Raw genomic sequence first — 57,671 nt, 5'->3', positions numbered from 1 at the left:
CCCTGGCCGCGCCCGGCACCGGCCGCCACGACTTCCTCGGCAGTTATGTCGCCGACCTGCCGAACGTGCTGGACCTGGAGGCGGTCCGGTCCGCCGGAGTACGCATCGGCGCCGATCCGCTGGGCGGCGCCTCCGTCGCCTACTGGGGCCGTATCGCCGAACAGCACCGGCTCGACCTGACGGTGGTGAACCCGCTCGCCGACCCCACCTGGCGCTTCATGACGCTGGACTGGGACGGCAAGATCCGCATGGACTGCTCCTCGCCGTACGCCATGGCCTCCCTCATCGAGCAGCGCGACCGGTTCGACATCGCCACCGGCAACGACGCCGACGCCGACCGGCACGGCATCGTCACGCCGGACGGGGGTCTGATGAACCCCAACCACTACCTCGCCGTGGCGATCTCGTACCTGTTCTCGCACCGGGATCAGTGGCCGACGGGCGCCGGGATCGGCAAGACGCTGGTGTCGTCCAGCATGATCGACCGGGTCGCGGCGGACGTCGGCCGGCAACTGGTGGAAGTGCCGGTCGGATTCAAGTGGTTCGTGGACGGCCTGTCCGACGGAACGCTCGGCTTCGGCGGCGAGGAGTCGGCGGGCGCGTCCTTCCTGCGCCGTGACGGCTCGGTGTGGACCACCGACAAGGACGGCATCGTCCTGGCCCTGCTCGCCTCCGAGATCACGGCGGTGACGGGCAGCACCCCGTCGCAGCACTACGCGCGGCTCACCGACCGTTTCGGCGCTCCCGCCTACGCGCGCGTCGACGCCCCGGCGTCCCGCGAGGAGAAGGCGCTGCTCGCCAAGTTGTCCCCGAGCCAGGTCACCGCCGACACCCTCGCCGGCGAGCCGGTCACCACGGTGCTCACCGAGGCCCCCGGCAACGGCGCCGCGCTCGGCGGTATCAAGGTCGCCACCGCCAACGCCTGGTTCGCCGCCCGGCCTTCGGGCACCGAGGACGTCTACAAGATCTACGCGGAGTCCTTCCTCGGCCCGGACCATCTGCACCGGATCCAGGAGGAGGCCAAGTCCGTGGTGCTCGCGGCGCTGGGCAGCTGACGCGGACGAGCCCCGGACACGCCGCCGATCGCCGCTGAGGCCGCGATCGGCGGCGGCGCGCCGACCAGCAGCCAGAGCAGCCTGGGCGGTGCGTTCCGTCTCGGACCGAACCCGGGCTCGACTCGGAGGGGGTGCTGCCGGGCGAGCATGCCGCGGTCCTCGCCCGTCAGCTGTGACGACGTCACCGGGCTCGAGTCACCGGTCGATCTCCGGGCCCGAGCCGTCGGCGAGCACCTCCGCGAGGGAGCGGACCGTCCCGGATCGGCCCTCAGTACTGGTAGCGCTGCGACGCCTGTGCGGGTTGCTGTACGGAAGGGTCGGCGCTGGTGTCGTAGGGCGTGTACGCCGGCCGGTCCCATTCGTCGTCGCCGAGCATCATGTCGGGGTCGAACATGACGATCGCGCCGGCGATCAGGAGCACGATGAGCGGGCCGGCGAGCATGGCCAGGAGGAACGACATCAGGCTGGTGGCCGACTGGGAGACGGCGGACTGGCCGGTGAGGTGGACGGAGACCGCGGCCATGCCGGTGTAGTGCATACCGGTCACGGCCACGCCCATGACCAGGCTCGCGCCCATGCTCGCCCACAGCGTGTGGATGGAGACGGCCGCCCACAGCGCCGCGGTGGCGGCCCCGACGGCGATCACGACGGACAATGCCACGGTCCCCACGGCGTAGTGAAGGCCGCCGTTGGTGTGGATGGCGGCCATGCCGAGGTAGTGCATGGCCGCGACCCCGAGTCCGGTGACCGTGCCCGCGACACCCAGGTTCACCGGTGAGCCGCCCCGGTAACCGACGAGGAAGACGCCGATGGCGACGACGGCGATGGCGACCGCCAGGCTGAGCAGTGTTTTCGTCGGGTCGTAGCTGACCAGGGCGCCCTGGACGCTGAAACCGATCATGGCGATGAAGTGCATGGTCCAGATGCCGCAGCCGATCGACACTGCACCCAGCGCCAGCCAGCCGGCTCTTCGGTGCGGGCGCCGCAGCGACCGCGTCGTGCACCGCAGCCCCAGTGCCGCACCGAGGCAGGCCATCAGGTAGGCGGCCACGGGCGTCACGGCACCGTAGTGAAAGTTGGAGACGGTGGCGGTCATGCGAGTTCCCTTCACGTGCGCGAGGGCAGACGGCACCGTCGACTCACAGTGACGCACGCCCCCGCCCGGCCTCGGGCGGACATGACCACGGCGCACGGCAGTCCCGCCGGAGAAGGAGGGCAGGGCAGCCGGGCGATCAGATCAAGCCGTTTGGCCAAGTTGTGCATGATTCAATCACACCAACTGCACACCTCCTCCACATTGCTCACAATCCTTCGCCGAATCGATACTTCGCCATCCTTCGCCATCCTTCGCCGCAAAGCAGCCTGCTCGGCTTCACGGGGCACCGCGGCTCCCGTCGACGCGCCCGGCCCGAGAACCGGCAGGCGCGGCACCCGGACCACCGGCCGCGTCAATCCGGCGTCAGGAAAGGCTTCCTGCAGATCAAGGGCCCGTCAGTGGCCAGGAGTTGTCCGGCATTGCGGTCGTAGCGTCGTAGCAGCCCCCGACCGGGGCGCCCGCCCCCCCCCACGCACACGGGCTCACCCGCCCGTCCCGAGGAGACGACGAGGGCGCCCGGCGGCGGACGGCGGTCGCGGCTGTCGCCACCCGGCCGCGCGAGGGGCTGACCGCGCGCGGTCTGGAGGTCACGGGCGACGTGGTCTGCCCGGTCGTGCCGGTCCTCATCGGCGACACGCCCACCGGCCGTACGGCCTCCGGTCTCATCGCCCGCGCCGGTCTCGTCGCTCACCTCGTCGAGCAGCCGCGGTCGCCTCCGACGCGGCCCGCTTTCGTCCGCAGGCCATGACGGACCACAGCGACGACGGCGTCGACACGGCTGTCGACATCCTCGACACCTGCATCCGCGAGGCCCGACAGGCCGCTCGCTGAGGCTTACGGATTCCTGCCCCGTCGCTGCGCACCTGGCCCGGGCGGCCCGGTACCTCGCACCGGCCCCCACTCATGGCGTCCGGCGCGGTCGTCGTCCTCGAAAGAGGGCGCTGTCGGCGGGCTCAGGTCACTCGGCGGTCAGTTCCGCGAGCTGCTCGGCCGCGGTGGCGTCGCCGCGGTCGGCCAGGCGCCGCAGCTCGTCGAGGTCGTCCAGTTCGGTGGCGAGTTCGATCAGCTGGTCCGTGGCCGTGCGGTTGCCGCCGTCGGAGAGGCGTCGAAGTTCCGCGAGATCGCCCTGCTCGGCGGCGAGTTGGATGAGCTCGTCGGTCGCGTCCGCGTGGCCCGCGTCCGCGAGGCGGCGCAGCTCGGTCTTGTCGCCGAGTCCGGCGGCGAGCTCGATCAGCTCGTCGACCGCACCGGGGACGCCATGCGCTGCCCGATCCCGGAGAGAGGACAGAGGGGACTGTGCGGACTGCGCATTCGGGTCGTGCTCGGTCATCGTGGGCGACCTCTCCGTGCGGGGCTGTTCGTGGGGCTGGCCAGGTGTCCCGACGCGCGCAGTCCACTGCGGTGTGGCTCCCATGGGTCTGCCTGCCATCCGGGCAGGTGTTCGGTGAGGAGGGCCAGGGCCTCCCGGAAACGGTGCGGCATGTTCTTGGTGGCGGGCGGGATCGAGGTACGGGGTTGCCGGATACCCGGGCTCGGTCCCACCCGGTCCGTGTGGCTGGCGGCGGTGCGGGTGCGCGGGGCGGCCCCGTGACTCCCGGGTGGTTCGACCGCGCCGGTGAGGGCGCCGCGGCTCGCCGCGCGAAGCCGCATCGCCGGGCGTGGAAGCGAGTGACGTGGCCGGCGAAGAGCAGTTGGGCGTCCGGCCATCAGGAGAGCCCGGACGCCGTCAGGACCGCTCGCGCGGTCTCCCCGTCGATCCGGTGGCCGAGCTGCTCCAGGACGTCCGCGCCTTGACGGAGCGTGCCGCGTTCGACGGAGCGGCGGACGCCGGTGTCGAGTTCGTGCCAGATCAGGGGGTTGGCGGCGAGGACCCGGGGGTCGAGTTCCAGGCGCCCGCCGTGGGTGTCGTACAGGACGAGGTACGAGGAGACGCCGCCGTACTGCCGTACGGCCACCAGTGAGTCCGTACGCACGACGAGCCGACGCGTGAGGGTGCGTACCGTCAGCCGGCCGGGGCCCGCGGTCACCCGGGGCGGGAGCAGGATGACGAGGACGGTGGCGGACAAGGCCAGCCACAACAGGGCTCGCGGAAGCGTCAGGCTGCCCGCGTCCCAGTCCACCAGCAGGGAGAGGGCGCAGAACACCAGGGCGCAGATCGCCGCGAGCCGGGCGCTGCCGCGCCAGTTGCGGTCGCCGACCGGGGCCAACGGGTCCAGAGGTGTCATGTGGCTGACGCTAGGCGGCTGTGTGCGGCCGGGCGACTGTCGCTGACGGGGTTCTGATGCCGTACGGGCGGATCCTGACGGGATCCTGATGCGGGCGCCCGATTCAGCCGGTGTGGACGCGGGGACGGCGGGCGCGGTCCGGTTCCGCTTCGCGCAGGACCTCTCGGGTGACGGGGGCGACCTCGCCCTGGCCGAAGAGGAAGAAGCGCAGGAAGTTGGCGAAGGGGCCGCCCTCGGTCCATTCGAAGTAGATGTGCGGGATACAGCCGGTCGTGTCGCGGACGTGGAGGAGGAGCGCGGCGAGGGCGTTGGGGATGGAGGAGGACTCCAGGGTCAGGACGCGGTAGCGGTTGTGCAGTACCGCGCCGCGTACCGTGAGGCCGGCCTCGAACTCGGAGGGGTCGGTGACGGTCACCTCGACGAAGACGAAGTCCTCCTGTTCGGGCATGTCGTTGTCGGCGCGGATCTGCTCGATCTTGTCGCGGTACTCGGCCTTGTCGCGCTGGTCGGGCTCGTTGGCGATGAAGCGGATCTTGCGGCTGGCCATGTCCCGGATGAATCGTTCCGCCATGTCGTCCAGGGTGACGCTGGTGACGCGCAGCTCGAAGGCGCGGGCCAGCCGGGACAGCAGCGAGACCAGGATGATGCCCGCGATGAAGCAGGCGCCGATCTTGACGCCGTCGGGACGCTCGATGACGTTCGCGACGGTGACGTAGAGGAACACGGCCGAGATGACGGCGAAGCCGATCGTCCAGCCGCGCTGGCCGGCCTTGCGGGCGGCGATGGTCACGGCGATCGCCGCCGAGCTGATGAGGACCAGCACGCCGGTGGCGTAGGCGCCGCCCTGCTTGTCCACGTCCGCGTCGAAGATCCAGGTGACGAGGAAGCCGATGAGGGTGAAGACGATGACCATCGGGCGTACGGCGCGTGCCCAGTGCGGGGCCATCCCGTAGCGGGGCAGGTAGCGGGGCATGAGGTTGAGCAGGCCGGCCATCGCCGAGGCGCCGGCGAACCAGAGGATCGCGATCGTCGACGCGTCGTAGACGGTGCCGAAGGCGTTGCCCAGGTACTCGTGGGAGAGGTAGGCGAGGGCGCGGCCGTTGGCCTTGCCGCCGGACTCGAACTCCTTCTCCGGGATCAGCAGGGTGGTGATGAAGCTGGTGGTGATGAGGAAGACGCTCATGATGACCGCGGCGGCGGTCAGCAGTTTCTTGGTCTCCCGGATACGGCCCTTCGGGCTTTCCTCCGTGTCGCTGTCGTCGCCCCTGACGTGGGGCATGACCGCGACGCCGGTCTCGAAGCCGGACAGGCCGAGCGCGAGCTTGGGGAAGACGATCAGTGCCACGCCGATCATGACGAAGACGTTGCCGTGTTCGGCGGTGAGGGCGGTGGACCAGTCGGTGATGACATGGCCCTCGGTGACGACGTGCCACAGGCCGACGGCGACCACCACGACGTTCAGAGCGAGGTAGACGGCGACCAGGGTCACCGCGACGCCGATGGCCTCCAGGAAGCCCTTGAGGAAGACCGCGCCGAGCAGGGCTACCAGGATCAGGGTGATCAGCACCTGCTTGTCGTGCAGCGCGCTGGTCAGGTGCGGGTTCTCGACCAGGTGGGTGGAGGCGTCGGCGGCCGAGAGGGTGATGGTGATCAGGAAGTCGGTGGCGGCGAAGCCCAGCAGGGTCAGGACGAACAGCTTGCCCTGCCAGAACGACAGCAGCCGTTCCAGCATCGCGATGGAGCCTTCGCCGTGCGGGCTCTCCTCGGCGACGCGGCGGTAGACGGGCAGGGCGCCGGCGAGGGTGACGATGACGAGGACGATGGTCGCGACGGGGGAGAGCAGGCCGGCCGCGAGGGCGGCGATGCCGGGCTGGTAGCCGAGGGTGGAGAAGTAGTCGACGCCGGTCAGGCACATCACCCGCCACCACCGCTGGCCCTTGTGCGGGGGCTCGGGCTTGGCGTGCGGGCCCGTGAGGCCACCGCTCCTGCCCATGTCGGTCAGGCCCTGCAGCATCCAGGCACGTAGACGCTGCTGTGGGCGTGCGGTGGTGGCCATCGGTGTGCTCCTGGTGCGTGGTCCGGCTCGGGGTTCGGGCCATCACGCGGACGGCGGCACCAGCGTATGCAGAGAGTGACGTGAGTGCCGAGGGACGGATCACAGACCGGCGTCAAGCTTGCGTTAAGACCGGCAGTGGGGACGCCGGTGGCACATCGGGGAGTGGTTGTTTCGGCGGACCGGGTGAGGACTGGGCCGTTTGAGGGAGGGCGGGCCTGCGGCCGGGCGACCCAGGTTCGGCGAGGCCGTCCGCCGGTGCACCGGACGGTCCTCCGCGCACGTCGTTCCAGCGCCCCATGGCAGCGACGCCGGTGAGCGGAGGAGTCTGCCGACGACAAGAAGCCGTCCGAGTCGCACGCCCGTCAAGGTTCCGTCAAGGTCGGCCGGTTGGGCGCGAAGAACGCGCAAGGAACCGTCGGAGGCGGCGGGAACGGCAGGAAGCTGGACGCATTCGCGCACAGCTCAGCGCTCGTGCGTGGCCGAGGGAAGAAGGAGCCCGCATCCATGTCCGTCCTGGCCACCGAGCCGACCCGGCCGCCGAGGAGCCGCCCGACACCCCGGACTCCGGTGAACGTCATCGGCTGACAGCCGTCACCGGTCTCGCCGCCCTGTCGCTGGACGCGATGGCGTCGGTGGCGTACGGCCCCGAGGCCATCGTCCTCGTGCTGGCCGCCGCCGGTGCGCACGGGCTCGGCTTCACCATGCCGGTCACGCTCGCCATCGCGGGCCTGCTGGCGGTGCTGGTCGCCTCCTACCGCCAGGCCATCGCGGCCTTTCCGGACGGTGGCGGCTCCTACGCGCGCACGCCGTGCGCCGGGAGACGGACGCGGTGATCTGCCGGCTGCGCTTCCGGTTGCCGTGAGCCGGGTCGCCCGATGCCCTGGGCGTCCCCACGCGAAGCCGTGAGCCGGGAAACAGGGTCTGAACCGGGTGACACTTTGGATTCTCTTGGGGTGGCCGAGGCGCGTGGAGTCCGGCCACCGGGCAAGGCGCGAGGAGTGACACGCGTGGGAATCATCGTCCTGATCTGGGTCGCCGCCGTCGCGGCGGCCGTGGCCTCGTCCTGGGTTTCGCCCTACTGGTTGTTCGGCGCCCTCCCGCTCGCGCTGCTGGGCCTGCTGGGTGCCTGGGACCTGCTGCAGCGCCGGCACTCGGTGCTGCGCAACTATCCCGTCCTGGGGCACGCCCGCTTCCTTCTGGAGCGGATACGTCCAGAACTTCAGCAGTACTTCATCGAGCGGAACTACGACGGGCGTCCCTTCGACCGGGACGTGCGCAGCATCGTCTACGAGCGCGCGAAGGGCACCGACGCGGAGGAGCCGTTCGGCACCGAACGGGACGTGTACCAGCCCGGCCACGAGTTCCTCGTCCCCTCCATGGCGCCCCGCGCGGTGCCGGAGACGCTACCGCGGGTGCGGGTCGGCGGTCCCGACTGCGCCCGCCCCTACGACATGGCGCTGCTGAACGTGTCGGCGATGAGCTTCGGCTCGCTGTCGGCCAACGCGATCCTGGCGCTGAACGGGGGTGCCGCGGCCGGAGGCTTCGCCCACGACACCGGTGAGGGCGGCCTGTCGGAGTACCACCTGCGTCCGGGGGGTGACCTGGTGTGGGAGATCGGCACGGGGTACTTCGGCTGCCGCACCGAGAAGGGCGACTTCGACGGGGCCGAGTTCGCGGACAAGGCAGCGCACGATCACGTCAAGTGCGTGTCCCTGAAACTCTCGCAGGGAGCCAAGCCCGGTATCGGAGGTGTCCTGCCGGGCCCCAAGGTCAACGCCGAGATCGCCCGGGTCCGGGACGTGCCGCAGGGGCGGACGGTCGTCTCCCCGCCGTACCACCGGGTGTTCTCCACCCCGCGTGAACTGGTCCGCTTCATCGCCCGGATACGGGAGCTGTCCGGCGGGAAGCCCGCCGGCTTCAAGCTCTGTGTGGGGTCGCGTCGGCAGTTCCTCGCCGTGTGCAAGGCCATGCTGGAGGAGGGAACGGCCCCTGACTTCATCGTGGTGGACGGAGCCGAGGGCGGGACCGGCGCGGCGCCGCTGGAGTTCGCGGACCATATGGGCACCCCGCTCACCGAGGGGTTGCTCACGGTGCACAACGCACTCGTCGGTGCGGGCCTGCGCGATCGGGTCAGAATCGGTGCGAGCGGCAAGATCGCCACCGGTACCGACCTGGTCAAACGCATGGTGCAGGGCGCCGACTACGGCAACGCCGCACGGGCGATGATGTTCGCCGTCGGCTGCATCCAGGCCCAGCGCTGCCAGACCAACACCTGTCCCACGGGCGTCACGACCCAGGACCCCCGCCGGGCCCGCGCCCTCGACGTCCGGGACAAGACGCCGCGCGTCCAGCGCTTCCAGGAGGCGACCGTGGCCGGCGCGCTGCAGATCATGGCGTCCATGGGCGTCACCGACCCCGCGGAACTGCGACCGCACATGCTCCACCGGCGCATCGACCCCTGCACCGAACGTTCCTACGAGGAGTTGTACGAGTGGCTCGCACCGGGGCAGCTGCTCGCCGAGCCCCCCGCCTCGTGGGCGGCCGACTGGCAGGCCGCCGACCCCGACCGCTTCACTGTGTGACCTGGAGGATTCAAGTGGCCCGAACCGTTGCCCGCCTCATCGTGGACGCGTTGAGCGAACTCGGCGTCCGCCAAGTCTTCGGCGTCGTGGGAGACGCGCTCAATCCCGTCACGGACGCCATCCGCACCACCGAGGGCCTCGAATGGGTGGGCTGCCGGCACGAGGAGGCGGCGGCGTTCGCCGCGAGCGCCCAGTCCCAGCTCACCGGAACCCTCGGCGTGTGCATGGGTACCGTCGGACCCGGTTCCATCCACCTCCTCAACGGGCTGTACGACGCGGCGAAGAGCCACGCCCCGGTGCTGGCGATCGCCGGTCAGGTGCCGCTCGCCGAACTGGGCAGCGACTACTTCCAGGAGGTCGACAACGACGCGCTCTTCAGTGACGTGGCCGTCTTCCGGGCGACCGTCACCTCTCCCGAGCAGCTCCCGCGGATGCTGGAGACGGCCGTGCGGACCGCACTGGGCCGCAAGGGCGTCGCCGTCCTCACCGTGCCGGGGGACCTGGGTGAACAGAAACTGACCGCCGACCGGCCGACCCGGTTCTCCCTGAACGCTCCGGTGAGCCGCCCGGACGACTCCGCCGTCCGGCGCGCCGCGGAACTCCTCGGCCACTCCGAACGCGTCACCCTGCTCGTCGGGGAAGGCGCCCGGGCCGCTCGCGAGGACGTCCTCACCCTCGCCGACCGGCTGGCCGCGCCGATGGTGCTCACCCTGAAGGCCAAGGCGGGCTTCGAGGGCCCCGGCAATCCCTTCCAGGTCGGCCAGACGGGACTGATCGGCAACCCCGCCGCCGCGGCGGCACTCCAGGACGCGGACACGCTCCTGCTGCTCGGTACCGACTTCCCCTACCGGGACTGGTATCCCGAGGGCCGGAAGGTCATCCAGGTGGACACCGAGCCCACCCACATCGGCCGCCGGGTACCGGTCGACATCGGGCTCGTGGGCGACACCGGCGCCACGGTACGAGACCTTCTGGGCCACCTCGGCGCCGGAACCGAGGGGGCACGCGACCGCTCACACCTCGAGAAGGCGCGTGAACGCTACGACCGGTGGCGCGGCGGTCAGGCGCGGCTCGCCGATCCCGCGCACGACAGGGGGATCGTGGGCCGCGTCCGCTCCGCGCTGGACAACCGCTCGCACGACATCCGCCCCGAGGCGCTGGCCGCCGTCGTGGACCGGGTCGCGGCCGACGACGCCGTCTTCACCTCCGACACGGGCATGGCCACGGTGTGGCTCTCGCGCTTCGTCGAGATGCGCGGTGAGCGACGCCTCCTCGGTTCCTACAACCTCGGCTCGATGGCCAACGCGATGCCCATGGCACTGGGTGCCCAGTGCCTCGACCGGGACCGCCAGGTGGTGGCCTTCTGCGGCGACGGCGGGCTGAGCATGCTGCTCGGCGATCTGCTGACCCTCAAGACGCACCGCCTCCCCGTCAAGCTCGTCGTCTTCGACAACCGGCGACTGGGCATGGTGAAACTCGAACAGGAGCAGGCCGGGCTGCCGGAGTTCGGCACCGTGCTCGACAATCCCGACTTCGCCGCCGTCGCGGAGGCCATGGGCATCACCGGCATTCGCGTGACGGACCCCGCCGACCTCGAGGACAGCGTGCGCCGGGCGTTCCGTGCCGAGGGCCCGGTCCTCCTCGACGTCCTCACCAACCCTGACGAGATCGCCGTTCCCGCCAAGCCGACGGTCGAGCAGGGCTGGGGTTTCGCGGTGGCCAGGATGAAGGAGGTCGTCCGGAGCCAGGGAGAGCCGAGCGAGAACTGAGAAATTCGAAAATTCGAGGAATGCGACTCGGAGACCGGGGTATGCGCGCTCGTGTCGGTCGAAGGACCGGCCGAGACGAGACCGATCGACCGGGAAGGGCGCATCATGACGACGACCACCGTGCAGACCGCCGAGCAGAGGGTGGACGTTCCTGAGATCGCGGACCCTTCCAAGGTCGCGCCGAAGGACGCGCGGGAGTTGTCGAAGGTGTTCTTCGACCGGCTGACCGTGGTGGAGGAGGGCACGCCCGAGTTCCAGTACGCGCGCAACACGCTGATCGAGATGAACATGTCCCTCGTCCGCTACGCGGCCGGCCGGTTCCGCAGCCGCGGTCCGGAGGAGATGGAGGACATCGTCCAGGTCGGCATGATCGGCCTGATCAAGGCGATCGACCGCTTCGAACTGTCCCGTGAGGTGGAGTTCGCCTCCTTCGCCGTCCCGTACATCGTCGGCGAGATCAAGCGGTTCTTCCGCGACACCTCCTGGGCTGTTCACGTGCCCCGGCGTCTGCAGGAAGCCCGTGTCCAACTGGCGCGCGCCAACGAGGAACTGAACACCCGGCTGGGCCGCACACCGACGATCAGCGAGCTGTCCGAGCTGATGAGCCTTCCGGAGGAGGAGGTCGTCGAGGCCCAACTGGCCTCCAACGGGTACCGGTCGGCCTCCCTGGACGCCGCGATCAGCGGCAGCGAGGACGGCGAGGCCGCGCTGGCGGACTTCATCGGCGACGAGGACGCGGCGCTCGGACTGGTCGAGGACTTCCACGCCCTCGCCCCGATGATCGCCGAGCTGGACGATCGTGACCGGCAGATCATCCACTGGCGCTTCGTCGACGAACTCACCCAGGCCCAGATCGGCGAACGCCTCGGCGTCTCCCAGATGCACGTCTCGCGGCTGATCACGCGCCTCCTGGCCCGTCTGCGCGAAGGCATGCTCAGCACCCACTGACGGTTGGTGCCCCAGCGGGATCCTGCCCGGTCGGGCGGGATCCCGCGGTCATTCCTCCTCATGCACGGGTTCCGCCAGCTCCGCGTTGAACTGGGCGCCGACCAGAAGTGCCAGGTTGGACAGCCACAGCCAGACCAGGAAGACCACGATGCCGGCCAGCGAGCCGTACAGACGGTCGTAGGTGCTGACATGCGAGGTGTAGAGGGCGAAGCCGAGTGAGACGGCCAGCAGGAGTACCACCGCCAAGGTGCCGCCGGGTGCCATCCGGCCGACCGGACGCGCGCGAGCTGGGCCCGAGCGGTACAGGACGAGCACCAGGGCCACGGCGACCACGGCTATGACCGACCACCGCAGTGTGTCCCAGGCCGACTGCGGTCCGGCACCCAGGTTCAACGCACTCCCCAGACGCCGGGCCAGACTGCCGGTGAGCAGCAAAGCGAGGGTCGACGTGAGCAGCAGGGTCACCAGGACCAGGGCCGTGACGACGATCCGCGGCGCGGTACGCCAGACCGGCCGGTCCGCGTCGATGCGATGCATGGCGTACATCGCCCGGCGGAAGACGCTCAGATAGCTCCATCCCGACCACAGGGCTCCCGTCCCACCGACGAAGATCAACGTCCATGCCGTTGACGACTGTCCGGCCATCTCCCGCAGGGTGCTGCGCAGCAGTGCGCGGGACTCGGCGGGGACGGCCTGCGTCATACGGTCGATGACCTCGGGCCTCGCCGTGGGCATCGTCAGACCGAGGATCGAGAGGATCACCAGCAGCAACGGGAACACGGCCAGTACCGCGTAATAGGTCAGCGCTGCGGCCCAGTCCGTGACGTCGTCGTTCCAGACAGACACCGGCGTACGGCGCAGTGCCGCCCACCATCGAGCCGTATGACCTTGTGCGTCGTCCATGGCGCGGATGCTCCCACCCCCCGTCCTCGGGTCACCTCGTCCAGCCTTCCCGGAATCACGCCAGGGCCCTTGTGCGGCTCGGTGGAGAGGCGCGGTCAGCGCTCGGAGGCGCTCTCCACTTTTCCTCTCACAGGCAGGTCGCGGCAACTCGCGGGTGCCCCGGCGTTCCCTTCACAAACAGGGCCTCATCGGTGTATAGCCGCGTAATCGCAGGGAACACGACGATGTAGGAGGTCGATAAACATGGTTCCCCTGCTGATTGTTCTGCTTCTCGCCCTGCTCCTCTTCGGTGCCGGATTCGCCGTCCAGATCCTCTGGTGGGTCGCCGTCGCCGTCCTGGTGCTGTGGCTTCTCGGCTTCGTCATGCGCTCCAGCAGCGCCGGTGGCGGCCGAGGCCGCTGGTACCGATGGTGACCTGATCCGCGCGAGCGCCTTCGTCCCGGGGCCCGGCCGACATGTCGGCCGGGCCCCGGGCGTATGCCGGACGTGGCGGTGATCGCGCTCGGAGGAGGCCATGCCGTGCACAGGAGTCACCAACGACGGCAGGGGTAGTCGTGTCGCAGTCGGGGGCGGGACGGGCACGCACGATGGAACCCGTGCGACCTCCTGCCGTGTACCCGTCCCCGGCCTCACCGCCGTCCGCGCGCCCAGCCGGGCGCGGTAGCGAGGGTCAGGAGAGACAAGACCCCGCACCTGAGCTCAGAGGAAGCGCCGGATCGGGGTGACCGCGACCTCCTTGGCGCGTTGCAGCATCGTTCGCCGTCGCCATCGAGTGACGTCGATGTCCACACTGTTCTTGAGGTCAGCCTCGTAGTCCCGTTCGAGCGAGGCGGTGAACTCCTCGTCCAGTACGGCGAGCATCACCTCTTCGTCGTGGTCCATGGACCGACGGTTGAAATTGGTGGATCCGATGAGAGAGGCGACCGAGTCCACGGTGATGATCTTGGCATGCATCATGCTCGGCTGGTACTGACGGATGTGCACACCGGCCCGCAGCAGACGCGTGTAGTGGTGTTGACCGGCGAGCTGACAGGCGCGCTGGTCGGTGTGAGGTCCGGGCAACAGGATCTCGACACGGACGCCGCGACGAGCGGTCTCGCACAGCAGGTCGATGAAGTAGGGGTCCGGAGCGAAGTAGGCGGTGGCCAGCCGGAAGCTCTCCTCGGCGGAGCTGAGCATGACCCGGATGAGGGTCTGCATGTCCTGCCAGCCGATGCTCGCGGAGCCGCGAACGACCTGTACGACCGACGAGCCGGCCTGCGGGTGTTCCGTGAAGCGGTCACGTTCGTCGAAGAGTTCGTCGTGGCACTCGGCCCAGTTCTGCGCGAACGCTGCCGCGATGCCGTCGACGGCCGGACCGCGTACCTGGACATGGGTGTCCCGCCACTCGGCGGGGTTGCGCGCGTTGCCGCACCATTCCTCCGCGATGCCGACGCCACCGGTGAAGGCGGTGTGCTCGTCGACGATGAGGGCCTTGCGGTGGCAGCGGTGGTTCTGCTTGAACGGCGACAGCCACGCGGGTTTGCGGAACCAGGCGACCTCCACTCCCGCGGTGGCCATGAGGTCCAGCAAACGCCGCTCGATCTTCTTGGCGCCGAAGCCGTCGAGCAGCAGCCGCACACGCACCCCCTCGCGGGCGCGGTCGGCCAGAGCGACGGCGAAGTCGTGGGCGATCTGACCCCGCCAGTACACGAACGTCATCAGGTCGACGGTGTGCTCGGCCGAACGGATCGACCCGAGCATCGCGGGGAAGATCTCGTCACCGTTGCGCAGGGGCACCAGCTCATTGCCCTCGGTGGCGGCCGCGCCGATCAGTCGCTCCAGGCGACGGCGAAGGCGCCGCTTGCGCGCTGCCGCGTCGGGGGTGGTGTCGCGGGCAGGGGGTGCGGGTATGCCGCCGAGTGTCACGCCGAATCTCCTACCGGACCATGAATGCGGAACGTCATGGGCTGCTGCGCGAGCCCGAACAACCACATTCCCGGTCGGCGCCGCGGTACGCCAGCCGTCTGTCCGGACCGGACGGCGTCATCGTCGGCGGATGGGAGCGCTGGGGTTACAGCTTGCGGAAGTCCCAGGAGACGGTCTTCGACGGTGTCAGGCGGATCCACGCATGCCGACCGTCGTGCGGCATTGCCTCCAGCCCGAAGTTCTTGCGGGCGAACGCCGGTTCCAGCGCGTCGAGTTCGGTGCACGGTTCGCCGGTGCGGGGGATGTCGCCCACGAACTCCACGGTGCCCGACAGTTCGACCCCGCGCAGCTCGCCGTACCCCTCGCCGGAGTCGACGACGATCGCGACGCGCGGGTCCTGGCGAAGATCGGCCCATCGCTTGCTTCGCACGAGGGAGTAGAGCCACAACGAGGTGCCGTCCCAAACGAACCAGAGGGCACTGACATGCGGAGCGCCATCGCTCGAGACGGTGGCGACCCGGCACATGCGCTGGCTGCCGAGGAACTCGTCCAGCTCCTCCGGCGTCATCATGATGCGCCGGCTCCTGCGCTGAGTCGCAGCCATGCGGGGCCTCTCTTCTCTTGCGTCAGGGTGCCGGAAAGGAGGGTGTATCTGACGCGGCGTCAGAAGCATGGGTCATTTTCCGTGAGCCCGCAATGCCTGAGGGACCCCCTCCGGATCGTCGAGGACGCGCACGGGTGTCGTCCGGAGCGTGCACAGCAAGGAGCCCCGGCTGGACGGGGGGAGACCAGCCGGGGCGGTGTGGTGGTGGCGTGCGGAGGGCGGTCGCCTCGCGGCGAAAGGCTCCATGGGGCTTCAGCCGAACGATCTTCCCCATGGGCTATGGGTGAGGCCCGGGGACACTGTCCCCTCCGCAGCCACATACAGATGAACGGTCAACCACGCTTGGATGTTCCGCTGTTGGCACCGCGTGGCATGTGAGCCGGCACACCTACGACACCGGGCGCGCGGTCAGCCTACGTAGTCGGTGACGAGGGCGGCGAATTCGTCCGGGGTGGCCAGTCGGATGCCGAGGGTTTCTGCCTTCGCGCGTTTGGATCCGGCACCGTCACCGGCGACGACCAGGCTGGTCTTCTTCGAGACACTGGAGGAGGAGCGGCCCCCGGCCCGTTCGATGAGTTCGTTCATCTGGTTGCGGCTGAGCTTCTCCAGCACGCCGGTCATCGCTCCGGTCACCACGACCGACATCCCGGTCAGCGGCCCACCCGTCGGCTCAGCGCCCTCCGCGATGCCATCGGCACCGTCGACCGTGGGCGCGGGTGGGACGGCGCCGGGCTCGGTCATGTTCACCCCGGCCGCGGCGAGCTTGTCGATGAGCGGCGCGAGTTCTTCGAGTTCGGTGACGATGGAGGGGGCCTTCTCGGTGCCGATGCCCTCGACCTGCCGCATCGCGTCGGCGTCCGCGGTGCGGATGTTGTCCATGGTGGCGAAGTGCCGGGCGATACGGCGGGACATGGAGCGCCCGGTGCCCCGTACCCCGAGCGCGCACAGCACCCGCGACAGCGGCTGCTCCTTCGCCGCACGGATCGCGGTGAGGAGGTTGTCCGTACTCGTCTCACCCATCCGCTCCAGGCCCAGCAACTGCTCCCGGGTGAGCGCGAACAGGTCGGCGAGATCCTTCACCAGACCGGCGTCGACGAGCTGGACGACGCGCGTGTGGCCGAGGCCTTCGATGTCGAGCTGGTCGCGGCCGGCGGCGTAGGACAGGGCGGCCACGAGATGGCAGTTGCGGCCGTTCTCGCACCGCCAGCGCTGCTCGCTGGTGTCGATGCCGGCCCCGCAGCGCGGGCACACCTCGGGGAAGACGATCGGCTGTTCCTCTCCGGTGCGCAGGTGGGCGACAGGGGCTTCGACGCGGGGGATGACGTCGCCGGCGCGGTGGACCATCACCTGGTCGCCCAGACGCAGGTCACGGCGGGTGATGTCGCCGGGGTTGTGGAGCGTGGCATAGGTGATGGTGGCGCCGTCGATCTCGACCGGCTCCAGCACGCCGCGCGGCGCGATGATCCCGGTGCGGCCCACGTTCCACTCCACCGCCAGCAGACGGGTGATCTTCTCCACGGCGGGCAGTTTGTAGGCGATCGCCCACCGCGGGGCCCGCGACCCCGATCCGGCGGTCCGCTGGTCGGCGGCGAGGTCGGCCTTGATGACGATCCCGTCGATTCCGAACGGCAACTCCGGCCGCAGCGCGGCGATCTCCTTGACGCGGGTCAGCACCTGCTCGACGGTGTCGGCGGTGATGCCGGGCACAGCCGTGGTCGCGGTGGTGTTCACTCCGAGCTCGCCGGCCAGGGTCATGAGGTCGCTGTGCGCGAGCTCGCCCAGACGTTCGGCCAACGCCGTCCCGGTTGCGGGCAGCGGGAGCAGTCCGTACCCGAAGAACGTCATCGGCGCGGTGTACGCGCGGTCCTTGGCGCGCAGGGTGCCGGCCGAAGCACCGCGCGGGTTCGCGAACGGCGGCCCGCCGTGCGTCGTCCGTGCGGTGTTCGCGTACTCGAACTGGGCGGTGGTCATGAGGATCTCGCCGCGCACTTCCACCGTCACCGGTTCGGCGAGCTCGGCGGGCAGGCCCTCGACGGTGCCGATGGCGTGCGAGACGTCCTCCCCGGCCGTACCGTCGCCGCGCGTGATCAGCCGGGTGAGGCGGCCTTCGGTGTAACGGGCGGCGATCGCGAGACCGTCGAGCTTCGGCTCGACACTGAAGCGGGTGACGTCGTGTCCGACACGCCGGGCCAGCGACGTCGTCCAGGCGGTGAACTCCTCGGGGGAGAACACGTTGTCCAGGCTCAGCATCGCGACCGTGTGCGGGACATCCCCGTCGACCGCGCCGCCCGCGACCTTCCCGGTCGGCGATTCGGGCAGCACCTGCTCGGGATGACCGGCCTCCCACGCCGCGATGCCGCGCACCAGCCGGTCGTAGGCGTCGTCGTCGAGCACGGAGGTGCCGCCCGTGTAGTAGGCGGCCGACGCCTTTGTCGCGTCCTCGACCGCCTGCGCGTAGGCGACGGCATCCACGATCACTGCAGCTGGTGATGTCATACCCGTCATCCTGCCTGCCACCACTGACAACGCCCCGAGCCAACCGAGCACGAGGTCGCCCGCGTGGACGCTGTCTCCTTCCCCTGTGGCTGTCCGGCGGGCGGTCGGCTCAGCATTTCGGGCTCGCGGTACACGTCCGCGGCCGGAACGTCGGGCCGCTCGGCGCAGCCCCGGAGCGTGTGTTTCCGCCCGCTGCGGGTTCATGAAGTTGTCAATTGGCAATGTTGGACGGTATGAGTGCCACGGACCCACCACTGCCCGATGTCGACCCGGTCGAGGAGGCTCTCGGCCCGCGTCTGCAGGAGCTGCGCAGGCGCGGGGGACTGACCCTGGCCGACCTGTCCGGGCTGACCGGGATCTCCGTCAGCGTGCTCTCCCGCCTGGAGTCGGGCGAGCGCCTTCCCACGCTGAGGCACCTGCTGTCCCTCGCCCGCGCCCACCGGATCGGCCTCGACGACCTGGTCGGCTCGGGCGACGGAGAGCCGACGGTGCGGCTGCCCGTCAGCACACGCCGGGGGATGACCCTCGTGTGCCTGACCGATGACACCGGTGGTCTGCAGGCGTACCGGATCCTCGTCCCCGTTGCGGAACCCGGCGACGACATGGCCCTGGAGCACCGGCGTGGGCACGACAGGGCGGCGGAGGTGCCCCGCCTGCATGTCACCGAGGGCCGGAACTGGTTGTGTGTGCTCTCCGGACGCCTACGGCTCGTGTTCGACGGGCGCGAACTGCTTCTGACCGCAGGTGAGTTGGCCGAATACGACGTGCGGGCACCGCACTGGTACGGCGCGGCGGGCCCCGATCCCGCGGAGGTCCTCGCCGTCTTCGGCGTTCAGGGCGAAGGCTTGCGGTTACGATTCCGCGCCGCGCCGTCCGGGCGTGAATAGTCCAGGTCACGTGAGGTCGGCTTCGGTCGATCAACGCCCCGGCCACCCGGCCGCGCTGACCCGTCGTGCGAGGGATGCGCGTTTTCTCCGGTGAACAGGTGTGAGGGGCAGCCGGGATCATCAGACTGCCCCTCGCGGTGTTTCACAGCGTGGCGAGTCACCGGCTCCGAGAACGTCAGTGACTGTTCCTGTCGGTGCGGCCGGCAGACTCAGCGGGATCCGCTGCTGGTCACGCCTTGCCGAGCAGGCGCCAGATCTGGTTCTTCTTGGTGGTCAGGGCGCTCGCCGCGTCGCAGGTCCACTGGTGGACGAGTGCGCCGGCCGCAGTGGAGATCTCACTGACGTCGACACACTTGCCGCTGTTGACGGCGACGAGCTGGTAGTCGTGGCTGTGCCGAGCGCGGTCACCGCGCGGAGGGTGAACCGCTGGTTGGTGCCGCCGTGGCAGGTCCACTGCTGGACGGCGGCCCCGTTGGCGGTGGAGTAGGCGGAGATGCCGAGGCACTTGCCACTGGAGTGGTTGACGACGGTGAAGGTGTCCGTGGCGCCGCTGACGGGGTGGAAGTCGAAGACCTGTTCCTGGCCGCTTCCGCAGGTGTTCTGCCGGTACTGGGTGCCGTCGGTGGTGGAACGGGAGGGGTCTTCGAGGCAGAGCGCACTGTGCTGGGCGACGGCCGTGGACGAGAGGCCCGACGAGGCGCCGATGTGCGGGTTCCGGGGCGCGAAGGAGACCTCGTCGAGGTGGGGCGCGGAGCTGGAGCGCATGGGCTGTCCGATGTCGGCGCCGCCGCCCGAGTAGACCAGGCCGATGGTGGTGCCGTCGTGGTTGTAGAGCTGGGAGGCGGTGAACTTCACCGTGTTGGCGCCCGCGGTGAGGGTGACGGGGACGGTGTAGTCGGCGAACTGGTTCCAGTGCAGGGTGTTGGCGAAGTTGACGCGGGTGGCGTCGCCGCCGTTGACGCTGACGTCGGCGTGCTCGACCAGGATGTCGGGGTTGCCGCGGCTGACGGTCATCTTCTCGCCGTTGGCGTAGCGCATGGTCATGACGTAGGTGCCGGCCGAGGGCGCGTTGACATTGAGGGTGAGGGAGTTGGCGGTTCCGTCGCCGATGCCCGTGACGACGCCGCCGTCGGCCTGGCTGTAGGTGGTGTCGGCGGCCGCGGTGCCGGTGAGGGTGCCGTTCTCGGCCTGGTAGGTGACGACGTTGCCGGTGGTGACGGCGCTGGCGGCGCTGAACGGCGTGACGGCCAGGTCGTCCAGGGTCAGGTGCCGCTGGTACCGGTCACCTTGACCTTGTTGATGCCGGAGGCCAGGTAGACCCGGTTGGCGGAGGTGGACCAGGCGTTGGTCGTCGCGCCGGAGAGGGTCTGGTCCTTGACGGTCCTGCCGTTGACGGTGAGGTCGGCCTGGCCGGTGTTGCGGAAGCGGGATGTCAGGTCCGCGTATCCGTCCCGGGCGGAGCAGACCCAGAACGTCGCGGACTTGCCGGAGGTCAGGTTCACCGCGCCCGCGCCGGACTGGCCCTGGGAGGTGTAGGTGGCGGTGCCGCTGTCGGAGAGGGAGGCCTGCCCGGCCTCGTAGAGCGTGGTGCCCTGGACGGCGGAGTTCTTGTACTGGAGGTCGATCTTGCCGATGATGGCGTCGCCGACGGTCGCCGCGCTGTTGTCGCCGGTGGTGGCCAGCGTGATGGTGTGGCTGCCCGAGGTGAGGTGCACGGTGGTGTCGCTGTGGCCCCACACCACCCACTGGAAGCCCACCGGCATGTCGACCCTGGTGTCCCTTCAGGGATGCGGCTTGTTGTTGCTGCGCCGGCCCCCGTGCCGGACGTGTGGGTGGGTTGTCGCTCGCGGGTCAGGCGTCGGTGGTGACGGTCGCGTCCGTCGCGGTGTCCGCGCGGTGAAGGTGGTCGCGGGCGAGCAGCAGATAGCCGCTGGCCGTCCAGGTGTAGGCGCGGTCGCGCAGTCCCTCGCCGGTCAGGGCGTCGAAGTTCTCGGCGAAGCCTGAGTTTTCGCACAGGGTGCGGAAGCGGGCGCTGATCTCGTCCGCGAGACGTTCGTGCCCGGCCCGGCGCAGGCCGTCCTCGACGAGGACGGTGGCGGGGGCCCAGATCGGGCCGCGCCAGTAGCCGTCGGGCTCGTAGTGCGGGGAGCCGGGGTGTTCGGTCGCCAGGCCGAACGCGGTGAGGTGGGCCTCGACGCGTTCGGCCAGCCGGTCGCGGACCTTGGCGGGCAGGCGGTCGCCGAGCACGATCGGTATCAGATCAAGCAGGCTTGCGCTCTCGGTGAGGGCCCCGCCGTCGGCCGGGCGGCTCAGGAACCGTGTGCCGTCCCACAGTTCGTCCAGCAGGGCCACCTGGATGCTGTCGGCGGTCTCGGTACGGTGCCGGGCGTCGTCCGGGAAGCCCAGTTCGCCGGCCAGCCGGGCCAGTTCGTCGAGCTGGAGGATCAGCAAAGCGGCGAGGTCGGCGGTGACGGCGAGGCGTCCGGGGTCGAAGGTGGTGGCGTTGTCCCAGCCGCTGTCGTTGCCGTGCTGGTAGTGGGGCAGGGCGGCGCCGGGTGCGCGTCGCGCGGTGAGCCAGAAGTCCGTCCAGCGGGTCAGCCTGTCGTACGCCTCGGACAGTTGCGCCGGAGTGAGCGGCTCGGGGAGCCGTCGGCGCAGGTGGCCGAAGGCCCAGCCGTGGATGGGCGGTTTGACGAAGTTGTGGAGGACCTCGGAGTGGGTGACGGAGTCGGGCAGCGCGCCGCTCTCGTCCTGGTGGTCGAAGGGGAGGGAGAACTGGTCCCAGGCCAGGTCAGGGCAACCGGGGGCCAGGGCAAGAGCGTTGAAGCAGTGGTCCCAGCTCCACACCTTGTCCATCCAGTGCTTGGACATCAGTACGGCGGGCCGGGTGACCAGACCCGCCGGGCGCACGGTCGCCGACCACACCACGTAGGCGGCGAGTTCGGCGGCCGGGGTGGCGGCCGAGCGCCATGGGGCGACCGCGTCGACGAATCCGGCGAACGACCGCCGCGCGGCCTCCATGACCTCGCCGAAGGACGACGCCGAGCGGTAGGGAACCCGCGCGCTGTCGAGTTCCTCGATCGCGATCTCCCACGATCCGTCGGCCTCGGCGGTGACCGTGAGACCGCGGTCACCGGCGCCGAGAGCCTGGGCGCCGGTCACATCGGCGACCGTGCCGGACAGCACGGTGACGCGGTAGCGGCGCCCGGTCTCGTAGGAGGTGAACACCTGCGCGCCGTCCACCGGGTCGCGGTAGAAGTAGGTCCCGCTGAACGGGGTCAGGGCGTGAGCCGCCGCGCTGATGCCGAACCCGAGACCGGTGCCGTGCACGCGTACGGTGTCCGGCGACTCGTAGGCGAGGTCGATACGTCGTCCCTCCGCGCCGGTCCAGCTGAGCAGGCCAGGTGTCGCCTCGACGCGGGTGTCGGCGCGGTCGCCCGTCGCCGCGTCGAGGGGGACGAGGCGCAGGACGGCGTGCATGCCGTTCTGGTGCGAGACGAGGTGGAGGTCCTCGGCGCGTGTCTTCTCCGCCAGTACGGGAGAGATGCCGAACCAGGAGCCGTGCGCGCTGAAGGGTATGTCGTGGACGGAGAAGGGCGGGCCGGTCGGGGCGGCGGTCATGAAGCGGCACTCGTTTCTTGAGCGGAGGGGACGGCGTTCCACCGGGTGGGGCGGCGGATCTCGCACGGCGGCTCCTGGAGAGCCCGGCCGCGTGCGGACGGTCCGGTGTCAGTCCTTGACGGCACCGGCGGTCACACCGGCGGCGACATAACGCTGGGCCAGGACGAGGATCACCGCGGCCGGCAGTGAGGCCACGACGGCGGTGGCCATGATGGCGTTCCACTGCTGGTTGTTGTTGCCGATGTAGTGGTAGATGCCCAGGGTGATCGGCTCGTGGGCGCCGCCGTTGACCAGCGTGCCGGCGAAGACGAAGTCGGACCAGGACCACAGGAACGCGAACAGGGACACCGTGACGATCGAGTTGCGGCTCATCGGCAGGACGATCGACCAGAAGGTGCGCAGCGGCCCGGCGCCGTCCGTCCTGGCGGCCTGGAGGAGTTCGCCGGGGATGCCGGACATGAACGCGGTGAAGATGAGCACCGCGAAGGGGACGGCCAGGGTGGAGTCGGCGACGATCAGCCCGGGGACGGACTGGAGCAGGCCGAGGCTGAGGTAGATGGCGTAGAAACCCATCGCCATGATGATGCCGGGGATCATCTGGGCGGCCAGGAGCACGAAGTTGAGGACTCCGCCGCCGCGCGGACGCAGTTTGGCCAGCGCGTAGCCGGCGGGTGCGGCCAGTGCCACGGTCAGGGCCACGGTGCCCAGGCCGATGAGGAGGCTGGTGCCGAGGTAGGGCAACTGCTGGTCGACGACGGCCCGGTAGCCCTCCAGGGTGGCGTGGGCGGGGAACAGGGCCGGGGGAGTCCTGCGCATGTCCCGGTCGCGGGTGAAGGACACGTTGAGCATCCAGTAGACCGGGAAGAGCATGACCGCGGTCAGCAACAGGCCGATGGCCGTCTTCCCCCAGGTACGGCTGCGCCGGTTCAGGGCTGTCCGCGCACTCGTCATGACAGTGCCTGCTTTCGCTGGACCTTCAGGTAGATCAGGCCGAAGACCAGGGCGGCGACGACGAGCAGGTTGCCGACGGCCGCTCCGGGGCCGAAGGCGGGCAGCAGGTTGCCGAAGCCGAGTTGGTAGGACCAGGTGGCGAAGGTGGTGGAGGAGTCGGCCGGGCCGCCCTTGGTCATGATCCAGATGATGTCGAAGACCTTCAGGGTGTAGACGAGGCCCAGCAGCAGGGTGATGGCGGACACCGGGCGCAGCAGCGGGAAGGTGATGCGCCAGAAGCGCTGCCACGCGTTGGCGCCGTCGAGCGCCGCCGCCTCGTACAGGCTGCCGGGGATGGACTGCAGACCGCTGTAGAGGACGACCAGGTTGAAGGGGACGCCGATCCAGATGTTCGCGATGATCACCGAGGCCAGCGCCCAGGACGGCGAGGTCAGCCAGTTCACCGGGCCGATTCCGACGGCGTGCAGGGTGGCGTTGACGATGCCGGAGTCGCTGTTGAGCATCCACGACCAGGTGGAGGCCGACACGATGAGCGGCAGCAGCCAGGGCACCAGGAACAGGGCGCGCAGGGTGGCGGAGAGCCGGAAGTGCTGGTTGAAGAAGACGGCGAGGGCCAGGCCGATCGCGTACTGGAGGACCAGGCACACGGCGGTGAACACCACGGTGTGCAGCAGGGCGGGGGCGAAGGCCGGGTCGTCGAAGACGGTCCGGTAGTTGGCCAGGCCCGTGAACGGCGCGTCGCCCCGCACGAAGGAGCGGACCGTGTAGTCGCGCAGGCTCAGGTCGATGTTGCGGTAGAGGGGATAGGCGTAGAAGAGGACGAGGTAGAGGGTGACCGGGGCGAGGAAGGCCCAGGCGGCCCACTGCTGCGAGGCCGGACGGCGCCGGGCCGTGGTGCTGGCCGGAGGCGGGGCGGCGGTCGGCGCCCCGCTTCGGTCGAGCACCGGCCGGGGGTCCGGCGACTGTGTCATGTGCTTCATCGGCTGGCCGGAGTCCTGGCTACTTGACGGCGGACTGTGCCGAATCGAGCGCGTCCTTCGGCGACGCCGACCCGCTGAGGGCGGTCTGGACCGCCTTCCACAACTGCTCCGAGATCTTCGGGTACTTGGTGCCCAGGTCGTCGCTGGTGCGTCCCTTGGCGGCCTTGACCGCGTCGACCCAGGGCTTGAGCTTCGGGTTGGCGGTCACCTGCTTGTCCTGGACCTCGGTGGTGGGGGCCACGTAGGACAGCGTCGTGTCGGTGTCGAGCAGGTTCTGGCTGTTGGTCAGGCAGGAAACGAGCTTCTGCGAGGTGGCGTAGCGGCCGGTGTCGCCCTGCACCGGGATCGTGACGAACTCACCGCCTGTCGGGGCCGCGGCGTCGCCTCCTGTGGCGCCCGGGACAGGGATGACCCCGTATTCGAAGCCGGCCTTGTCCGCGTTGGCGAGCTGCCAGGTGCCGTTCTCGCTGAACGCGTAGTCGCCGCCGGCGAACTCCTGCCAGCTGGTCGTCTGGGTGTTGTTGATCACCGAGTTGGGGGCGTAGCCCTTGTCCAGCCAGTTCTTCCACAGCGACAGCGCGGAGACGGCCTCGGTGGAGTCGAGCGCGGTCAGCTGGGCGCCGGAGCCCCAGAACCAGGGCAGGAACTGGAAGCTGCCCTCCTCCGTGCCGATCGCGGAGAACGTGATGCCCTTCTTGCCCGCCGCCTTGACCTTCGCCAGCGCCGCGGTCAGCGACTTCCAGTCCTTGACCGAGGAGATGTCCACCCCGGCCGTCTTCAGCACCGCCTTGTTGTAGTACAGGGCAAGGGTGTTCGCGCCGATCGGTGTGCCGTACGTCTTCCCGCCCGACTGGCCGGCCGCGAGGAGGTTGGGACTGGCCTGCGAGGTGTCCAGCTTGTTGTCCTCGGTCGTGGTCAGCACGCCCGCCTCCGCCAGCGTCGACACGACCGGGTTGTCGACGATGAGGACGTCCGCGGAGTTGTCCTGCTGCGCCGCCAGCAGCACCTTGTTCGTCAGGTCACTGGTGTCGAACGAGGTCCGCTTGATCTTCACCCCGGCCTCGGGGCCGCAGCCGTCCAGCAGCTTCGCCCACGCCGAGCTCTTGTCGAACTGCGGGTACGGGTCCCAGATCGTGTACGTGCCGCCGTCCGCGGCCTTGGTGGAGGTGCCACCGGAGCCGGAGGAGCAGGCGGTGGCGCCGACGGTGACGGCGGCGACGGTCAGGGCTGCGGCGGTGAGACGCCGTCTGGCGGATCGGTTCATGGCGTGTTCCTCATGGCTCTTGGCACGGGTGTGCCCTGGGATCGGCACAGGTGTGCCGTGGGAGGGGTGATCTGGACTGCTGGGATCGCCGAGGCGGATCAGTGACCTGCTGGGCGGCCCGGTCAGGGGTGCGGAGGGCGGAGGGAGGTGTGCGGGGCCGATGTCAGGGGTGAGTGGGGGTGCCGAAGTCCGGAGCCCGGTCGGCGGGCCGGATGCCGGCGGGTGCGGTGCTCGCCCGCAACGAGATCGGCGGCGCCAGCAGGTGGTACCGGGCCGGTGTGCCGGGGTGGTCGAGCCGCTGGACGAGCAGGTCGACGGCGAGGCGGCCCATCTGTTCCGCGGGCACGTCCGCCGCGGTGAGCTGCGGGGTCACCGTCTCCGCCCACCTGCCGGCCACCACTCCGGTGACGGAGAAGTCGCGTGGCACATGGCGGCCGGCCTGGGCCAGCCCCCGGTAGAGGCCGCCGAGCGCGGCCTCGTTCAGTGTGACCAGCGCCGTGGTCGCGGGGTCGTCGTGCAGAATCCGCTCCAGACAGGCCAGGCCCGAGGCGGCGTCGTCCCCGCAGCAGTACGTCCGGACGATGAGGCCCCGTTCCGCCGCGGCCTTGGTGAACCCGTCCAGCCCGCGCTGGGCCGACTCGTACCCGGCCCGCAGCAGTTGCTCGGGCCGGTTGACGAAGGCGACCCGGTGGTGCCCCAGATCGGCGAGGTGGTGCACGCAGGCCGCCGCCAGCGCCGTGTGGTCCAGGCCCACCCACCAGGTGCCCTCGGGGTGTGCGGTGCGGCCGATGGCGACGGAGGGGAAATCCAGCGCGGCGAGATGGTCGAGCCGGTCGTCCCGCAGCCGGATCTCCATCAGGATCGCGCCGTCGACCCGCCGCTCGCCCAGCAGCCGCTGGAACGAGCGGTCGCTGTCCACACCGCTCGGGGAGAGCAGCACGTCGTAGTCGTGGGCCGCGGCGGCCTCCGTGACGCTGCCGATGAAGTCCAGCTGCATGCCGGTGTAGTGGTTCCCCGCCGGCGGGAAGACCAGACCGATGGTGCTGGTCCGGCCGTTGGCCAGGGCCCGCGCACTCGCGTTGGGCTGGTAGCCCAGCTCGTCGATGACCCGCTGGATCTTCCGGCGGGTGTCCTCGGACACGGGGCGTTTCCCACTCAGGGCATAGGACACGGTGCTCCGCGAGACACCGGCCCGCTGGGCGATCTCACCGATGTTCACGGGACTCCTTGCCGAGACGGTTCGAACCGGTTCGATGATTCCGGGAAACGGAATCGGCCAGGTGCCGATCGTCGAACCGGTTCGCGTGAAGTGAAGGTAGGAGTAACCCGGACGGGTGTCAACGCCTCGCACCGCATTTCCCGTAACGGCCCGGAAACGTGGTCGTGTGGGGTTGTGGTGTCTGGCTTGCCTGGGTGCGTACCTGTTCATCGGCAGGCCGGGTGTGGATTCGGTGCACGGGTACACCCGGAGCCCGTCAGGTGTGCCGGCCGTGGGCGGCTCAGGAGATCCAGGTCGAGGGGATTGCTGGCCGGTTTTCTCGGTGCTAGCTTGATCGAACCGGTTCGACGAGGAATCGAGGGGAGGCGGGGTGGTTCGGGCCGTGGTTGCCGTGCGGCGGGCTGGATCTGCCGGGCCGGTGATTCGGGGGTGGGCGCTCTGTCCCCGGTCGTGGAGCGGCCCCGTAAGAGCGGTTGGCCGGCTGTCGGCCCAGGTCGAGTGGACGAGACTGGGCGGGTGCTCGTGATCGGCCCCGTTCAGGCCCTCGGTAACGGCGCGGGAGAACAACGACCCTTGGGGATTCGCTCACCTGGAATCGGGTTCCGCCGGGTAGGCCGCGCGAGCGGTCGGCTCGGGAGGCGGTCCGGCTCGCCATGCGGCCGGGGCGGCCGTCCGTCGAGCTGGCGGAGGACCTCGCGATCATCGACGCCAGCTGCGGTCGCGATCCCGACGCCGCCGAACGGGCCACCTGGCGCCACCTCGGGAGCGTAGTCCGTGCACGGCGTGGCACGAGCAACTTGCCTTCCGTTCCTGTGAGTTGGTGACTCTTTCCCTGGTGGGGGGCGTGCGGTCGGAGGTCGGGCATCACTTTTTGCGCTGCCCATTGACGGCTTCTCGTTGATTGTCAACAATCTGGGTCACCAAATTGGCGACAGGAGCTGTCCATGGCCGACCGACCAGCCACGCATCCGACACCTTCGGACCGGTCCCGCGCGCTCGTCGCGGGGGCCTACGACATCCATGTCCACATCGCACCCGACCTGATGAAGCGTCGCGTCGACGATCTGACCCTCGCGGCCCGCTTCGCCGAGGTCGGTCTCGACGGGTTCGTGCTGAAGTCGCACTACGTCCCGACGGCGGAACGGGCCGAGGTGGTTCGCCGTGCCGCGCCCGGGTTCGGCGCGGTCGGAGCGATCACGCTGAACGGCTCGGTGGGCGGGATGAACCCGATCGCCGTGGAGATCGCCGGTCGCGGCGGCGCACAGTTCGTCTGGCTCCCGACCGTGGACAGCGCCAACGAACGGGCCTGTACGGCGGACAGCCCCGAGGGCGCCACGCCGCCCATGTGGGTTCAGCTCCAGAACGAGTTGCGCGACGCCGGCATGGTGGTCGAGCCGGTCGACGTACTCGGCCCGGACGGCACGGTGCTGGAGATCACCCGTCAGGTGCTCAGGGTGATCGCGGCGCATGACATGACCCTCGCCACCGGGCATCTCCATTCCGACGAGATCGCCGCCGTTGTGGACGCCGCGGCCGAGGAGGGCGTACGCCGGATCGTCGTCACCCATCCGGAGTTCACCTCCCAACGGGTGGGCGTGGAACGCCAGCGTGACCTGGCCGCCCGGGGCGCCCTGCTGGAGCGGTGCTTCACCACCCCGTACACCGGCAAGGTCTCCTGGGAGCTGTGGCTGGAGAACATCCGGGCGGTCGGGCCGGAGAACTCGGTGCTCTCCAGCGATCTCGGGCAGCCCTTCAACCCGCCGGTGGAGGACGGCCTGCCGCTGCTGGCCGACCGGTTGCTCGCCGCGGGCTTCACCGAGCAGGAGATTCACACCATGGCCGTGGACAACACCCGCTGGCTCGCCGGCGTCACGAAGGACCGGCCGCGACCATGAGCAGCGTCGTGGAAGTCCGGCGGCTGACCAATCAGTTCGTCAAGGGCGACCTGGGAATCGTGGCGCTGCGCGACCTGAGCCTCGGGATCGAGGAGGGCCGCTTCGTGACGGTCCTCGGCCGCAGCGGCTGCGGCAAGTCGACCATGCTGAACATGATGTCCGGGCTCATGCACCCCACGTCGGGCGTCGTGACCTACCGGGACAGGCCGGTGTCCGGTCCGCGCACCGAGATCGGCTACATGACCCAGTCCGACACCCTCATGCCCTGGCGCGATGTCGTCCACAACGTCGAGATGCCCATGGAGATCAAGGGAGTTGACGCGAAGGAGCGCCGCAGGCGCGCGATGGACCTCATCGAGCGGGTTGGCCTCACCGGCTTCGAACGGCACTATCCGCGCGAACTGTCCGGCGGTATGCGGCGCCGGGCGAGCCTGGCCCGGATGCTCGCCGGCGACCCCGAGGTGCTGCTGCTCGACGAACCCTTCGGCGCACTCGACGCGCAACTGCGCTTCGTGCTCCAGGCCGAGTTGCTGCGTCTGTGGCAGGGCAGCGGACAGACCGTCGTGTTCGTGACCCACGACATCGAGGAGGCACTGCTGCTGGGCGACCGGGTCGTGGTGCTCGGCCGGATCGGCCGGGTGGTCCTGGACAAGGAGATCGACCTGCCGAGGCCGCGCGACGCCGACGAACTGCGGGTCGACCCGCACTTCGTCAGCCTGCACAAGGAGATGACAGCGGCGCTGAGGGAGGCGCAGTGAGCACGGTCGAGGAGAAGAAGACGGCGAACACCACCATGAGCACCGAGAAGAGGATCGGTCAGTCGGTCACCGTGCCGCTGAACCGCAGTTGGTGGGACAGGCACGGCGGCACTGTGGTCATCTGGGTCGGCCGGCTGGTCTTCGTCGTGGCACTGCTGGTCACCTGGCAACTGTCCGCGGGCGACCTGTTCGACGTCACCTACACCAGTCGGCCGCTCGACGTCATGCACCGGCTGGCCGACTGGCAGCGCGAGGGCCTGCTCTGGTCCAACACCTGGGTCACCCTCCAGGAAGTCGTGCTCGGGTTCGCCCTCGGTGCCGGCTCCGGCGCGCTCACGGGATTCGTTCTCGCCTCCCTGCCGACCTTCTACCGCGTGGTCGACCCGTTCATCGTGGCGTTGTACTCGCTGCCGAAGGTCGCGCTCGCGCCCCTTTTCATCGTCTGGTTCGGCATCGGCCTCCAGATGAAGGTGCTCCTCGCCGCCGTCACCGTGTTCTTCCTGGTCTTCCTCAACACCGCGGTCGGCGTGCGCGAGGTGGACCGCGGACTGATCGACGCGGTGCGGCTGATGGGCGGACGCAGGCGTGACGTGGTGGGGAAGGTCGTCCTTCCCGGCTCGATGACGGGTCTGCTCACGGGCCTCAAGGTCGCCGTCCCGTACTCGCTGATCGGCGCGGTGATCGGTGAACTCGTCGCGTCCAACCGGGGGTTGGGCTACCTCATCAGCGACGCGGCGGCGAACTACGACACGGCCGGCGTCTTCGCCACGCTCGTCGTGCTCGGCACGATCGCCACGATCCTCAATCTGCTCGTCGGAGTGCTCGATCGCAGGGCCAACCGCTGGAAGCCTCTGGAGGGCCGCACATGAACCGTCGCCAACTCGTCAAGGGCATGCTCGCCACCGGAGTTGTCACGCTGGCCGCCGCGGGCTGCGCCGGTTCCGGCGCGACGAAGACCGGCAAACTGTCGATAGGGCAGGTCAGCAAGTCGATCGCGTTCTTCGCGATGTTCGTCGCGACCGAGAAGGGCTACTTCGAGGACGAGGGCGTCACCTTCGAGGAGCCCGCCGTGCTCGGCACCGGCTCCAAGGTCGCTGCCGCCCTCAAGTCCGGCAGCATCGAACTCGGCGGCGGGGTGATGACCGACGTCCTCAAACTGTCGGAGACCGGCGACGCCCTCAGCCTCGTCGCGGACATGGTCGACACCTACTACATCGACATCATCACCGGTACGAAGTTCAAGGGCGCGGCGGCCGACGCCGCCCTGGACGAGCGGATCGCGTCCCTGAAGGGCAAGAAGATCGGCATCACCGGGCCGGGCAGCGGCACCGAGGCACTGGTCGTCTACCTCTTCAGGAAGGGCGGGATGGACGCGAAGAAGGACGCCGAACTGGTCAACCTCGGCAGTGAGGCGACCGCGGCGCTCGGCGCCCTGAAAGGCGGCCAGGTCGACGCCCTCTCCTTCGCCCAGCCACTGGCCCAGCAGGCGGAGGGGGCCGGCACCGGCACCACGTACATCTCCCCGTGCCGCGGCGACGTGCCCGGTCTCCAGCACGTGTCCCACGGGGTCATGTTCACCACCCAGAGCGTCATGAAGAAGAAGTCGAAGGAGATAGCGGCCTTCCAAAGAGCCCTCGTACGGGCGAGAAAGGACATCCAGGGCGGCGACCCCGCGGAGATCAAGAAGCTGCTCGCCGCGTACCGCAGCGGCATACCCGACACGGCGCTGGACGCGCTGCTGCCGCTGCTGAAAGAGGAGATCCGGGCCACGAACGGCTTCCCGCGCTCCTCCTTCGACGCCTCGGTCGCCTTCCACAAGGCCTCCGGCCTCATCACGAAGGAGCCCGCGTACGACGAGCTCGTCCCGGCGAACCTGCGCGAGACGTGACCGGGGACGCCGTCGCCTGTCCACCAACCCTGATCGGTGACGGTGGGTTCGCCATGGCCGCCACCGAGCTCCGACTGGCCGTCGCGCGTCAACTCCGGCTCGCGGTCCTGATGTTCTGCGACGGCAGCCTCAACCGTATCGAGCTCGAACAACAGGCCTTCGGCTGTCCGAGTACGGCGACCCGGCCGGACGACATCGACATGGGCGCCCTCGCCGGCGCGATGGGCTGCGACGGGGTGCGTGTCACCTCGGTGGCAGCGTTGGAGAAGGCCAGGGCCGGCCTGGCGGGGCTGACTCGGCCGCTGCGGAACGCCTCGTATTCCGAACGGACATGACCTGCCGGCCGATTCACAGGAGCCGCACACTACTGCGGCTCCACGGTCACTGATTCACTTCCTGCCACAGGCCATCGATCCGATCGCCCCATGAACTGCCGTGGGGTGCAAGGGAGTTCCGCATGCCCGAAGTCACCTCCCACCCCACGGAACCGGTCCTCGCCGAGAGCGCGGTGCCGATGCGGTCGCGGGTACGCGCGCTGCTCGCTGTCGCGAGCGTCGTCGCGGCACCCACGCTGCTCGCGCCGACCGCCGCCCACGCTGCGACACCGGCCCGAGCCGCCGACCGGAGCAGGACCGTCGCCTCCGGCGAGATCTGGGAGATCACCGAGATCACCCGGCTCGACGAACTCGTCGTGGAGGACGGCGTCGTGCTCACCGCCCCCGAGGGGTACAGCCTGACCCTGACCGTGGACGGCGTGGAGACCGGATCAGTCCTGGACGGCACCTACGGCTGGACGACCCTGATCGCCGCCGGCACCTACAGCGGCGACATCGTCCTGACTCCGACCGTCGAACACCTCGAGTCCTTCGCGGGCGCCACCTTCCGCCTGCGACAGGGCGTGTACGTCGGCGTCGGCGGCGTCGTCACCGAGAACTCGGTGCTGTCGAGCGTACGAGGCGGGACCCTCACCGACGCGTACGCGAGCAGCGTGTCCCTGACCTCCACCGGCGAGGCCTTCAACGGCTTCTTCGTCACCCACGGCGCCTCGTACACCCTGGACAGTCCCCGGATCACCTTTGACGGCAACGGCCGCCTGGAATACGCGAGTTACGGTGCCGCCGTCACCGGTTCGGGAGCCGACACCCGACTGGTCGTGGACGGCGCGGACATCGACAACCGGGGTGTCATGCGCACCGGCGTCATCGCCCGTGACGGCGCCAACGTGATCGTCAAGAACTCCCGCATCGTCACCCGTGAGGGCGTGCTGCCCGACGACTACGAGCCGGGCCTCGGCGCGAACATGATGACGGTCCCGTGGATGCTCGGCCTGTCCGGCAACGTCCGCGCCACCAACGTCCTCGGCGAGAACACCACGTCCACCTACCTCAACTCGTCCATCTCCTCGGAGTCCTGGGGCGTGCTGTCCACCGACTCGGCCCGCAACTCGCTGCTGACCGCCATCAATTCAACCGTCACCGTCACCGGTGACTCCGGCTACGGGGCCTACGCGGACGGCAGCAGTCAGCAGGACATCTTCCTCGGCACCCACTTCGACGTCGCCACCTTCGCCGCCGTCTCCACCGGGGGCGCCATCAGCTTCACGGGCAGTACCCGCGAAAGCGTGGCCACGATGAACAGCTACCTGCTCCTGGGACTGACCGAGCAGGAACTGGACGCGATCGAACCCAGGCCGTCGGTCATCGACTCCCGCGGCTTCGGCGTGATGTGGCACAGCGGCGACGGCGGCCGGCTGGACATCAGCGGTGACACGCGCTTCACCACCGCCGAGACGATGTTCCTCGACAAGGGGAAGCGGGTCACGATCATCGTGGACGGCTCACAAGGCGCCGAACTCAGCGCCGGCAACGGCATTCTGGTGCAGATCATGGAAACCGACGACCCCGGTACCCTGACCGGCGTCTACACCGAGCCGACCGGCACGCCTGTCAGGGACACACGCTTCGACACCGCCGCCGAGCACACCGCCGACGCCCGCGCCTCCTTCGTCGACATCTCCCTGACGGGCGACTTCTACAACGCGATGCGCACCGGCAAGAACCTGGTTCTCTCCTTCCGGCGCAGCAACGTCGAGGGCGTCGTCTCCGCCTCCATGTCCCGGCACGCCGTGCCCACCATCACCTCGGCCGAGTGGCGGCACATCAACCACGTCACCAACACCCCGCAGCCCGCGATCAACAACGGCGTGATCGTCAAACTCGCCGCCGGCTCACGGTGGACGGTCACCGACACGTCGTACCTCACCCGCCTGGTCCTGGACGCGACGGCGACGGTACAGGCCCCGGCAGGCAAGACCCTCACCCTCACCGTGAACGGCACCCCCACAGCCCTCACCCCGGGCACCACCTACTCCGGGGCACTCACCCTCACCGTCGCCCAGTAGGTCCAGTTCGACCTGTGCCTGCCGTCGGCGACCTGGCAGGGGACCTAGCTCCCGGTCGGCTGCGGCAGGTGCGGCTTGGTCGGCTCGGGCAGCGAGCAGAATTGACGCTGAACCACCTTGGCTCGGTCACGCGCGTAATGCACGGGTAAATCAAAGCATCCCCGGGTGTAAAACATAGTGCCGCGCGGTGCAATTTATCTCGCCCCAACAACGGCAGAAGGTCTCCCCGAACTCGCAGTCGTTCGAACCGATCGGCAGAGTTTTGGATCGCCTTCCGAACCTTGTCTCAAAAGGAGCAGTAAATTGCCCAGCAATAACGCGCACCGCAGGTCAGTCCGAGGCTGGAAGCGTGCGGGCATGGCCGTTTCCGCCGCGGCGGCCCTTTTCGTCGGTGCGGCGTACGCCGCGACGGCGAACGCCACGAACGTCGACAGCAGCACCTCGTCCACCGAGTCGTCGACCTCGACCGAGTCGGCCACGGCGGTCTCGGACGTGGTGACCGCCGCCAACGCCTTCCTGGCCACCCTGGACGAGGACCAGCAGGCCGAGGTGCTCCTCGACTTCACGGAGGCGAACGCCACCGCCTGGTCGAACCTCCCGTGCGGTTCGACCTGCCGGCCCGGCATCCAGCTGGGCTCGCTCAGTGACGAGCAGCTGACCGCCGCCAAGGCGGTCCTGAAGGCGGCGACAGGCACCGGTACAGGTACCGGATACGACCAGATCTCGCAGATCCTGGCCGCGGACGACGTTCTCGGTGAGACCGCCAGCGGGTACGGGAGCGGTATCTACTTCCTGGCGTTCCTGGGCACCCCGAGCACGGACGGCACCTGGCAGGTGCACTTCGGCGGCCACCACCTCGCGGTGAACCTCACCTACAAGGACGGGGAGGCGGAGGGGATCAGCCCGTTCTTCATCGGGGTGGAGCCGACCAGTTGGACCGACGACGACGGCACCACCTACGCACCCCTGTCCGGGATGCGCGACGGATTGCTGGACATGCTCGGGGGCCTGAGCACGACAGAGCTGGCGGAGGCGAAGCTCTCCGCGACGTACAGCGACGTGCTGGTCGGTCCGGGTGAGGACGGCGACTTCCCGGAGACCAAGGAGGGCCTCGCGGTCAGCGAGCTCACGGATGACCAGCAGGAACTGGTGCTCAACGCCATCGCACCGTGGGTCGAGGTGGCGGACGACACGACCGCGGCTTCCGTTCTGAGCACCTACGAGTCGGAACTCGACGAGACCTACATCTCGTACTCCGGCGGTACCGATCTGGACAGTACGAGCGACTACGTCCGCATCGACGGACCGGGTGTCTGGATCGAGTTCGTCTGCCAGGACGGTCTGGTCTACCAGAACCAGATTCACTACCACACCATCTTCCGGGACCACAACACCGACTACGGGGGAGAGTTCACGTTCTGATGAACCGCCTGCCGGTCTCGCTGTCACCAGCCTTGCGGGTGACGGTCGGGACGGCGGTGGCGGTCATGGCGGCGCTGCTTCTGGCAGCGCCGCCGGCCGTTGCGCATCCCCTGCCCAACTCGGTTCTCCTGCTTTTCCTGCTCATTCACCGTCGGGCATTCCATCGCACTGGCTCTGAAATCTTTCGGGCATTTCAATATTCTCGCCCAACCGGTCGAGCTGTTCATCGCTCCCAGTGTGCACGTCGGCGCCGCACGCGCCATTCGTCCCCTCTTTCCGCGACGTGAAGCAGTCGTTGTCGGGGCATTCGGGCTCGGTCACGGCATGGTTTTCTCCCTCACTCTGGCTGAAATGAATCTGTCGGCCACCCGACTCGCGCTGAGCCTGAGGGAATTAAACCTCGGCATCGCCATTTGCGCGTCCCGCTCGGGTACGCCGGAGGTGACGTCGCCATCTGCTGGGTCACCTTCAGCTGCTTGAACGTCGGTGCCCTCGAGGCGAGACCCGGTTCTTCTCCGGCACTTCGAGAATCCGCACTGTGCCGCACCGCACCGCCCACGCCGATCTCGTGGCCGGACGCCGCTTCGGCCGCGCCGACCCAGGGCCCGGGTGACCGGGCGCACGGTGAGCATCATGGCTGGGTGATCAAGCCGGGCAGAGGCTGACCGGCTGACCGGCCGGGCGACTCGCCTCCGGTGAGGCACCCCTTGTCCGGCCGGGATGCCGCGCCGGCGCCCGTGGCGATCAGTTGGGTCAAGAGCCGCTGTGAGTTTGGCAGAAAGCCCTTCCAGTGATCGCTCCGCCTGCCAGTCTCCATCCCGACCCGGATGTCATGTCCGGGATGAACGGACCGAAGACTGGAGTACCCCTTGCCCCGAGCCGTCAGCAGCGGACGGACCTTCCGTCTCGCCAGAGCCGCCGCCGTCGCCGGTAGCGCTGTCGTCCTGACCGTTGCCCTGCCCTTCAGTGCCTCTGCGGGCGTTCTGCAGAATCTCCCCGAGAACGCGACCACCTTCCAGAAGTACTTCGAGCCCGTGTATGACTACGACACGGACAGCTGCTACCCGGCCGCCGCCATCAACGCGGCCGGGAACCTCAACGGCGGCCTCAAGCCGACCGGCCCGATCACCGGCCAGTGCCGCGACGGTCACCTCGGCCTTGCCAACACCTATTCGCGGGCCAAGTGCAACAACGGCTGGTGCGGGATCGTCTACGCCAGCTACTTCGAGAAGGACGAGGCCTCACCGGGCATCGGGCACCGGCACGACTGGGAGTGCATGGTCGTCTGGGTCCAGCAGGGCGCGGACACGCCGTCCTACCTGTCGGCCTCCGCCCACGGCGGCTTCAGCACCCACCCGATCGCCGACGTCCCGATGAGCGGTCAGCGCGTCGAGGCGGTCTACCACAAGGACGGCGTGAGCACCCACGCCTTCCGCTTCGCCAAGTGGGGCGAGACTCCGGAGAACGACACCGGCGCCTGGCACCAGGAGAACCTGCTCACCTGGGACAACCTGGCGTCCAACCTGCGCGACACCCTGAACGCCTCCGACTGGGGCGACGCGAACTTCCCCCTGCAGGACTCCAAGTTCGCCGACCACCTCAACAAGGCCAAGCCGAGCGACATCACGTTCGACCCCTACGCCTGACGGCGACGACCGGGGGAAGGACCGCCCTGATGGGAAGGGGGCCGATCCATCCCCCGGTTCGCCGTCTCGGGCGTAGGGGGCCGCCCGTACCCGTCGCTCGGCGAGGGGGGACGTCGGCTCTCTCAGCCCTTGACCGCGGAGCTGGCCACGCCCTGGACGAACCAGCGCTGGAAGAAGACGAAGACCACCAGTACGGGCAGGACGAGCAGGACGCCGAAGGCGAGGATCTGGCCCCAGTCCGGGGGCTGTTGGCCCTGGAACACGCTGATCTCCAGGGGGAGGGGGCGTACCGACGGATCGGAGACCATCAGGACCGGCCACAGGAAGGAGCCCCACTGGATGAGGAAGGTGAGGATCGCGACCGAGGCGAACGCCGGCTTCGACATCGGGACGATGATCGCGAAGAAGGTGCGCCAGGGGCCCGCGCCGTCCAGCTTGGCGGCCTCCTCGATACTCGTCGGGATCTGCCGGAAGAACGTGTGGAACTGGTAGACGGAGAAGGCGTTGGCGATGAACGGCAGCGCCTGGATATAGGTCGTGTTGCGCTGGCCGTTGAACATGTAGAAGAGCGGGACGGCCACCGACTCGAACGGGACCAGCATCAGCAGCAGGACGAGGGTGAACAGGGCCCGCCGCCCGCGCCCCCTCAGCAGGGAAAGGCCGTACGCCGCCATCGAGTTGACGAACAGCCCGCCCGTCACCACCACGAAGGCCAGCAGCACCGAGACACCCATGAACTGCCAGAAGTAGCCGGTGCTGTCCGAGTTGAGGCTGCTCAGGACGGCGGAGTAGTTGTCGAAGGACAGGTGCGTGGGCAGGAAGCCGGACAATCCGTTCAGGACCTCGTCGGACGGCTTGAGGCTGCCCAGGAACAGGTAGAGGGCGGGCAGTGCGAAGACGAACGCCAGGACGCTGAGAACGGTGTAGTCGAGGACGAGGCGGACGGGAGTGCGGGTCATGGCCATGGCTGTCAGTCCTCGTTGTCGGGCCGGACGAGGCGGCGCTGGACGATCGTCAGGACGAGGACGATCAGGAAGAACACGACGGTGATCGCGGACGCCTGGCCGACGTTGTTCTGGTCGAACGCGGTGGTCACGGCCTGGTACATCACCGTGCGGGCGGCGTCCTCGGCCAGACCGCCGCCGCGGATGAGGATGTACACCTGGTCGAAGACCCGGAAGGACATCACCGAGGTCAGCAGCGCGACGAAGACGAGCGTGCCGCGGATGCCGGGCAGGGTGACATGCCGGAACTGCTGCAGGCGACTGGCACGGTCGAGTTCGGCGGCCTCGTACAGCTCACCCGGGATCTGCTGAAGGCCGGCCAGCAGGATGACCATCTGGAAACCGACGCCCTGCCACACCGACAGCACGATGATCGAGGCCATCGCGGTGGCTCCGTCGCCGAGCCAGTCGAAGGCACCCCAGTTGCCGAAACTCACCGTGTCCAGCAGGGAGTTGAGCATGCCCTGCTCGCTGCGGGCCAGGATCAGCCGCCAGATCACGGCGACCAGCGCCATCGGGAAGACCACCGGCATGAAGAACAGGGACCGGAAGAGGCCGATGGCCTTGAGCTTGCGGTTGAGGAGGATCGCGAGGCCGAGGGCGAGACCTGTCTGCAGCGGTACGACCACCACGGCGAAGGTCAGGTTGTTCAGCAGCGCCCGCAGGAACGGGCCGGACTGGTCCGGGTCGGTGAACAGGCGCCGGTAGTGCTCCACGCCGAAGAACGACGGCTCCAGCGGGGAGCCGAGCCGCACGTTGTAGAAGGAGAGCACGACGGCGTAGCCGAAGGGGATACCGACGAAGGCGATCAGTCCGCCGACGGCCGGGGCGGCCATGAGCAGTCCGTGCAGCCAGTCCTGGTTCTTGCGCCCCGCCTTCGGAAGCTTTGCGGACGGACCGGAGGAGGTCTGCTCCGCGCCCGGTGCCGCGGTGTGCGCGGGTTCCACGGTTTTCACGGGTGTGCGTCCTTTTCCTGACGGGGCGGGCACGGCGTGTCGCGTGCCCGCCCCGGCCGTCGGTTCCTACGGGATCTGGTAGCCGGCGTTGTCGGAGAAGTCCTGGTCGATGGCGCGGGCGGCCTTCTCCAGGGCCGACTTCGGGTCCGTACCGCTGTAGATCGAGTTCAGGGCCTGGTAGAACTTCGCGGTGACCGTGGGATATCCGGCGGTCACCGGACGGGTGACTGCGACGCAGGACCTGCTGATGTCGCGGTCGCCGCACGGCTTGGCGAGCTGGTCGGCGAAGAGCTGGAGCGGACCGCCCTGCTTGTACAACTCACTTTTGGCGAGCGTGGACTTGGTGCCGGGGACCGAACCGTTGGCCTTCCCGACCGGTTCCTACGCCCCCCGCGTCGTCCACGCCCCCGACGGCTCCCGTGTCGTGCTGCACACAACTCCCCGACGCGTGAACCTCACCGACTCCGGTGAACGCTGCCGTGGCATGCTCGCCCAGCCCAAACTCCTGGTCACCTCCCCGGACGAGGCACCCCGCCTGGAATGGTGGCCCGGCCTGGACACCTGGCTCGGCGAGGAGACCGAACAGGCCGCACTGCACGCGGTCGGCGACCTCACCCTCACCGGCCGCGTCGAGATCACCCTGCGCACCGACACCCCCGACGGCGGCCGTCCGGCGCTTCGCGTCGGCTGCGACGGCAAGAACCTCTGGATCACCGGCCCCCTCGGGGATCGGCTGGACGAGACGGTGCTGACCCAACCCGCCGCGACCCTGCGCATCCTCACCGTCGGCGAATACGTCGAGGTCTACGCCGACGGCGTCTTCGCCCTGACCACCCTGTGCTACTCCGGCCACGCCGCCCCGTGGACGGTCACGTCGAAGGACGGTACCCACACCGTCCCCGTCCGCCCGATCCGCCTGCCCGACCCCGACCGCGACGACGCCTCGGCCGTCTGGCCGGGCCCTTCCCCCGGCTGATTTCCGGCTGTGAGCAGAAGTCTCGAACGATGGCTTCCCCAGACGACACCGCCCGTCGCCGGGACCGGTTCCACGACCGGCTCGGTGACGGGCGACGGGGTGGCGGTGCGGGTCAGCTGAGGATCAGTTGAGGGTCCACTGCTGGTTGGTCTGGCCGTTACAGGTCCACAGGAGCAACTTGGTGCCGTTGGCGGTCGCCGCTTCCTCGGCGTCGAGGCACAGGCCCGACAGGTCGTTGGTGACGGTGCCGTCGGAGTGGACGGTCCACTTCTGGTTGGTGCCGCCGGTGCAGTCCCAGATGATGACCTTCGTGCCGTTGGTGGTGCCGGCGCCGTCGGCGTCCAGACACTTGTTGCCGTAGACGACGAGCTCACCGCGCGAGGTCTGCGTGAAGGTCTCGTTCCGCCCGCCGAAGCAGTCCCACAGGATGGCCTGGGAGCCGTCGGTGATGGTGTTCTTCTCCAGGCCGGCGCACCGGGCCGAGGCGACGCCGACGAGGGCGACACCGTTGGTCCCCGGGACGCCCTGGACACGGATCGCGTCGATGTCGGGTGTGCCGCTGCCGGAAACCGCCGCGAAGCGCACGGTGTTAGTGCCCTTGGCGAGGTGCGCCAGTACGGACACCGTGCGATAGGTCGTTGCCGAGCCGGTCGGCGGGAAGGCGACGACCTGGCTGTACTGGCCGTTGACCTGGACGGTGGCCTTGCGGGCGGTGCTGCCGCCGTTGGCGTAGGTGATGTCCACCAGCTTGGTGCCGGCCGCGCCGGTCGTGACGGCACCGAAGGTGGGCGTGGTGGCGGCGGTGGTGTCCTCGTAGGTCGACCCGGACGCCTCGGTGCCGGAGACGGTGAGCAGGACGGCGTCGTTCGCCGGCACGATGGTGGAGTAACTCGTGGCGTAGGAACCGGCGTTGGTGGCCGTCCAGACATTGCGCACCGACGCGGAGGCAGTCGTCAGACCGAGGTCGGCCCAGCGTACGGTCATGGACGCCGAGGAGGAGGTCCGGTTGAGCAGCAGCACCGCGCGCTTGCCCGTGCCGGTGAGGACCTTGCCGTACACCTGAAGGTTGCGGGTGTCCTCGGCGACCTTGACGCCCTGCAGCCCGCGGGTGTCCTGGTCGATGGCGATGACCTCGCGGTTGGTGAGGATGTCGCGGGTGGCGGTGCTCATCGTGGCGAGGTTGTTGCCGGCCAGCAGCGGGGCGCCGGAGATGGCCCACAGGCCCATGTGCAGCCGGTTCTGGGCGGCGGTCAAGCCGCTCATGCCGACCATCAGCATGTCGGGGTCGTTGTAGTAGCCGGTGTGCTGGGCGGCCGGTTGCAGGCCGCGGTCGAAGTTGGTGAGCATCATGCCCGTGGTCGCGGTCTGGCCCCACAGGATGACGTCGGTGCTGGTGCGCCACAGATCGCCGTAACCGGCGGCCCAGTTCCACGGCAGTCCGGTGCCCCACTCGCAGAAGGACAGCACCAGCTTGTGGCCGGTCACGGCGGTGGCGGCCTCGTTTGCGGCGGCGATCGCCTTGTACGTCGTCTCCGGGTCGAGGCCCTCCACCTTGCCGCCGCACCAGTCGATCTTGACGTAGTCGAAGCCCCAGCGCTGGAAGGTCTCCAGGTCCTGCTGGTAGTGGCCCTCCATACCGGTGTTGGGGGCCGCGGCGCGGGTGGTGGGGTAGTAGTAGCCGCAGCCGTTCTTGCCCGCGTCGCTGTAGATGCCGGCCTTCAGACCCTTGCTGTGGATGTAGTCGGCGACGGCCTTCATGCCGGTCGGCCACAGATCCGCGTCGACGGTGATGGTGCCGTCGGAGGCGCGATCGCCCTGCCACCAGCCGTCGTCGAGGTTGACGTACTGGTAGCCGGCCGCCCCCATGCCGGAGGAGACCAGGGCGTCGGTCTGCTGCTTGATGACGTCGAAGTCGATGCTGCTGGCGAAGCTGTTCCAGGACGCCCAGCCCATCGACGGCGGGGTGACGGCGGCCTGGGTGGTGCTGACGGCGACCGGCTCGGTGGCCGGCGACACCGACGGATCGCGGCCGGCCACGGCAGTCAGGCCGGCCAGCACGAGAGCGAGGGCGACGACGCGCACGGTGACGCGTCTGGCCCAGCCGCGCGCGGCGAGGGGGTGCGACATGGAGAGCCTTTCCTGATCAGTACGCGATGCGGAAGGTCGCGTACTGCCGGTCTGTGGTGGTGGCGGCGGTAGCCGGGGAAGTCGTCCGCCGGCGCGCCCCCGCCTCATGGGCGGCGTTGCCCGTGACGGCAGGCGTAAGTCGATATACCGAACGTGGTTCGGTGAATCGGTCAGAAGGTAGGGCGTGGCCATGCACGCGTCAATCACCTCGGACATCATTGGTGAAGTCTGTGCGCACAGGCCACGCCCGTCGCTCGCTCAGCGCTGGGTGTAGATGAAGCCGATCTTGTCGACCTCGTCACCGGAGCGACCGTGGAACCCGGCGATCTGCCAGCCGGTCGGCGCGGTGCGGGTGACGCAGTCGGAGGTGGTGGTGCCGCCGGCCAGGGTGCGGCCGAGGTTGGTCGTGAACTTGGCGTAGAAGATCCGTGTTTGGGAGTCCTTGACGCCCTGGCACAGGTACGCCGACGTCACGTACTCGGTGCTGCCCAGCGTCAGCGAGGACGCGGTACCGCCCGTTCCGCCGTGGGCGAGCGTCGTGCCGTTCGCCAGGGTCACGCTCAGCTGGTCGACCCGGGAGCCGGCGCGCAGGGCGATGGTGGTGGCACGGGCGCCGGCGGTGACACTGCCGATGTCGTTGTAGTAGTCGCCGTGCGGGCCGCCGAACTGGTCGCTGAGCTGGAAGGCGGCATTGCGCGACCAGGTGAAACCGGCGGTGAGCGGGTCGTGGTCGGAGAGCATGAGACCAGTGCCGGTCTCGAGGAACTTGGCGTGTTCGTTGTTGTAGGACGTGGCGTTGAGCGAGACGAGTTTGCTGCCGCGGTAGAGGATCTTGTCGACGACCTCGCAGGTGTTGGGGACGGTGGTCCCGGTCTGGTCGCAGACCAGGGCGTCGCTGCCCTTGGCGGGCGCGCTGCCGCCGCGGATCAGCTGGACCCAGGCGTCGGTCAGCCCGTTGGCGGCGGTGAACTCGGCGATGGTGTCGCCGGAGCGGGTGTAGCGGGTGTTGGTGTCACCCATGACCACGACGGCGTTGCCGGCGGAGTGGGTGGCGATGAAGGCGGAGAGCTGGCTGAGGTTGTCGGCGCGGGCGACGAGGTCGTCGTCGTTGGTGCCGGCGTTGGTGTGCAGGTTGTAGAAGTCGACGTAGACGCCCTCGGCCAGGCGCTCACGCATGAAGGTGAACCCCTTGGGTGTCAGGCAGTCACCCGACCCGTAGGTGCAGGAGTTCCAGCCGACCCGCTCGAAGTCGTCCTCGTCGTAGGCGACCTTCGACAGCGTGTTGAGCCCGCTGCCGATGCCGGCGCCACCGCTGGTGGCGGTTCGGTAGGCATGCGCGGTGTCGGCCGCGTAGAGGTAGGAGTGGTAGTTGAAGTCCTCCTGCACGTTGACGATGTCGTACGGCGCTATGCGCTGGCCGATCGTCGTGGTGCTGGACTCGCGCGGTGTGGGTGCGCTGGAGATGGCCTCGGGCAGGCCGGCCACGTTGTAACTCAGGACGCTGAAGCTGCCCGAGTCTGCGGCCGAGGCGGGCGTCGCGGCCACGGTGAGCCCGCCGAGGACGGCGGCGCCGGCCGCAAGGCCGGCGACGAGTCTGCGCATGGGGGAGTGTCTCCTGGGGAGGGAAAGCGGTTGCGGTGGGGACGTGGCAGAAGTTACCGCCGGTCACCCCAGGTTTGTCGAGAGGTTGGACGGTCATTCACAGGTGCAGCCCTGCCGTACATGGACGGTTTGGATCCCTGCAGCGGCCCGTTCACGGCAGGGAACACCCGACGCCGCGGCGGGTGCGTTGACGGCCGCGGATAAGTCCCAACAGCACGGCCGTGACCCCGAAGCCTCCGCCGAGAAGGCCCAGGCGGCCTCCCCGCGCGGCCGACCGCCCGCCGGGAACGGATCGCCGCCCGCGTCGGTCGGACCGAGCCGCGGACGACGACCCGCCCCCGAGCCGGAGCCGGGTCACCGACATCGAACCCGAGGACACCTTTGTGCGGCGGGCGACGCGACCGAGGGCCTCGGCGTCGGTGTGCAGGGTGACCGGGCCAGTCGCACCGCGCGTACCTGCACGCTCCGTCCCAGGTCAGCCGGCGGGTCGGCCGCCACCAGCCCGTCGGGGCCGATGCCGATCACCACCGCGTCAGGCACGACCGCCGTTGGCACCGAGAGCTGCCGCCCTGCGTCGTTCCCGGAGGACTTCCGGCTGTTCGGTTCGTTCCTGCGCCTCGCAGACCCGGGCGAGCCGGGCCAGCATCGCACGGTGCCGCAGTTGGATCAGCGCATCCACTCCGACGTTGTGGAGCAGTCCGCCCGCTCCCTGTAGTGGGTGCTCGTCCGCGATGACCAGGCAGTGCTTTCCCCAGGGGCGGAGCTCGATGGCGATCCGCGCCGTTCCCAGGATGCCTGCCTGCGCCTCCATTTCCAGCTCGGAGAATTCTTCGCAATGCCGGACGACCGTCTCGTTGGTGAGCCGCAGCGGGCCCACCCGGACTTCGTAGCCGATCGCCGAGTCCACCTGCGGCCACTGCCCCCGCACCGGCTTGGACTCCGACGTTCCCACCACCCATTCCGCATACCGGCTGCCGTCGGCGAGGACGGCCCACACGGTCTGCGGACTCACCTTGATCAGACGATGCCGTACCGCCACGTCACACCTCCATGAATCGTGCGTCGGTTCACAGCCAAGTGCCCATTCCGGTACAGGCGAACCCGGGGCGAAACGACTCTGTCCAGGACCTCGGCCCACTCGTCCGTCCCGCTGCGGAGCGCCTCCGTGGTAGCGGGGCGGACGGTCCCGTACTGAGCGGCCGTCGGTTGGAGGCGCTGGTGATGATCGCGTTCGGGACCGCCCAGGGGAAGGTCGTGACCGAGAGCGGAACCGCGACGCCGGAGAGCACGCCGACGCACGCCATCTCCGAAGATCACAAACCGTATGAAGGAGGTGATGGGGCGAGGAGGGGCCGGGGCCGCCGACTCGGGCTTCTGTGCCAGCGGCGACTTCACGGCGGGTGCCCTGATCAGAGGCTGCGGGCGGTGATGGTGCCGTGCTTGGTGGTCGTCCGGGTGGCGAGTTTGGCGGTGACGCCGTCGGTGTTCTTGAGGGCGTTGTCGATGCGGCCGTAGGCGGTGGTGGTGTCCAGGGTCGAGGACGGTCGCGAAGGGTGCGCAGGTGGCGCCGACCGTGATGTCACCGGCCTCGGTGCGCAGGGTGCCCCCTTGACCGTGCCCTGCGCGCTCTCCTGGATGTCTCCTGGATGACATCGCCGAGCCGTCCCACACCCCGCAGGTCGGCGCCGGCCGTCTTCGCCTCGACGCGGGAGCCGGTGGGCAGTCGGACGGTCACCTCGACTGATCCGGAGGTGCCCAGGATGCGCGTCCTGGCCGGTGCGGTCGGCGACGGCGACGGATTCGACCCGTGGGCGTGTGGTGCTGACAGCCCCGTCCTCTAACCTCGTGCAGGGAAACGTGAGATGCCGTGTGCAGCGGATTGAGGAGGCGACGATGCTTGGCAGGGGTACGCAGTTGCTCGCGGGCGCGTTGACCCTGGCCTGCATGGTGCTCGTCGGCCCCAGCGCGCCGAGCGACGCCCTCTTCGCGAGGTCACTGCCCGTCGATGCCGTGCGGGAGGTCGTACCGAACCGGGTCATGACGTGGAACATCTGCAATCCCTGCGACGAAAGCAACGTCGACCGGGCGGCGGAGATCGCCGCGTATGCGCCCCAGGTCATCGGCCTGCAGGAAGCGTGCGTGCGTGACGTCGAGGGGATCCGGGACCAGCTGGAGCGCCGATACGGGCTGGTCTACCACGTCAAGTACGGCTCGGTACTTCAGAGTTGGGGCCGTTGCGGGGGAGTGCCGTGGAGTCCGGGAGGCTTCGGCCAGGCGATCCTCTCCGCGGCGCCGATGACAGACCGCGTCAACGTGGAGTACCCCGACGGCGGATCCGAAGACCGCGGGTACATGGCAGTCACCACGATGGTGGGTGGCCGGCCTGTCCGGGTCTTCGACACACACCTCGCCCAACGGCGTCAGGAATCGTTCCGGGCAGCGCAGGTCCGGGTACTCGCCGCAGCTGTCGCCCGACACGAGCGCGCAATCGTTCTCGGTGACTTCAACGCGGTGTCGGATGCTCCCGAACTCACCCCGATGTGGGCGCTGGCCACGGATACGGATGCTCAGTGCCGCCCCTCGTCCGGCGGCACGTGTGAGCCGACCACCGACTGGCAGAGCAAGTTCGACTACGTCTTCCTGCGAGGAATCACTCCGCTCCGGCACCGGGTGCAACCCACCGCGTACTCGGACCACCATCTGCTGTACACCGACCTCAACCCAACGTAAAGCGCCCCCGCGACCGTTGACGTCTGGGGGAGGGGCATCGTGAGTCCCCTTCCGCACGGCCGAGGCTGTGCCCGGCTGGGTGGCTGGTGACGGGCCGATCGGCGGCCTGTCCGGCCCGTTCGCGCGGCGCCCGTACGCGACCGGCGGCGATCACCGCCCTCGCCGTCACCGGCACCCTCGATCGGGTGCTCGCACCGCAGCCCATTCCCCTTCTCCATCTCCGACCAAACCTCGGTAGTCATCCCATGTGTTCTGTCTCCGAATTTGAGCCATGGGGTCTTGAACAGGGATGTTCTGAATTCACTGTCTTCCCTATAGACATGGAGTGCGACCGCGGCCGTTAATACATCCGATGTCCGTGAGGCCTGCTGGAGCCCCCGCGGACACCAACCACCGTGTCCTTCACCCTCCAGGAGCCGCACGATGTCCTCCGCACCCCTCAGCAGGCGCTCCCTCATCAAGGCCGCAGCCCTCGCCGGCGGAACCGTGGCGTTCGGTCTGCCGCAGGTCCTGTGGCCCGACACGGCCGAGGCCTACTCCGTCAACTCGAAGCTGGACTGGTGGTACCAGGCCCGCTTCGGGATGTTCATCCACTTCGGGTCCTACTCCTACCTCGGGCACGGTGAGTGGGCGTTCAGCGCCGATACCAACCCTTCTTGGACCAAGGCCGCCTACCAGGCCGAGGTGACCGCGAAGTTCAACCCGAACGCCTTCAACGCGGCCACCATCGCCCAACTGGCCCAGAACGCCGGCATGAAGTACCTCGTGATCACCGCCAAGCACCATGAGGGCTACGCGATGTGGGACTCCAACGTCCCGGGCTTCACCGACGCCAGCGGCACCAAGCTGTACAACCTGCACGACTACAACAACTTCCAGCCCGACCTGCTGGCCCAGTTGAAGACCGAGTGCGAGAGCCGGGGCATCAGGTTCGGGCTCTACTACTCGATCCTCGACTGGAGCCACCTCTCTCAGACCATCGACCGCGTCAACTACTACTCCGACATGTCGTCGCTGTCCGCCCGCACCGGCTACATCAACGACATGAAGGCCCAACTGCAGGAACTGCTGAACCGCTACGACCCGGCCGTCCTCTGGTTCGACGGCGACTGGTGCGCCAACCCCTCCACTCCCAACCTGGACGACTGGTGGACCCAGGCCGACGGCGTGGATCTGTACAACTGGCTGATGGCCCGCAAGCCCAGCCTCATCGTCAACGAACGCGTCAAGCGGGACCACGGTCTCGGCGACTACGCGGTCGCGGAGTTCGGCATACCCGACGCGCCGCTGGACCGGCCGTGGGAGGCATGCGCCACCATGAACGACGCCTGGGGCTACAACCAGTGGAAGGAGAACCAGTACCGCTCGGTCCAGACCATGATCCGGGAGATGGTCACCGTCGTCTCGCGGGACGGCAACTACCTGCTCAACATCGGCCCCAAGGGCGATGGCAGCGTGACCGCCGGATCCGTGACCGTTCTGAACGGCATGGGTTCCTGGATGGCCACCCACGGCGACAGCATCCACGGCACCAGCGGCAGCCCTTTCGCCACCGACCCGGCCTGGGGCAGGGTCACCAGGAAGAACGGCAAGCTCTTCGCCCACGTCTTCGACTGGCCCACGGGCGGCACCCTGCAGATTCCGGCGGTGTACAACACGATCAACCGCGTCTATCTGATGAACAACCCCTCCGCCTCGCTCAACTACTGGGTCAGCGGCGGGCAGATCAACGTCAGCGTGCCGAGCACCGCGCCCAACCCGAACGACTCCGTCGTCTGCGTGGAGGTCAGCGGCATGCCGGCCGTCCTCGCCGTCGGCGTCTACCGGCTGGTCTGCGCCCAGAGCGGCAAGGCCCTCGACAACGGCAACACCGGCGGCGACGGCAACCCGATCATCCAGTGGACCGTCAACGGCGGTACGCCGCAGCAGTGGACGGTCACCGACCAGGGCCACGGCTACTACAAACTGGTCTGCGTCCGCAGCGGCAAGGCCCTCGACGACAACAACAGCACCTCCGACAGCGGAGTGATGGTGCAGCGGACCGACACCGGCGCTTCTCAGCAGCAGTGGGCCGTCACCGCGCTGGGCGGCGGCGCGTTCCGGCTCGTCAACCGGCACAGCGGAAAGGCGCTGGACAACGCCAACAACGGCGCGGACTCGACCCAGATCATCCAGTGGACCCCCAACGGTGGCGCCCCGCAGCAGTGGAACATGACCAAGCTCGGCTGAGCGGCCCCGGGGTGGCGCGCCCGGGGCTCGCCACCCCGGATCACACGGCACCGGCGGCGGTAGTCGTGCCACCGTCCCGGCCGACCCTGCGGGTGGCCCCACACCGCAGAAGCGGTCACCTGCGGGACATGCGCTGCCGTCCGGGGAGGGATGGGAAGCCGCTGAGTGCGTGTTTTTGAAGGCTGGTCTTGCCGTCTGACCGCCGCGACGATCAGGGGTTGTGGCGTCGCGAGGGGTGGGCCGGCGGTACTGCCGGGAGTGTGGTGATCCGTTGCCGTCGACGATGGCGGTGAAGGCCGTGTTCTGTTCCGGTAGGTGCAGGTCACGGCATTGGCGGGTGCTTGAGCAGGCCCGGCTGAGGGTGGTGGCGATCCAGCGTGGGGAACGGGCTGAGTGCCCGGTCTGCGGGCGGGACTGGACGGCGGGTGTCGAACGGGCGCGGTCGGCCCGGTACTGCTCGCAGAGGTGCCGGGTGAGGGCCTGTCGGCAGAGGCAGGCGTCACGGAACAGTGTTGCGGAAACGCCGCAGGCGAACGGAAGTTGAGCCTCGCTGGCCACTCGCGTTGTTCACGGGTTGTGGCGGCGGACGGCGGGTGCTTCGAGCGCCCCCGCTTCGCGCTCTGCTCCGCGATCTCGGGTGCGCGTCACCGTTTGAGGTGACCTGGGCGGGTGCCTTGTTGACGGTCGCCATGGGGCGGCCGGCCCGGCCCGGGGCGTCATGCCGGAGCGGGTCGGGAACGTCACGCGGGCGCGTTACGAGCAGTTCGTGGCCGCGACGAGGCTGAAGAAGTCGCAGGTCGGCCGGGGCCGGCAGCTCCGTGATGTCGCGGCGGCGGAGAACCTGACTCCGATCATCGTGGAGGGCTCTGCCTGCGGATTACCCGCCCTGGGAGACCGTCTACGGGTTTTTCGCAAGGTGGAACCGGGCCGGAGTGGTTGCCTGGATCCGCGATCAGCTGCGGCGCCAGATCCGTACCAACCTGGCCGGTGCCCCTTCCCGGTCACGCTGATCGTCGACTCGCAGTCGGTGAAGGCCGCCGAGACCGTCAGCAGGGCCACCCGCGGATATGACGCCGGCAAGGAGATCAACGGGAGGAAGAGACACCTCGCGGTCGACACCAAGGGACTCCCCGTCATGATCTTGGTGACGCCCGCCGACATGACCGACCGGGACGCCGCCCGCGAACTGCTCTGGCGCCTGCGCGTCACCCACCCCCAGATCACGCAGGTCTGGGCGGACTCCGCCTACGCAGGCCAGCTCGTCGACTGGGCCCGCGACTTCCTCCACATCACCCTCAAGACCGTCTCGCGGCCCAAGGGCGCCAAGGGCTTCGTCGTCCTGCCCCGCCGCTGGCGTGTCGAGCGCACGATCGGCTGGACCATGCGCGCCCGCCGCAGCGCAAGGGACTACGAACGACTCCCGCAGCACAGCGAAGCCCATATGACCTGGTCACTCATCACGCTCATGAGCAGGCGCCTCACCCGCAAAGGCCCCCGCACCGACAGCTGGACGAAGAAGACCACCACCGGTTGCCCCCGGGGCCGGCAGGGCGCACCCGTGATCACTCAGCGTCGTCCGCGCCACCACCTTGGGGAGCCGTTGACGAGCGGCGAATCAGGTGCCAGGTAACTCGTCAACCGTCTCCGAGGTCGCCGCCGCAAAATTTCAGCTGGACGGCGGGCCCGGCCCGGTGGCGCCGCTGTTGTTCCGTAACCAGCCCGCCTCGTCGCAGGACAGGGTGAAGTAGTCCACCACCCTGTCCAGACCCAGATCCCGCCCCACCGACAGCCCCTTTCGTCACCCGCGTTCCCAGCGTTCGGGCTGGACGGTATGGGCGCTGGTGTGCAGCGGGGACGGATATCGGCGAAGGACTCCCCTACGGGAGGCGGACCTGGTGGATGGGCCGCCGCCGGAAAACTGTCACAGGCGTCAGCTGTGGCCGAAGGCCGCCGTGGTGGCCACGCACGAGAGCGATGTGCTCTACGAGGTCACCGAACGCAGACTGCTGACCAGGAACCCGCGGACCGTCAACGCCCTGACGGACCCGACACCTCGAGCCGGTGATCGCCGGTGTGACCGCGGGCTCAAAGGGACGGGCACAGTGTCGCCGGTCGGGCGCCTGTCCATGTGCGAGTGGGGCTGCCGCATGGACAGGCGTGACCGTGGGCCTCAAGCCGCTTCGAGGAAGGGGTAGTCGGTGTAGCCTTCCGCGCCCGGCCCGTAGAACAGTTCCGGCCGCGGCTCGTTCTCCGGATGGCCACCCTGCCAGCGCTCGACCAGGTCGGGGTTGGCGATGAGGGCCCGGCCCACGACCACGGCGTCGGCGTGGTCGGCCTCGATCTGCTGGAGCGCCTGCTCGCGGGTGGTCTGCCCCCCGAAGGGGCCGCTGTTGACGATCAGCTTGCCGTCGAAGCGCCGCCGCAGCTCCTGTACAAGGTCGCCGCCCGGCTCGGCGTGCAGTACGGAGAGGTAGGCCAGGCCCAGCGGGCGCAGTTGGTCCATCAGGGTGCCGTAGGTGGCCAGGACGTCGTCCCGGTCGGTCTCGAAGACGTCTCCGAGGTCGACCTCCGGCGAGATCCGCAGCCCGACCCGCTCGGCACCCACGGCCTGGGCGACCGCCGTGACGACCTCGACGACGAAGCGGGCGCGGTTGTGCGGCGAGCCGCCGTAGCCATCGGTGCGCTGGTTGGCCGCCGGGGAGAGGAACTCCTGGAGCAGGTAACCGTTGGCGCCGTGGATTTCCACGCCGTCCGCTCCCGCCTCGACGGCCCGGCGGGCCGCGGCGACGAAGTCCTCCAGGGCTGCCCGGATCTCTGCGGTGGTCATCGCCTCCGGTACGGGGTAGGGCTGCTCGCCCTTCTCGGTGAACGTCTTGTTGTCGATGGCGATCGCGCTGGGGGCGAGGATGCGGCGGCCGCCGTTGATGTCGGGGTGGGTGCCGCGGCCGGCGTGCATGATCTGCAGGACGATGCGGCCGCCCTCGGCGTGCACTGCCTCGAACACCCGCTGCCAGCCGGCCGCCTGCTCGTCGGTGGCGATGCCCGGCTCGCCGACATACCCCTGCGACGCGTGGTCGGGGTAGGTGCCCTCGGTGATGATCATTCCGACGCTCGCCCGCTGCCGGTAGTACTCGACCATCAGGTCCCCGGGGATGCCGGAGGAGCCGGCCCGGACCCGGGTCAGTGGTGCCATGACGATGCGGTTGGCGAGCTCGATCTTCCCGAGGGAGACGGGGGAGAAAAGCGATGGAACGGGCGAAACTTCTGAAATGTTGACAGTCATGGGTTTCTTTCTTTCTGCAATACGGAGGAAAAACGGGATGAAAGTCTGCGACGCAGGGGGTCCACGCTGTCCCGGCGGAGGCGCGGATGCGGTCCTCGGGCAGGCGCGGGCCCGCTGACGGTGACGCGGTTCCAGGATCGCGATCGGAGTGTGGGTGGTGCTGGCGGCGAACGCGGTGAGAGCCGCATGCCGTCGGCGTCGGCGCCGGTCAAGCGCAACTGCCCGCCGAAGTACGGGTGTTCGCTCCTTGCGCACGATCAGCAGTCAGCCAGGCGACGAAGTCATGGGTGCCGCCGCCGGACCCGGGTACGGATCGGTGTCTGCAGGCCGCGCCGCGATCGACTCCCTCTTCGCGCCCCGCGAAGGGGACCGATACACGGCTTCACCTGGAACGCGCTTGTGGCGGTGGCGGGAACAGCGATCTCAGCGATCCTCGTTCGCACCGGCGAGGCACTTCCGCCGGCAGATCGCCCATCGGGCGGTCTGCTTCACGAGGGCGTGGGCTTAGCTGAGCGGGACGTCCGCGACGGCCTTGAGGTGGCTGAACGTCTCGAGGGAGTAGCGGCCGTGGTAGCGGCCCATGCCGCTTTCGCCGACGCCGCCGAAAGGCAGGCCGGGCATGAGCAGTTGCATCACCGGCTGGCCCCAGGCGACGCCGCCGGAGGACGTCTCGTTCACGAGGCGTGCCTTGGTGGCCTGGGAGGTGGTGAAGGCGTAGAGGGCGAGGGGCTTTTCGCGTTCGTTGATGAAGGCGATGGCGGCGTCGAGGTCTTCGACTTCGACGACGGCGAGGATCGGGCCGAAGATCTCCTCCTGCATGACCGGCGATGCGGGGTCGACATCGGTGAGCACGGTCGGTGCGATGAACAGGTCGTCGCGGTCGTGCCGGCCTCCCACCGCCGCCCGGCCGGAGTCCAGCAGACGGGTGAGCCGGTCGAAGTGCCGTTCGTTGATGATCCGGCCGAAGTCGGCTGAGGTCTGCGGGGTGGGACCGAACTGGGCGTCGACCGCCGCGCGCAGGGCGGGGACCAGTGCGGCGGCGGTGGCGGGGTCGGCCAGAACGTAGTCGGGGGCTATGCACTGCTGCCCCGCGTTGCCGAACTTGGCGCCGACCAGCCGCTTGGCGGTCTCGTCCACGTCGGCGTCGGGTGCCACGAAGACCGGCGACTTGCCCCCGAGTTCAAGCGTGACCGGGGTGAGGTGCTTGGCCGCTGCGGCCATGACGATCCGGCCGACGGTGCCATTGCCGGTGTAGAAGATCTGGTCGAAACGCTGCGCCAGGAGGGCCGTGGTCTCCTCGGCGCCTCCCTCGACGACGGTGAGCACGTCGGCGTCGAAGTACTCACGCAGGAGTCGTGATGCGACCGCCGAGGTGTGTACCGACATCTCGCTCGGCTTGGCCACCACGGTGTTCCCGGCGGCCAGGGCGCCGATGATGGGGTCGATGAGAAGGTGCAGCGGGAAATTCCAGGGAGCGATCACCAGGACGACCCCGAGCGGGTCGTACGTGGTGTAGGCCGTGGTCGTGGGACCGAAGTGGGCGGGAACCTCCACCGGGCGGGGCTGAAGCCAGTTCTCGAGGTTCGCCAGCGTCTCGTCGATGTCGGCGACGGTGAAGTCGATCTCCTGCATCTTCGCCTCGGCGGCGTTCTTCCTCAGATCCGCCCAGAGCGCCTCGATCAGTTCCTGCTCGTTCTCGACCAGCAGGGCCCGCAGCCGCTGCAGCTGGCTGACGCGCCAGTCCAGTGGGCGGGTGACGCCGGTGTTGAACGTCGCACGAAGGCGGCCCACCACCTCCGCGGCCGGTTCACTCTGATGCGTCCTCGACTCGATCCCCTGTGTCGCGCTCATGGGATGTACTCCGTTCTTGATCCAGGCCACGCCCCGGCCGTCTTCCAGCCGGGCACAGTGGCCAGCGTGCTGGACGATCCGGCATCCACCCAGGTCACGGCTTTGCGTACGTGCGCCGTGCCTACCACTGGTTGGGTCAGGAAGGTGTGCGTGCGGGGCGCGGATGCGACCCGGGCGGGAACGGGCACGTCGTCGGCACGCACGGCCTGATGAACTCCCCTTGATCATCGGTAGTCGCCCGCCGTCGTCCTCGCCGTCCGGTTCGAACCGTTCATGCTTCCTGCCTACCCGCTCACAGTGCCCGGCGTCAGCGATTCGTCCGGAGGTCAGTCTTCAAAAACACGCCCTGAGGCCCTGAGGCCGCGCCGAGCGCTTCCGCCCGGCTCTTCGGTCCCGGCATCCGACCCGACCGAAGAATCGACGGCAACCTTTTCGCCACCGGTGGCCACTGACCAGTGCAACAGCAATACGCACTTCCGAACGGATGGACATGCAAGAAACACGCCGGGCCGCGCGGCAGCGCAGGCGCAGACGCGTCCTGATGGTGGGCACCGCCGCGGGACTGGCCGTCACAGGTCTTCTCGTCTGCCTGGTCATGACGATGCAACCCGACGGCAAGGAGAATGCCGGGCCGGCCCCGGCCACGGCCGTGGCCGACTCCCAGGAGACCCCCACGCCGACACCGCCAGGGAAGAAGCCCGCCACAGCCTCCCCGTCGGCGGCCTCCGCGACCCCGTCGGCCAGTGCCAAGTCGCCATCGGCGAGCGCCACGCCCTTGAAGGCTTCGGCGACCCCGTCGGCGCCCACGTCGGCCGCCCCGAGGACGGCTCCTGCCGCGTCAACCCTGGCCGGACGGATTCGACCCAAGAGCACCTACCAGGGAGTCGCCACCGTCTACCAGGCCGGGGTAGGGGACGGCGCCTGCTCCTACGGCCCGAGCGGCGACATGATGATCGCGGCGATGAACACCACCGACTACGAGACGTCCGCGGCCTGCGGGGCGTATGTGCTCGTCCACGCGGCGAACGGCGCCTCCGTCACGGTCAAGATCACCAACGAATGTCCGCTGCCCTGTGCACCCGGGCAACTCGACCTGAGCGAACAGGCTTTCGCCAAACTGGCACCCATCTCGACCGGCCGGATCGCGATCACCTGGAGCCTGTTGAGCCCCGACGCGGTGGGCACGATCTCGATCCGCTACAAGAACGGATCCAGCCCCTACTGGTGCGGCATCCAGGCGATCGGCCACCGCAACCCGCTCGCCCGGCTGGAGGTCCGCGCCGGCGGCGGCTGGCGCCGACTGACCCGCACCGACTACAACTATTTCCTCTCCCCCGACGGCAGCGGGTGCGGCGGCGCGATCAGGATCACCGACATCTACGGAGAACGGCTGACCGTCAACGGGATCGCGCTGCGCCCGGATGTCGTGCAGTCGGCAGGGGTCCAGTTCGCACGGCACTGACCCCGCCCCGGCGGGCCCCCTCCGTGCCGGCCGTCGACCGGGGACGGCGCGGCCGTGAAGGCCGATCCGAGCACGACGTCGGCTTGCCGGAGGGGGCCGGACTCTGTGGAGCCGGGGCACTGTGCGGCTCCTGGGCCCACCGGTCTGCGAGGAGGAAATCAGGCGGGCCTCGGGAGGTGAACGTATGTCACACGGCGGTGCAGGCAGTGCCGTTGAGGCTGAAGGCGGTGGGCTTGGCGAAAGTGCCGCTGGAGGAGCCCTGGAACCCGAAGGTCGCCTGGCCGCCGGCCGCCACGTCTCCGTTGTGGGACACGTTGCTCGCCGTGACCGCTCCTGACGATCCGGACAGGTTCGCGTTCCAGGCGTTGGTGATCTGCTGCCCGGAGGGGAGGGCGAACGCGAGCTTCCAGCCACTGATGGAGGAGGACCCGGTGTTGGTGATGGTGACGTCGGCGGTGAAGCCGCCCTGCCAGACGTTCGTCCCGTACGCCACCTTGCAGGCCGTGGATCCGCCGGGGGTGCCCGGGTCGCTGGAGGAGCCCTTGTTGACCGTGGAGGAGAACGAGGTCACGGCGAGGCCCGTGCCGTTCTGCCAGGGCTCGAAGCCTGCCTGAACACTTGTCAGGTACCAGTTGTTCTGCGCGAGCCCTCGCGAGACCGCCTGCCGGGCGAAGTCCATGACGTCGAAGTTCCAGCTGGTGATAGCCGACGGTGCGACGAACGACAGCACGTCGTTCGAGCCGTTGCTGCCGGACCACACCTGCCAATCACGCCCGCCCACGTTGGCGTTGCCGACCGGGGAGCCAATGGGCTGGACGGATCCGACCTTGTTGAACCAGATCATGATCTCGGTCCGGTTGACGCCGTCGGTGCGGGGCGTGGGATCGAGCCAGATGTCGCACGCGGCGTCGTAGATCGCATCGCTCACATAGCTGTACGAGATGCCCGAAGGTGCGTTGGAGATGGTGCTGAGCTGAGCGGGAAGGTTGGTTCCGGGCGAGCAGTTGGTGTAGTGGCAGCCGTTGTAGACGGACGGGTAGGACTTCGGAGCGCCGTTCGTGGGGACGGATCCGTCGGCCTGGGTGATTCTGAACCCCGAGTCGGTGACGGCGACGCACTGGGTGGCGCTGGTGCCCCAGCGGTTGTTCTGCACCACGTAGCGGCCCTGGATGGTCGTTGCGCCGAAGGGCTGGCAGATCGTGGTGTCGGCCTGCGCCACTGACGCTGTGGTCAGAAGCGCCACGAGTGAGACGAGCGAGGTGAGCAGCGCGCCGAACAGGCCACGCGCGCTGCGGGCATGGTGCGGGGAAGGACGCATGCGGATCCTCTTCCGAGGGATGGGGGGTACGGAAGGTCTCCCACAACTTTGTGAATGGGAGCGCTCCCAATCCGGGCTTCGGCTGGGACTGTAGGGATGGTTCAGGTCCCTGACAAGACTGTCGGCATGAACCTGTCCACCCGATTTCGGAGACGCAGGTCAGACAGGGGAACCGAGACACGGCACGCCAACTCCGGGAGCGCTCCCCGGACGGGTTCGGCGACGAAGGGTCAGGTGGACTCGCGTACCACCAGCTCCGTACGGAGGATGACGTGACGCCAGGCCACGGCGCCCTCCTCCATCTCCTCGAGGAGCAGTCGGATCATGGCCCGCCCGATCTCCTCGATCGGCTGGCGCACCGTGGTCAGCGGTGGTTCGGTCCGCTGGGCCAGTGAGAAGTCGTCGAAACCGATCACGGCGACGTCCTCGGGCACCCGTCGGCCGGCCGCGCGCAGGGCCTCCAGAGCCCCCGCGGCTGTGGTGTCCGACGCGGCGAGGACGCCGTCGATGTCCGGATACCGTTCGATGAGTTCGGCCATGGCGCGGCGTCCGCTCTCCGCCGTGAAGTCGCTTTCGGCGACGCGTGTCGGCTCGCCCTCCAGGCCCGCCATCGCCAAGGCCTCCTCGTAGCCGCGCAGTCGGCACTGGGCGGCGTACAGGTCGAGCGGCCCGGTGATCGTGGCTATCACCCTGCGGCCCTGTCGCAGCAGGTGGGAGACGGCGCTGCGGGCACCACCGATGTTGTCCGCGTCGACGTAGCTGACGTATTCCTCGCCCGAGCGGCGTCCCAGCAGGACGGTCGGCAACCGGGCTTCGGCGAGCATGTCCGGCAGCGGATCACCGGCGTGCACGGACATCAGCAGGACTCCGTCGACCCGGCCGCCGCGCGCGTACTCGAGGAAACGCTGTCGCTCGGTGTCCGAGCGGACCAGGGTCAGCAGGAGTTGGATCCCGGTGTCCGTCAGCGCGTCTCCGAGCGAGCGGACGATCTCGGAGAAGAAGGGCTCGGCGAACTGCCGCCAGTCCGGCTCCGTCATGACCAGGGCGACGGCGTCGGCCCGCCGCCCTGCCAGGGAACGGGCCGCGAGATTGGGCACGTAGCCCAGTTCCTCGATGGCCCGCTGGACGGCCCGACGTGTCGACTCCTTCACGCCCGCCGCGTTGTTGATGACGCGGGAGACCGTGCCCCGTCCCACCCGCGCATGGACGGCCACCTCCTCCAGCGTCGGTGTGCCCGGGCGTCGTCTGCCCATGACCGCCTCCCCAAGAGATCACCGATCTTACCGGCCGGAGGCAACCGAGCACACGACTTCAGGGGCGGAGCGGGTACCGTGCACCCGCGAATTGGGAGCGCTCCCGTTCCCAGTAGGAGGGTATGGGTGTTATCGCTGATCGTCGAACGTGGAGCTCGCTGCTCGAAGCCTCGGGGATCTGCGTTTGCGTAGGGGAATTCGGTGCCGTTCCACGGGCGGCCTTGGCGGGTCGGAAGAGGGGGCAGGACGTGCACACGGCGCTACGTGCGCGATGTGTCCGTCCTCGCGCGTGAGCCGGCTCCGCCC

The 57,671-nt window shown here is 69.0% G+C and carries 46 protein-coding genes and 3 pseudogenes (1 of these 49 only partly in view); 21 read left to right on the top strand and 28 right to left on the bottom strand.

The window, feature by feature from the left end; translation table 11 throughout:
- Nucleotides 1-1,055, top strand: partial view of a phosphoglucomutase (alpha-D-glucose-1,6-bisphosphate-dependent) gene (gene pgm, locus ACW4TU_RS01545; protein ID WP_457423799.1) — the 3' portion only. 586 nt of this gene lie to the left of the window's left edge; 1,055 of the gene's 1,641 nt are visible here — the last part of the coding sequence; the start codon falls outside the window, past its left edge; the stop codon is at nt 1,053-1,055.
- Between the two features lie 268 nt (nt 1,056-1,323).
- Here pgm and ACW4TU_RS01540 read toward each other — a convergent pair whose 3' ends face one another.
- The 4 genes from ACW4TU_RS01540 to ACW4TU_RS01525 form a co-directional block, all read right to left on the bottom strand.
- Nucleotides 1,324-2,151, bottom strand: a complete 828-nt coding sequence (locus tag ACW4TU_RS01540; RefSeq protein ID WP_457423797.1) for an MHYT domain-containing protein — start codon at nt 2,149-2,151, stop codon at nt 1,324-1,326.
- A 958-nt stretch (nt 2,152-3,109) separates the two neighbouring features.
- Nucleotides 3,110-3,481 carry a hypothetical protein gene (locus ACW4TU_RS01535; protein ID WP_457423795.1) on the bottom strand — a complete coding sequence of 124 codons (372 nt, stop codon included), beginning with the start codon at nt 3,479-3,481 and terminating at the stop codon, nt 3,110-3,112.
- 376 nt (nt 3,482-3,857) lie between these two features.
- Entirely contained in the window at nt 3,858-4,376 is a 519-nt protein-coding gene (locus ACW4TU_RS01530; protein ID WP_457423793.1) for a hypothetical protein, read from the bottom strand.
- 103 nt (nt 4,377-4,479) lie between these two features.
- Nucleotides 4,480-6,432, bottom strand: coding sequence for an APC family permease (locus ACW4TU_RS01525; RefSeq protein WP_457423791.1), 1,953 nt, complete (start codon nt 6,430-6,432; stop codon nt 4,480-4,482).
- 500 nt (nt 6,433-6,932) lie between these two features.
- On the opposite strand from ACW4TU_RS01525, the pseudogene ACW4TU_RS01520 reads away from it, so the two are divergent.
- The 4 genes and pseudogenes from ACW4TU_RS01520 to ACW4TU_RS01505 all read left to right on the top strand — a co-directional run.
- Nucleotides 6,933-7,256 (top strand): annotated as a pseudogene (locus ACW4TU_RS01520) (amino acid permease); the annotation flags it as partial.
- A 189-nt stretch (nt 7,257-7,445) separates the two neighbouring features.
- Complete coding sequence (locus ACW4TU_RS01515; RefSeq protein WP_457430650.1) at nt 7,446-9,014, top strand: FMN-binding glutamate synthase family protein; 1,569 nt, start codon at nt 7,446-7,448, stop codon at nt 9,012-9,014.
- A 14-nt stretch (nt 9,015-9,028) separates the two neighbouring features.
- A complete protein-coding gene (locus ACW4TU_RS01510) occupies nt 9,029-10,783 on the top strand; it encodes a thiamine pyrophosphate-dependent enzyme (RefSeq protein ID WP_457423789.1) in 1,755 nt (584 codons plus the stop codon).
- Nucleotides 10,784-10,888: 105 nt separating this feature from the next.
- Nucleotides 10,889-11,731 carry an RNA polymerase sigma factor SigF gene (locus ACW4TU_RS01505; RefSeq protein ID WP_457423787.1) on the top strand — a complete coding sequence of 281 codons (843 nt, stop codon included), beginning with the start codon at nt 10,889-10,891 and terminating at the stop codon, nt 11,729-11,731.
- Nucleotides 11,732-11,779: 48 nt separating this feature from the next.
- Here the strand turns inward: ACW4TU_RS01505 and ACW4TU_RS01500 are convergent, their stop codons facing one another.
- Nucleotides 11,780-12,634, bottom strand: coding sequence for a YihY/virulence factor BrkB family protein (locus ACW4TU_RS01500; protein WP_457423785.1), 855 nt, complete (start codon nt 12,632-12,634; stop codon nt 11,780-11,782).
- Between the two features lie 243 nt (nt 12,635-12,877).
- Between ACW4TU_RS01500 and ACW4TU_RS01495 the strand changes: the two genes are divergently transcribed.
- A complete protein-coding gene (locus ACW4TU_RS01495) occupies nt 12,878-13,048 on the top strand; it encodes a hydrophobic protein (protein WP_457423783.1) in 171 nt (56 codons plus the stop codon).
- 285 nt (nt 13,049-13,333) lie between these two features.
- Here ACW4TU_RS01495 and ACW4TU_RS01490 read toward each other — a convergent pair whose 3' ends face one another.
- From ACW4TU_RS01490 to ligA, 3 genes are all read right to left on the bottom strand, one after another.
- The gene (locus ACW4TU_RS01490) at nt 13,334-14,542 is read right to left on the bottom strand and encodes a phospholipase D-like domain-containing protein (protein WP_457423781.1); all 1,209 of its coding nucleotides are present in this window, start codon (nt 14,540-14,542) and stop codon (nt 13,334-13,336) included.
- Between the two features lie 145 nt (nt 14,543-14,687).
- Nucleotides 14,688-15,146, bottom strand: coding sequence for a pyridoxamine 5'-phosphate oxidase family protein (locus ACW4TU_RS01485; RefSeq protein WP_457423779.1), 459 nt, complete (start codon nt 15,144-15,146; stop codon nt 14,688-14,690).
- Nucleotides 15,147-15,554: 408 nt separating this feature from the next.
- Nucleotides 15,555-17,642, bottom strand: a complete 2,088-nt coding sequence (ligA, locus tag ACW4TU_RS01480; protein ID WP_457423777.1) for an NAD-dependent DNA ligase LigA — start codon at nt 17,640-17,642, stop codon at nt 15,555-15,557.
- Nucleotides 17,643-17,875: 233 nt separating this feature from the next.
- On the opposite strand from ligA, the gene ACW4TU_RS01475 reads away from it, so the two are divergent.
- On the top strand, nt 17,876-18,529 hold the full coding sequence (locus ACW4TU_RS01475; protein WP_457423775.1) for a helix-turn-helix domain-containing protein: 654 nt from the start codon (nt 17,876-17,878) through the stop codon (nt 18,527-18,529).
- Between the two features lie 229 nt (nt 18,530-18,758).
- On the opposite strand, the gene ACW4TU_RS01470 is transcribed toward ACW4TU_RS01475, so the two are convergent.
- The 8 genes and pseudogenes from ACW4TU_RS01470 to ACW4TU_RS01435 all read right to left on the bottom strand — a co-directional run bounded on the left by ACW4TU_RS01470 (nt 18,759) and on the right by ACW4TU_RS01435 (nt 26,564).
- Nucleotides 18,759-18,983 carry an RICIN domain-containing protein gene (locus ACW4TU_RS01470; RefSeq protein ID WP_457423773.1) on the bottom strand — a complete coding sequence of 75 codons (225 nt, stop codon included), beginning with the start codon at nt 18,981-18,983 and terminating at the stop codon, nt 18,759-18,761.
- Nucleotides 18,984-18,994: 11 nt separating this feature from the next.
- Nucleotides 18,995-19,780: pseudogene (locus ACW4TU_RS01465) on the bottom strand (RICIN domain-containing protein); the annotation flags it as partial.
- 11 nt (nt 19,781-19,791) lie between these two features.
- Nucleotides 19,792-20,292, bottom strand: a complete 501-nt coding sequence (locus ACW4TU_RS01460) for a carbohydrate-binding protein (protein WP_457430756.1) — start codon at nt 20,290-20,292, stop codon at nt 19,792-19,794.
- 88 nt (nt 20,293-20,380) lie between these two features.
- Nucleotides 20,381-22,150 carry an amylo-alpha-1,6-glucosidase gene (locus ACW4TU_RS01455; protein WP_457423771.1) on the bottom strand — a complete coding sequence of 590 codons (1,770 nt, stop codon included), beginning with the start codon at nt 22,148-22,150 and terminating at the stop codon, nt 20,381-20,383.
- A 108-nt stretch (nt 22,151-22,258) separates the two neighbouring features.
- A complete protein-coding gene (locus ACW4TU_RS01450; RefSeq protein ID WP_457423769.1) occupies nt 22,259-23,101 on the bottom strand; it encodes a carbohydrate ABC transporter permease in 843 nt (280 codons plus the stop codon).
- Entirely contained in the window at nt 23,098-24,081 is a 984-nt protein-coding gene (locus tag ACW4TU_RS01445) for a carbohydrate ABC transporter permease (protein ID WP_457423767.1), read from the bottom strand. Before ACW4TU_RS01445 ends, ACW4TU_RS01450 begins: the two co-directional genes overlap by 4 nt.
- A 19-nt stretch (nt 24,082-24,100) precedes the next feature.
- Entirely contained in the window at nt 24,101-25,345 is a 1,245-nt protein-coding gene (locus ACW4TU_RS01440) for a sugar ABC transporter substrate-binding protein (protein WP_457423765.1), read from the bottom strand.
- Nucleotides 25,346-25,508: 163 nt separating this feature from the next.
- Nucleotides 25,509-26,564 carry a LacI family DNA-binding transcriptional regulator gene (locus ACW4TU_RS01435; protein ID WP_457423763.1) on the bottom strand — a complete coding sequence of 352 codons (1,056 nt, stop codon included), beginning with the start codon at nt 26,562-26,564 and terminating at the stop codon, nt 25,509-25,511.
- 944 nt (nt 26,565-27,508) lie between these two features.
- Between ACW4TU_RS01435 and ACW4TU_RS01430 the strand changes: the two genes are divergently transcribed.
- The 7 genes from ACW4TU_RS01430 (at nt 27,509) to ACW4TU_RS01400 (ending at nt 34,928) form a co-directional block, all read left to right on the top strand.
- Nucleotides 27,509-28,459, top strand: coding sequence for a DUF6282 family protein (locus ACW4TU_RS01430; RefSeq protein ID WP_457423761.1), 951 nt, complete (start codon nt 27,509-27,511; stop codon nt 28,457-28,459).
- The gene (locus ACW4TU_RS01425; RefSeq protein WP_457423759.1) at nt 28,456-29,217 is read left to right on the top strand and encodes an ABC transporter ATP-binding protein; all 762 of its coding nucleotides are present in this window, start codon (nt 28,456-28,458) and stop codon (nt 29,215-29,217) included. The genes ACW4TU_RS01430 and ACW4TU_RS01425 overlap by 4 nt, the downstream gene beginning before the upstream one ends.
- Complete coding sequence (locus ACW4TU_RS01420) at nt 29,214-30,086, top strand: ABC transporter permease (RefSeq protein WP_457423757.1); 873 nt, start codon at nt 29,214-29,216, stop codon at nt 30,084-30,086. The genes ACW4TU_RS01425 and ACW4TU_RS01420 overlap by 4 nt, the downstream gene beginning before the upstream one ends.
- Complete coding sequence (locus ACW4TU_RS01415) at nt 30,083-31,105, top strand: ABC transporter substrate-binding protein (protein WP_457423755.1); 1,023 nt, start codon at nt 30,083-30,085, stop codon at nt 31,103-31,105. Before ACW4TU_RS01420 ends, ACW4TU_RS01415 begins: the two co-directional genes overlap by 4 nt.
- Before the next feature lie 53 nt (nt 31,106-31,158).
- Nucleotides 31,159-31,440 (top strand): thiamine pyrophosphate-dependent enzyme, encoded by a 282-nt coding sequence (locus ACW4TU_RS01410; RefSeq protein WP_457423753.1) that lies wholly within the window; start codon nt 31,159-31,161, stop codon nt 31,438-31,440.
- A 122-nt stretch (nt 31,441-31,562) separates the two neighbouring features.
- Nucleotides 31,563-33,506 (top strand): hypothetical protein, encoded by a 1,944-nt coding sequence (locus ACW4TU_RS01405; protein ID WP_457423751.1) that lies wholly within the window; start codon nt 31,563-31,565, stop codon nt 33,504-33,506.
- 357 nt (nt 33,507-33,863) lie between these two features.
- Nucleotides 33,864-34,928, top strand: coding sequence for a DUF3500 domain-containing protein (locus tag ACW4TU_RS01400; RefSeq protein ID WP_457423749.1), 1,065 nt, complete (start codon nt 33,864-33,866; stop codon nt 34,926-34,928).
- Nucleotides 34,929-34,951: 23 nt separating this feature from the next.
- On the opposite strand, the gene ACW4TU_RS01395 is transcribed toward ACW4TU_RS01400, so the two are convergent.
- Entirely contained in the window at nt 34,952-35,155 is a 204-nt protein-coding gene (locus tag ACW4TU_RS01395; protein ID WP_457430755.1) for a hypothetical protein, read from the bottom strand.
- Between ACW4TU_RS01395 and ACW4TU_RS01390 the strand changes: the two genes are divergently transcribed.
- Both ACW4TU_RS01390 and ACW4TU_RS01385 read left to right on the top strand, forming a co-directional pair.
- Nucleotides 35,091-35,408, top strand: a complete 318-nt coding sequence (locus ACW4TU_RS01390; protein WP_457430648.1) for a HupE/UreJ family protein — start codon at nt 35,091-35,093, stop codon at nt 35,406-35,408. The two genes, ACW4TU_RS01395 and ACW4TU_RS01390, sit on opposite strands and share 65 nt — an antisense overlap.
- Before the next feature lie 389 nt (nt 35,409-35,797).
- A complete protein-coding gene (locus tag ACW4TU_RS01385; protein WP_457423747.1) occupies nt 35,798-36,574 on the top strand; it encodes an NPP1 family protein in 777 nt (258 codons plus the stop codon).
- A 122-nt stretch (nt 36,575-36,696) separates the two neighbouring features.
- Here ACW4TU_RS01385 and ACW4TU_RS01380 read toward each other — a convergent pair whose 3' ends face one another.
- The 3 genes from ACW4TU_RS01380 to ACW4TU_RS01370 form a co-directional block, all read right to left on the bottom strand.
- On the bottom strand, nt 36,697-37,539 hold the full coding sequence (locus ACW4TU_RS01380; RefSeq protein ID WP_457423745.1) for a carbohydrate ABC transporter permease: 843 nt from the start codon (nt 37,537-37,539) through the stop codon (nt 36,697-36,699).
- Between the two features lie 5 nt (nt 37,540-37,544).
- A complete protein-coding gene (locus ACW4TU_RS01375) occupies nt 37,545-38,534 on the bottom strand; it encodes a carbohydrate ABC transporter permease (RefSeq protein WP_457423743.1) in 990 nt (329 codons plus the stop codon).
- A 66-nt stretch (nt 38,535-38,600) separates the two neighbouring features.
- On the bottom strand, nt 38,601-38,852 hold the full coding sequence (locus ACW4TU_RS01370; protein WP_457423741.1) for a hypothetical protein: 252 nt from the start codon (nt 38,850-38,852) through the stop codon (nt 38,601-38,603).
- 25 nt (nt 38,853-38,877) lie between these two features.
- Here ACW4TU_RS01370 and ACW4TU_RS01365 point away from each other — a divergent pair, with 25 nt between their 5' ends.
- On the top strand, nt 38,878-39,510 hold the full coding sequence (locus tag ACW4TU_RS01365) for a hypothetical protein (protein WP_457423739.1): 633 nt from the start codon (nt 38,878-38,880) through the stop codon (nt 39,508-39,510).
- Between the two features lie 123 nt (nt 39,511-39,633).
- On the opposite strand, the gene ACW4TU_RS01360 is transcribed toward ACW4TU_RS01365, so the two are convergent.
- The 4 genes from ACW4TU_RS01360 to ACW4TU_RS01345 form a co-directional block, all read right to left on the bottom strand.
- The gene (locus ACW4TU_RS01360; RefSeq protein ID WP_457423737.1) at nt 39,634-41,637 is read right to left on the bottom strand and encodes a ricin-type beta-trefoil lectin domain protein; all 2,004 of its coding nucleotides are present in this window, start codon (nt 41,635-41,637) and stop codon (nt 39,634-39,636) included.
- Nucleotides 41,638-41,895: 258 nt separating this feature from the next.
- The gene (locus ACW4TU_RS01355) at nt 41,896-43,239 is read right to left on the bottom strand and encodes a jacalin-like lectin (protein ID WP_457423735.1); all 1,344 of its coding nucleotides are present in this window, start codon (nt 43,237-43,239) and stop codon (nt 41,896-41,898) included.
- 532 nt (nt 43,240-43,771) lie between these two features.
- Nucleotides 43,772-44,278, bottom strand: coding sequence for an SRPBCC family protein (locus ACW4TU_RS01350; protein WP_457423733.1), 507 nt, complete (start codon nt 44,276-44,278; stop codon nt 43,772-43,774).
- Nucleotides 44,279-44,648: 370 nt separating this feature from the next.
- Nucleotides 44,649-44,822: a hypothetical protein gene (locus ACW4TU_RS01345; RefSeq protein WP_457423731.1), complete on the bottom strand. Its 174-nt coding sequence runs from the start codon at nt 44,820-44,822 to the stop codon at nt 44,649-44,651.
- A gap of 310 nt (nt 44,823-45,132) precedes the next feature.
- Between ACW4TU_RS01345 and ACW4TU_RS01340 the strand changes: the two genes are divergently transcribed.
- From ACW4TU_RS01340 to ACW4TU_RS01330, 3 genes and pseudogenes are all read left to right on the top strand, one after another.
- Nucleotides 45,133-45,969 (top strand): endonuclease/exonuclease/phosphatase family protein, encoded by an 837-nt coding sequence (locus ACW4TU_RS01340; RefSeq protein WP_457423729.1) that lies wholly within the window; start codon nt 45,133-45,135, stop codon nt 45,967-45,969.
- 423 nt (nt 45,970-46,392) lie between these two features.
- A complete protein-coding gene (locus ACW4TU_RS01335; protein ID WP_457423727.1) occupies nt 46,393-48,198 on the top strand; it encodes an alpha-L-fucosidase in 1,806 nt (601 codons plus the stop codon).
- Between the two features lie 857 nt (nt 48,199-49,055).
- Nucleotides 49,056-49,777, top strand: a pseudogene (locus ACW4TU_RS01330) (IS5 family transposase); the annotation flags it as partial.
- A 591-nt stretch (nt 49,778-50,368) separates the two neighbouring features.
- On the opposite strand, the gene ACW4TU_RS01325 reads toward ACW4TU_RS01330, so the two are convergent.
- Together ACW4TU_RS01325 and ACW4TU_RS01320 are read right to left on the bottom strand one after the other, a co-directional pair.
- On the bottom strand, nt 50,369-51,481 hold the full coding sequence (locus ACW4TU_RS01325; protein WP_457423725.1) for an alkene reductase: 1,113 nt from the start codon (nt 51,479-51,481) through the stop codon (nt 50,369-50,371).
- Nucleotides 51,482-51,985: 504 nt separating this feature from the next.
- Entirely contained in the window at nt 51,986-53,332 is a 1,347-nt protein-coding gene (locus ACW4TU_RS01320) for an aldehyde dehydrogenase family protein (RefSeq protein ID WP_457423723.1), read from the bottom strand.
- Nucleotides 53,333-53,822: 490 nt separating this feature from the next.
- Here ACW4TU_RS01320 and ACW4TU_RS01315 point away from each other — a divergent pair, with 490 nt between their 5' ends.
- Nucleotides 53,823-54,794 carry an expansin EXLX1 family cellulose-binding protein gene (locus ACW4TU_RS01315; protein ID WP_457423721.1) on the top strand — a complete coding sequence of 324 codons (972 nt, stop codon included), beginning with the start codon at nt 53,823-53,825 and terminating at the stop codon, nt 54,792-54,794.
- Between the two features lie 187 nt (nt 54,795-54,981).
- On the opposite strand, the gene ACW4TU_RS01310 is transcribed toward ACW4TU_RS01315, so the two are convergent.
- A complete protein-coding gene (locus ACW4TU_RS01310; protein ID WP_457423719.1) occupies nt 54,982-56,112 on the bottom strand; it encodes a glycoside hydrolase family 12 protein in 1,131 nt (376 codons plus the stop codon).
- A 230-nt stretch (nt 56,113-56,342) separates the two neighbouring features.
- Nucleotides 56,343-57,365, bottom strand: a complete 1,023-nt coding sequence (locus ACW4TU_RS01305) for a LacI family DNA-binding transcriptional regulator (protein ID WP_457423717.1) — start codon at nt 57,363-57,365, stop codon at nt 56,343-56,345.
- Between the last annotated feature and the right edge of the window lie 306 nt (nt 57,366-57,671).

It is taken from the genome of Streptomyces kryoterrae (assembly GCF_054072135.1).
The sequence above is the reverse complement of the archived record's forward strand: the minus strand, read 5'-3'. Positions and strand labels throughout refer to the sequence as shown.

Coding starts and splice junctions, on each gene's coding strand:
- ACW4TU_RS01540 (WP_457423797.1), bottom strand. CDS start 2,151: ATGACCGCCACCGTCTCCAACTTTCACTACGGTGCCGTGACGCCCGTG.
- ACW4TU_RS01535 (WP_457423795.1), bottom strand. CDS start 3,481: ATGACCGAGCACGACCCGAATGCGCAGTCCGCACAGTCCCCTCTGTCC.
- ACW4TU_RS01530 (WP_457423793.1), bottom strand. CDS start 4,376: ATGACACCTCTGGACCCGTTGGCCCCGGTCGGCGACCGCAACTGGCGC.
- ACW4TU_RS01525 (WP_457423791.1), bottom strand. CDS start 6,432: ATGGCCACCACCGCACGCCCACAGCAGCGTCTACGTGCCTGGATGCTG.
- ACW4TU_RS01505 (WP_457423787.1), top strand. CDS start 10,889: ATGACGACGACCACCGTGCAGACCGCCGAGCAGAGGGTGGACGTTCCT.
- ACW4TU_RS01500 (WP_457423785.1), bottom strand. CDS start 12,634: ATGGACGACGCACAAGGTCATACGGCTCGATGGTGGGCGGCACTGCGC.
- ACW4TU_RS01495 (WP_457423783.1), top strand. CDS start 12,878: ATGGTTCCCCTGCTGATTGTTCTGCTTCTCGCCCTGCTCCTCTTCGGT.
- ACW4TU_RS01485 (WP_457423779.1), bottom strand. CDS start 15,146: ATGGCTGCGACTCAGCGCAGGAGCCGGCGCATCATGATGACGCCGGAG.
- ligA (WP_457423777.1), bottom strand. CDS start 17,642: ATGACATCACCAGCTGCAGTGATCGTGGATGCCGTCGCCTACGCGCAG.
- ACW4TU_RS01475 (WP_457423775.1), top strand. CDS start 17,876: ATGAGTGCCACGGACCCACCACTGCCCGATGTCGACCCGGTCGAGGAG.
- ACW4TU_RS01460 (WP_457430756.1), bottom strand. CDS start 20,292: ATGCCGGTGGGCTTCCAGTGGGTGGTGTGGGGCCACAGCGACACCACC.
- ACW4TU_RS01455 (WP_457423771.1), bottom strand. CDS start 22,150: ATGACCGCCGCCCCGACCGGCCCGCCCTTCTCCGTCCACGACATACCC.
- ACW4TU_RS01450 (WP_457423769.1), bottom strand. CDS start 23,101: ATGACGAGTGCGCGGACAGCCCTGAACCGGCGCAGCCGTACCTGGGGG.
- ACW4TU_RS01445 (WP_457423767.1), bottom strand. CDS start 24,081: ATGAAGCACATGACACAGTCGCCGGACCCCCGGCCGGTGCTCGACCGA.
- ACW4TU_RS01440 (WP_457423765.1), bottom strand. CDS start 25,345: ATGAACCGATCCGCCAGACGGCGTCTCACCGCCGCAGCCCTGACCGTC.
- ACW4TU_RS01430 (WP_457423761.1), top strand. CDS start 27,509: ATGGCCGACCGACCAGCCACGCATCCGACACCTTCGGACCGGTCCCGC.
- ACW4TU_RS01425 (WP_457423759.1), top strand. CDS start 28,456: ATGAGCAGCGTCGTGGAAGTCCGGCGGCTGACCAATCAGTTCGTCAAG.
- ACW4TU_RS01415 (WP_457423755.1), top strand. CDS start 30,083: ATGAACCGTCGCCAACTCGTCAAGGGCATGCTCGCCACCGGAGTTGTC.
- ACW4TU_RS01410 (WP_457423753.1), top strand. CDS start 31,159: ATGGCCGCCACCGAGCTCCGACTGGCCGTCGCGCGTCAACTCCGGCTC.
- ACW4TU_RS01405 (WP_457423751.1), top strand. CDS start 31,563: ATGCCCGAAGTCACCTCCCACCCCACGGAACCGGTCCTCGCCGAGAGC.
- ACW4TU_RS01400 (WP_457423749.1), top strand. CDS start 33,864: ATGGCCGTTTCCGCCGCGGCGGCCCTTTTCGTCGGTGCGGCGTACGCC.
- ACW4TU_RS01395 (WP_457430755.1), bottom strand. CDS start 35,155: ATGAACAGCTCGACCGGTTGGGCGAGAATATTGAAATGCCCGAAAGAT.
- ACW4TU_RS01380 (WP_457423745.1), bottom strand. CDS start 37,539: ATGGCCATGACCCGCACTCCCGTCCGCCTCGTCCTCGACTACACCGTT.
- ACW4TU_RS01360 (WP_457423737.1), bottom strand. CDS start 41,637: ATGTCGCACCCCCTCGCCGCGCGCGGCTGGGCCAGACGCGTCACCGTG.
- ACW4TU_RS01355 (WP_457423735.1), bottom strand. CDS start 43,239: ATGCGCAGACTCGTCGCCGGCCTTGCGGCCGGCGCCGCCGTCCTCGGC.
- ACW4TU_RS01340 (WP_457423729.1), top strand. CDS start 45,133: ATGCTTGGCAGGGGTACGCAGTTGCTCGCGGGCGCGTTGACCCTGGCC.
- ACW4TU_RS01335 (WP_457423727.1), top strand. CDS start 46,393: ATGTCCTCCGCACCCCTCAGCAGGCGCTCCCTCATCAAGGCCGCAGCC.
- ACW4TU_RS01325 (WP_457423725.1), bottom strand. CDS start 51,481: ATGACTGTCAACATTTCAGAAGTTTCGCCCGTTCCATCGCTTTTCTCC.
- ACW4TU_RS01320 (WP_457423723.1), bottom strand. CDS start 53,332: ATGAGCGCGACACAGGGGATCGAGTCGAGGACGCATCAGAGTGAACCG.
- ACW4TU_RS01315 (WP_457423721.1), top strand. CDS start 53,823: ATGCAAGAAACACGCCGGGCCGCGCGGCAGCGCAGGCGCAGACGCGTC.
- ACW4TU_RS01310 (WP_457423719.1), bottom strand. CDS start 56,112: ATGCGTCCTTCCCCGCACCATGCCCGCAGCGCGCGTGGCCTGTTCGGC.
- ACW4TU_RS01305 (WP_457423717.1), bottom strand. CDS start 57,365: ATGGGCAGACGACGCCCGGGCACACCGACGCTGGAGGAGGTGGCCGTC.